The sequence below is a fragment of the Actinomadura sp. HBU206391 genome (assembly GCF_014323665.1).
In the GTDB taxonomy this organism is placed as follows: domain Bacteria; phylum Actinomycetota; class Actinomycetes; order Streptosporangiales; family Streptosporangiaceae; genus Actinomadura_C.
Genome location: NZ_JABVEB010000002.1, coordinates 115344 through 162531, shown reverse-complemented (window position 1 = coordinate 162531; position 47188 = coordinate 115344). Strand labels below are relative to the sequence as shown.

The following is a 47188-nucleotide window of genomic DNA, read 5'->3' as shown; positions in this document are numbered from 1 at the left end:
CCCTCTCCGCCGTGATCATGCAGTTGTTCGCGCGCGAACAACTGCATGATCACGGCGGGAATCAGATGGCACTGTCGCGCTCACTCCAGAAGGGATCGCGGAGTTTGCGTTTTAGCAGCTTGCCGTTGGGCTCACGGGGCATGGTCTCGATGAAGTCGATCGACTTCGGCCACTTCATGCGGGCGAGGCGCCCTTCGAGAGAGACGAGGATCTCCGCGGTGAGTTCCGGGCCCGGGGCGACGCCCTCGGCGGGTTCGACGACGGCCTTGATCTGCTCGCCCCACTCCTCGTCCGGAATGCCGAAGACCGCGACATCGGCGACCTTGGGATGCACCATGATCTCGTTCTCGATCTCGGCGGGGTAGATGTTGGTGCCCCCGGAGATGATCATGTCGGCCTTGCGGTCGGACAGGAACAGGAAACCGTCCTCGCTGACGTACCCGATGTCGCCGACCGTGAAATGGTCCTTCAGCCGGTTCGCCAGGGTCTTGGCCGGGTCGCCCTTGTACTCGAACTCGACCCCCACCATCTTCATGTAGATGGTGCCCGGGGTACCGGTCGGCACCTCGTTGCCGTCGCCGTCGACGATGAGCAGTTCGCTGATCGGCCACGCCTTGCCGACGGTGCCCGGGTGCGCCCGCCAGTCCTGCGGCGAGGCGATCGTGCCGCCGCCCTCGGTGGCCGCGTAGTACTCCCAGACGCAGTCGCCCCACCAGTCGAGCATCGCCTGCTTGATGGGCACAGGGCACGGCGCCGCCGCGTGGATCGCCCAGGCCATCGACGACACGTCGTAGCGCCGCCGCACCTCTTCGGGAAGCGACAGCAGCCGCTTGAAGTGGGTCGGCACCATATGGGTGTTGGTGACGCGATGACGCTCGATCAGCCGGAGCGTCTCCTCGGCGCCCCACTGGTCCATGTAGACGAGGGTGTGCCCCATGTGCAGGGCCGTGCCCCCGAACTGCGTCACCGCCGTGTGATAGCTGGGCGAGGTGACCAGATGGACGTTGGGCCGGCCCGCGGTGATCCCGAAGAACGACAGCAGGAAGGTCATCAGCTCGGCCGCGTCGTCGGGGTCGATCCCGGCCAGCCGCCTGCGCACGCCCTTGGGCCGCCCGGTGGTGCCCGAGGTGTAGTGCATCGTGGCACCGTTCGTACGGTCCTGCGGCGCCTCGGCCGAACGCCCCTCGACCAGCTCGGCGAACGGCCGGAAGCCCGTGACCTCGCCGAATCCGAACCGCCGCTCCGCCGCCAGGCCGGCCTCGTCGGCGCCGCGCGCCCCCTCGACCGCGAAGCGCTCGTGCACGAAGAACGCCTTGGCCTCGCTGTCGGCCACGATGTAGCCGATCTCGGGCCCGGTCAGGTGCCAGTTGATCGGTGTGTAGTACCACCCCGCCTGCAGCGCGGCGAGATAGAGCACCAGCCCGTCCACGCCGTTCGGCACCAGACCGCAGATGCCGTCGCCCGGCTCGAGCCCCAGCGCGCGCAGGCCGTGGACGACCTGGTTGGCCCGGGCGAGCAGTTCACCGGCGGCGTGCTCTGTGCCGTCAGGGTCGACGGCCGCGATCCAGTCCGGATCCTGCTGCGCGAGCCGCCAAAAGCCCAACGACCCCATCGGTTCTCCCTCGGCAGGCTACGTGTCCGCGTGCGGGTCCCCCGGCCCGTCACTGCGGTGACATGACTCCGGACCCGCAGTAGATCACGTTCTCGTTTTCCCAGGCAAGCCCTGTCCAGCAGCACATGTTCTCACTAGAATCGGTTCTCGTTTTGCGGTTCGGACATCGTCGCTGGAGAGGGAGCACGGCATGGCGGAACGGTTGCCCATCAGCACTCCGCACTGCGTGGTCGAACGGGACGGGCACGTGGTCACCGTGACGATGGACCGGCCCGCGGCCCGCAACGCGCTGAGCCAGGACATGCTCGTCGGGCTGGCCGAGGCCTGGGCGTACGTCTCCGCCGAGCCGGACGTGCGGGTCGGCATCCTGACCGGGTCCGATGGTCACTTCTGCGCCGGCGCCGACCTGAAGGCCATGGGCACGCCGTCGGAGGACGAGCGCGTACGCCGGCGCGCCGCGGAGATCCCGGACTACCACTGGAAGGCGCTGCTCCGGGACGGGCGGCCCACGAAGCCGCTGATCGCGGCGATCGAGGGTTACGCCGTCGCCGGCGGCACCGAGCTGCTGATCGGCACCGACCTGCGCGTGGTGGCCGCGGGCGCGACGCTCGGCCTGTACGAGGCGAGACGCGGGCTGTTCCCGATGGGCGGTTCCGCGATCCGGCTGCCCCGCCAGATCCCCTACGCCTTCGCGATGGACATCCTGCTGACCGGCCGATCCGTACTGCCGGACGAGGCTCTGCGCATGGGCCTGATCAACAAGGTCGTGCCGGACGGACAGGCGCTCACGGCGGCACGCACGCTCGCCGACGAGATCGCCGCGTGCGGTCCGCTCGCGGTGCAGGCGATCCTGCGGACCTACCGCGAGACGGAGCACCTGCCCGAGGACGAGGCGCTGAAGGTCTCCGACGAGATCGGCTGGCCCGTCATCGGCTCCGAGGACGCCAAGGAGGGCTCACGCGCCTTCCGGGACAAGCGGCCCGCCGTCTACCGCGGTCAGTGACGCGCGCCGGCGCCACCCACCTCCGGCGACGGCGCCGACGTCCCGCGCGCCAAGGCGCCGTCATCACAGCCGGCCGGTCTCCACGCGGATTCCGCCGCCCGGTTTAGCGGGTTCGTCTGGAGGGACAAAGCGTGTCAGGACCCGAGGTAGAGGACGTGACCCGCGATGGCCGTACAGATCTGGCGCGACCGCAGGCGGCATGGCGCCGATGGCGACACCAGGGATGCCAAGCCCCGGAGTAGACCGAGTGGGAGTGGATTCGTCGAACGCAGGGCGAGCCGCCGGGAGCGGCGGCACGGGCACAACCCGGTCAGTGCGCTGATCTGGCTCGCCGCCTGGGCGGCCGCCCTGACGCTGCTGGCCGGGATGGGGCTGACCTGGGCCGACGCCAACACCGGCAACACGCTCGTCCAGAACATCCTGGACGCGGGTCGCTGGCTGGCCACGCCGTTCGCCGACGTCTTCACGAACCCGGACCCGGACAAGCAGATGTACGCCAACTGGGGCCTGGCCGCGGCCGTCTATTACGTCATGGGCCGGATCCTCGCCTGGCTCATCCGCCGCTGACCGGCATCGGCGCCCTGTGGTGGGCCGGTCAGCGGGGTGGTGGGCCGGTCAGCGGGGCGGTGGGCCGGTCAGCGGGCGGTGAGGCTGTCCGCCGGCCGGTCGAAGTCACCGGCACGGCTGTAGCCGAGCTCGTGCTTGGCCGGGACCATGTTGAGCACGCTGCCGAGCAGTCGGACGTCCGCAGCGCGGAGCCGCTCCACCCCGCTGCGCAGCTCATCCGTCTGCGTCCGGCCATGCCTGGCGATCATCACCGCGCCGTCGCAGTTACGCGCGAGAACGGTGGCGTCGGCGACCGGCAGCAGCGGAGGCGTGTCGAGCAGGACGATGTCGGCCCGGTCGCGAACGTCGAGGAGCAGCTTCTGCATGTGCTGCGAACCGAGCAGTTCACCGGGATTGGGCGGTACCGGCCCGCTCGACAGCACGAAGAGCGGCAGGTCACGCCATTGCTGAAGCGCGTCGTCCAGGCCGGTGTGGCCGACGAGCACGCTGGTGAGCCCGGCCGTTCCATCGACTCCGAGGTAGCGGGCGATGCGCGGCTTGCGGAGGTCCGCGTCGACCACGATGACACGCTTGCCGGCCTGTGCGAGGGCGACCGCCAGGTCGCAGGTCGTCAGAGACCGCCCCTCCTTGGGCAGCGCACTGGTGATCACGACCAGGCGCACCGGCTCGTCCACGTCGACGAACTGCAGGTTGGCGCGGAGAAAGCGGAACGCCTCGGCGCGTGGGGTGTGCATGGCGCCGTGGCCGACGTTCGGGCGCTTCGACACCGCGCCGTCATAGCGGATCGTGCCGAGTACGGCTCCGCCGGTGAGCCGACGAAGGTCGTCGCCGGACTTCACCGAGCTGTCGGCGTCCTCACGCAGCAGGCTGCCGCCGACTCCGATCGCGAAGCCGGCGAGCAGTCCGAGCATCAGGTTGAGCAGCGGCTGAGGGCTCACGGGTGCGGTCGGCACCTGGGCGTCGTCCACCACCGTCACCTTGACCAGCGGGCGGGCATCGCCGGGCGGGCGCTCGAGCTCCTGGACCAACGCGACGAACTCGACGCCGAGGGCGTCCGCGAGGCTCTTGGCCCGCGCGGGGGATTCGTCCACCACCATCGCGCGCAGCAGTACCGTCTCGGGGATGGCCTCGGCCGAGATCCTCGCCTGCAGGTTCTCAGCGGAGAGACCGCCGTTCAGGGTCGAGGAGAGCTTGCTGGCGATTCGCTCGCTCTTCAGCAGGTTGGCGTAGGACTTGACGCGCTCCTGTGACAGCAGGCTGGCCTGGTAGGCCGTCGAAGAGTTCGTCGTGCGGTCGGCCGCCGACACGAACATCGTGATCGATGCCCGGTACTGAGGCGTCTGCCGCATGGTGACGACCCAGGCGACCCCTCCCGACAGGACGACGGACACCACAATGAGCAGCCAATGCCTCCGGAGCAGGCGAAGGTATTTAATGAATTCCATTTCACACACTTCCCGACATCAGAGCGACATCGCCGATAATCACCGCGTGAACCACGTAGAGCGACACCGTACGCGAGCTCCCCGAAGACAGACTAACCTCCGACGCCAAGATCGGCGACCTTTGGGGAGCGACGGCGCGCCAGTAATTCCCGCGCACCGCCGACCGCATCGGCAATGACCGAATTCATGCCATGAGTTTGCTTGATATTGAGAGATGAAACCCTTTCCCTCATGATCACTCGACGCTACTTATAGAGAAGTCGATAACATTGACTGTGGAGGGTTCATGGCACGACGACTTGTGGTGATCGGTCAGGGATATGTGGGCTTGCCGCTCGCGCTCCGAGCGGTGGACAGCGGCTTTCACGTGGTCGGCCTGGACTCCGACGAACAGCGCATAAAGCAGCTGAGCGGCGGCGACTCCTATGTGGACGACATAAGTTCCGAGCAGCTCGCGGCGGCTCTCGGCAGCGGCCGCTACGTCCCCACGTGCCAAGACGCCGACGCCACCGGTTTCGACATCTGCGTGATCACCGTCCCTACGCCGCTGCGGGACGGCATTCCAGATCTCAGCCATGTCCAGGACGCCGCACGCACCATCGCGCGGTATCTCCGGCCGGGCTGCCTCGTCGTGCTCGAGTCGACGACCTATCCCGGTACGACCGAGGAGCTGTTGCTGCCCTTGCTCGAGGAGCACAGTGGCCTCCGCGCGCCCGGCGAATTCCTCCTGGGTTACAGCCCAGAACGGATCGATCCCGGCAACCCGTGCTGGAACCTGCAGAACACCCCGAAGATCGTGGCCGGTCTCGACAATGCCTCACTCGCGGCCGTCCAGGATTTCTATGCCCGGATCGTCGACAAGCCCATAACCGTGTCGACGCTCAAGGTCGCCGAGCTGATCAAGCTGATCGAGAACACGTTCCGGCACGTCAATATCGCACTGATCAACGAGATCGCGATTTTCGCGGACCAACTCGGCATCGACATCTGGGAGGCCACCGAAGCGGCCTCGACCAAGCCGTTCGGTTATCTACCGTTCTATCCGGGCCCGGGGGTCGGCGGACACTGTCTGCCGGTCGACCCGTCCTATCTCTCCTGGCAGGTGAAACGGACGCTCGGTCACAACTTCCGCTTCGTCGAGCTCGCCAACGACATCAACGATCACATGCCCGACCATGTGGTGCGGCGGGTGACGGAAGGTCTGAACGCGCGGCTCAAGCCGGTGAACGGCAGCCGCGTGCTGCTGCTCGGGCTGGCCTACAAGAAGAACACCGGTGACCTGCGCGAGTCGCCCGCACTGGCGGTCGTGGAGGCTCTGCGGAAGCTGGGTGCGGATCTACGGGCCGCGGATCCCCATGTGGAGCCCATGCGCGTTCCCCCGGGCATCGCGCTCGTCCCCATGGAGGAGAAAGAGCTCCGAGCCGCCGACGCCGTGGTGGTCCTCACCGATCACGACGCCTTCGATTTCGAGCTGGTCCAGCGGGAGAGCTCGTACGTCTTCGACACTCGCAACCGGTGCAGCGGTCCCGTGGTCGAACGACTCTGAGACCGGCCGCGAGGCCATCGCCGTGCCGCGTGACGTCGTCAGAGCCGTTCCGGTCCTGACCGCCGCCGGCGGCCACGTTGCGTCGTACGCCGGTCATGACCTGTCGGTGGACAGCGCCCTCGCCGAGATGGGCCGCACCGGGAAGTCCGTGCGCTCGGCCGGGTACACCGGGACCCGCAGCAGCAACCAGATCATCGACAGGGCGACCACCGTGACGCCGACCACCGCCACCGAACCCGAGAGCCGCTGTTCGGTGACCAGCACTCCGAACAGGCACGGTACGAGCGTGGCGGCGAAGAGGGTGAAGGTCACCTGCCGGATGCTCATCCCCAGCCGCCGCAGCCTGTGAGAGATGTGATCGGTGCCGCCGACCAGCAACGACCGCCCGGCACGGCGTCGGGACAGTAGTACGAGGCAGGTGTCCACCGTCGCCACGAAAGTGACCAGTAGCATCTCCGCGATCCTGGACATCGGGCCGCCGGGCAGGTCGATCAGGACGGCGCCCGCGGAGATCACGAAACCGATGAACAGCGAACCCGCGTCGCCCATGAACATGCGCGCGGGGGTCCAGTTGTGGATGAGGAAGCCGAAGCACCCGGCCGAGAGCGCGAGAAGGAACAGCACGAGGCCCGTCTGCCCGGTCAGGAACGCGGCCCAGGCGAGGAAGCCGGCCACGACGGTGGCCACCGTGGCGGCGGCGCCGTCCATGTTGTCCAGCAGGTTGAACGAGTTGGTGATCACAACGATCCACAACGTGGTGACGATCAGGTCGAGCCAGTTCCCGAAGGCCGCGATGCGGCCGCCGATCAGAACCACCGCCATCGCGGCGAGGCTCTCGGTGACGAGCCGCGGAACCGGGCTCAGGCATCGGAGGTCGTCGACCAGGCCGACCGCTGCGACGGCGGCACTCGCGATCACCAGGACCCCCAGCCGGACGTCCCAGTGCGGCACCAGCACTGCGACGGGGATCAGCGTGCCGAGCGCGATGGCGACACCGCCGAGATAGGGCATCGGCCGGGCGTGGGCCTTGCGCAGGCCCGGGTCGTCCGTGAGGCCGCGCCACAGGGCGAGCCGCCGCAGCCCGCCACTGAGCACGTCGGCCAGCACCAGCGCCCCGACGGCCGCACCGGCCATCGGGGCCAGCATGCCGGTCACGCCGACACGGGTTCGGGATGCAGATCGAGATCGTGACGGGCCTGGGCGATGGCGTCGGTCAGCACGTCCTCGAGCGAGTGGCTCGGGACCCACCCGGTCAGGTCGCGCAGCTTCGCGGTGTCGGGCACCCGCCGTCGCATGTCCTCGAACCCCGGCCCGTACGCCCGGTCGTAGGGGATCATCTCGATCCGCGACCGGCCGTCACAGCGGGCGTTGATCATCTCGGCGAGCCGCGCGATGCTCGTCTCCTCGGACGAGCCGATGTTGAACGTCTGCCCGATCGCCGCCGGCTCGTCGAGGAGCCGGAGAATCGCGTCCACGACGTCCGTGACGTGCGCGAAGCAGCGGGTCTGCCGGCCGTCGCCGAAGATCGTCATCGGCTCCCCGAGAAGTGCCTGCTGGACCAGCCTCGGGATGACCATGCCGTAGGCGGGGCTCTGCCGCGGGCCGACGGTGTTGAAGAGCCGTACCGTGAGCGTCGGCAGCCCGCGCTCGCGGTGATAGCAGTTGGCCAGTATCTCGTCGACCGCCTTCGCGGTGCTGTAGGCCCAACGGACCACTGTGGGACTGCCCAGGATCCGGTCCGCCCCTTCGTGGAGCGGGCCTGAGGAATTCTTCCCATAGATCTCGGACGTGCTGGTGACCAGGATCTTCCGGCGGTACCGGTGCGCGGCCTCGATCACGATCTCGGAACCGCGGATGTTGGTGGTCAGCGACCTGAGCGGCTGTGCCACGACGAGCTTCACCCCGACGGCGGCCGCCAGGTGCACCACGACATCGGCCTGGTGCGTCAGCTCGTCGACCAGGAGCTCGTCGAGGACGGAACCGTGCACGAAGCGGAAGCCCGGGCACCCGCCCGCCGCGTCGAGATTGGACAGCTGACCGGTCGAGAGGTTGTCGAGGGCGATCACCGAATCACCACGCGCGAGCAGGGCGTCCACGAGATGCGACCCGATGAAGCCCGCTCCGCCCGTCACCAGATACTTCGTCCTCGCCATGACACGCTCCCAAGATCCCGGATGGTCGTTGCGAGTATTGACTACCCGTAGTATCTAGTCCGTGACAGCGAGTATGTGATCGTTGATCAAAACCTTAGTCATCTAGCCATCCGCCGAATGAGGCCAAGTGACGTGATGGACCAACGGTCGTGGCCGGCGCCGGGCACACGGCGTCGCGGACACGACGGCCGGGCGCAGCGGTGACCGCCGCCGCGGACGTCCGGCATGCGTTCATCAGGTACGCGTTCCTCAGGTACGGCGTCATCAGGCACGCGTTCGTCAGGCACGCGTTCGTCAGGCACGGCGCCGTCCGGTCCGCGCTTGTGCGGACGGCACCGGCGCTGACGGTCGCGGCCTCCCTCGCCCTCACCTTCCTGCTGATCCGCGAGCGACGGTTCACCGTGCTCGCCCTCGCCGCCGCCGTCCTGGCGTCCGTCGCGTTCCGCCGGCCGGCGACGACGGCACTGCTGCTGATCCCGCTCGGCGCACTGGGCTCGGCGGTCGGGGACGCCACCATCGTCGTACTCGCGGTCGTCGTGGTGTCGCTGGCCGTGGCGGTCCGGATCGCGGCCGGCGCCCATCATGTCCGGCCCGCACACCTGTGGGTGGCCCTGATGGCCTGCCTTCTCGTGGTCAGCTTCGTGCCGTGCATCGACGGCCCGGTGCCGGTGCTGCTCGTCTTCCTGGACCTGGCCGGGATCCTCGTGGGCCTCGGGCTGCTGGCCGCGGCCATCGCGGTGCCGCCGCGCCCGCGCGACCTCGCCCGGGTCACCGCGCTGGTGGGCGCCCTCGCGGCCGGGTACGCCCTCGCCGTCGGCGACGAGATGGTCGGCCGGCTCCAAGGGCTCGACCTCAACCCGAACTATCTCGGGGCGCTGCTTGCGCCGCCGCTCGTCGCCGCCGTCGGCCTCACCCGGCGGACCCGCAATCCGGCGTGGCTCGCCGCCGGTGCGGTCTGCGTCGTGGCAATGGCCTGCACCCAGTCGCGGGCGGCGTTCATCGCCGCCACCGTGGGCATTGCGGTGACCCTCGTCCATGGGCGTCCGCGCCGGCATCAGGCGCTGATCGCACTCGCCACGGCCGTCACCGTCATGCTCCCGGGCATCCTCGAACTGGCCAGGAGGCTCACGGCCGGCGACCGCGGGCCGGCCGATCTGAGCCGGAGCAGGGCGGTCCGGCAGCAGGCGGCGGAGTTCGCGCTGCAGACCGCCATCGAGCACCCCCTGCACGGGATCGGGTACGGGATGTTCAGCTCGTACGCCGCGCGCTCGCCCGGCTTCGGCCTGGACATCGGCACGCACAACGACTATCTGCGCCTGGCGGCCGAGTCGGGAGCGGCCACCCTCTGCGTGTTCCTCGTCATCCTGTGGCTGGCGGTGCGGGAACGGCCGTCCGGTGACCTCACCCTGCCGCTCGGCATCAGTCTCGCCTTCGCGACGAACCTGCTGTTCGCCAACCTGCTGTCCAACCTGACGATCAGCATGCCGTTCTGGCTGTCGCTCGGCTGCCTTCTCGCCGCCGCCCGGCACCGGCCCGGCACGACGCGAGATCCGGCCGGCACCACGTCACTCGCGGCCGGCGCCGTCCCACCGGCCCCAGGCCCCGAACCCACTTGACACCGCGCCGTACTCGCCCGGCGTCACTACACGAGAGGAAGGACCCATGGTCGACAGCCCAACACAGATCCGCGCGGGCGACCGGTTCGCGTTCGGCAGCAACTGGCGGGAGTTCATCGAGCTGGTGGACGAGCCCCGGATCGCGACCGCCGTCGACTCGCTCGTCCGCGCGCTCGGCACCACCGACCTGTCCGACCGCACGTTCCTCGACGTCGGATGCGGCAGCGGACTCTTCTCCCTGGCCGCGCACCGGCTCGGAGCACGGGTACGGTCCTTCGACTTCGACCCGGAGTCGGTCGCGGCGACGGTGGAACTCCGCGAACGGTTCGCCCCCGGAAGCGACTGGACCATCACGGAGGGCTCCATCCTCGACGAGCGGACCACGGCGGGGCTCGGCCGGTTCGACATCGTCTACTCCTGGGGGGTTCTGCACCATACCGGTGACCTTTGGGGCGCTCTGGACGCCGTGTCCCGCATGGTGGGGCCGGGATGCCTGCTGTACATCTCCATCTACAACGACCAGGGGATAGAGAGCCGGCTCTGGCGGCGGGTCAAGCGGCGCTACAACAAGTCCGGCCCGCTGATGCGCCGCGCACTCGTGGCCGCGAGCGCGGCCTACCTCGGCCGGCACGTGCCGCTGCGAAGAGCCGTCCGGCTGATCCGGCCGGGCGGCCGCCGGCCGGCGGCACGGCCGCGGGCCCGTGGCATGTCGGCCCGCCACGACCTCGTGGACTGGGTCGGCGGATACCCCTTCGAGGTGGCCAAGCCCGAGCAGGTGTTCTCCTTCCTGCGTGAGCGGGGCTACGAGCTGCGACATCTCAAGACCTGCGCGGGCGGGCTCGGCTGCAACGAGTACGTCTTCGAGAACACCGCGCCGCACGCTCCGGTGTGACACCCGCCCGTCCCGCCACGCCGGCCGCCGTCCCACCACCGCCCACCGAACGCCGCACAGAGAGCGACCAAGACCATGCTCGTATCGATAGTCACCGCCACCTACAACCGCGCCGCCACCCTGCCCACCCTGTACGCCAGCATCGCCGCACAGGACGTCGACGTGGAATGGGTGGTCGTCGACGACGGCTCCACCGACGAGACACCCGATCTGATGACCGATCTGATCCGGAGCTCACCGTTCCCGATCCGGCACGTCAGGCAGCCGAACCGGGGCAAGCACACGGCCGTGAACCAGGGCGTTCCTCTCGCCCGGGGAGACCTGATCGCGCTCATCGACTCCGACGACGAGGTGGTGCCGGGCGGGGTGGCCCGGCTCCTCGCCCGCTGGCACGAGATACCGTCCACGCGGCGCGACGACTTCTTCGGCGTGGTCGGCCGCTGCGTCGACGACGACGAGCGCCGGATCGGCGACGACTTCCCCGGACCGGCGCCGGTCGACTGCTCCTGGCACGACGCGGTTTACGTCCACCGGGCCATGGGCGACCGCTCGGGGCTCCTGCGCGCCGACATCCTGCGGGCCCATCCCTTCCCCGAGCCGACCGGCCAGAACTACGTCTTCGAGGGCATGGTCTGGCGTGAGATCGGCTGCCGCTACCTGACCCGCTATGTGGACGACCCGCTGGTGCAGGTCCACACCTCCGGGGCGGACCGGCTGAGCCGGCGCAGGACCGGGCAGATGCGAAGGCCGGTGCTCCAGCACTACACCGCGATGCTCACCAAGGACCTGCCGTGGTTCCGCCACGCACCCACGATGTTCCTGCGCGCGGCCGTGCAGTACGCCCGGTGCAGCCTGGGCGAGCGGGTCCCGTTGCGCCGGCAGGTGGCCGATCTGCCCGGCCCGGCCCGGATCCTCTGGGCGTCCGCGCTGCCGCTCGGCACCGTGCTCTGGCTACAGGATCAGCGGTCCTCCTCGGCGGCGGGGTCCCGCTGACGCAGGCGGCGCGTCCGGGCCGCAACGACGGCGGCCGACCGCGCCGACACCGCGCTGAGATAGCCGACCTCCTCGCGTCCCGGCAGCAGGCGGCTGAGCGGCAGCCCCGTCGCCCGCAGGAACCACGCGGCCTGCAGGCCGCCGAGCACGCCGTAGCCGATGCTCGACGCGACGGCGCAGCCCACGATTCCGAACGCGGGGATCAGGACCAGGTTCAAGACCACGTTCACCACCAGCGCCGTGACGGAGATCGCCGACATCAGCACCGGACGGTCGAGCCGCAGGAGGAAGGCGGCGATCGTCCTGGTGCCCCCGAGGACCATCAGGCCGGGCGCCAGCCCGAGGAGCGGCGGGACGCTGCCGGCGAACGCCGACCCGTAGACCACGGGGATCAGGATCGGCGCCACGGCGCACATGAGCCCGACCGACACGAGCGCGAACAGCAACGTCAGTCGCGCGGTCCTGGCGGTGAAGGCTGCGGCCGAGTCGTGATCGCCCTCCATCTGCCTGGGCAGCGCGACCTGGGCGATCGAGTCCACGGCCACCCGGGTCAACTCGATCAGGGTCGCCGCGAGCGAGTACAGGCCGACCGCGGCATTGGTCATCATCGCGTTGAGCATGAGGATGTCGATCCGGAACAGCAAAAACAGCGAGACCAGGCCGGTGTGGTAGCGCAGGCCCATGCCCAGTTCGCGCCGGGCCAGCGACAGATCCCGGTCGCGCAACCGGGGCCGTATTACGGGGATCACGATGGCCAGAGGCAGCGCCAGCGAGATCACCCACATCACGACGACCCATGCCAGTGACAACCTTCCGGTCGCCGCCAGGGAGAGGAGCACGACGCAGTGCACGAGTCCGGTGCACAGCCCGCTCCAGTTGACCCATTCGATGCGGGCCCGCAGCACCAGGATGTTGTTGAGGTACAGAACCGTCATGCTGCAGGGAATCCCGAGAAGGGCGACGGCCAGCAGGGTGTGGCTCGGCACGGGCACGACCTCGGGGCCGAGGGCCGTGGTCACCACCACGGTGGCGAGGGCGGACAGTACGCCCACCGACACCCCCAGCAGCAGGCTGTTGGCGGACAGCGCGGCACGGGCCTCCGGCCGCTTCCACAGGCAGACCTGCGCCTGCTCGACCGACAGGTGGCCGAGTGAGATCGCGACGATCGCGATGGTCACGAGAACGAAGTAGGCTCCGCGGCCCTCGGGCCCCAGCCCGCGCGCGATGGCGACGCTGACGAACGCGCCGACCAGCAGCATGACGACGCGGGTCGTTATGGAATGGGCGACCTGGCGAGCCGCACTGTTCACCACCGGTGCGCCCGGTACGCGGCCTCATGCCGCTCCGCGCACCTCGGCACCCCGAAGCCCTCGGCAGCGCGCCGAGCCGCCGTTCCCAGCCGTACCCGGAGCCCCGGGTCGGCCGCCAAAAGCTCGATCATGTCCGCCAGCGACCGGGGGTCGCGCGGCGGGACCAGCAGCCCGGTGACGCCGTCGGTGACGATCTCGGGAATGCCGCCCACCGCCGTCGTGATCACTGGTAGTCCCGCCGCCATCGCCTCCAGTACGGCGTTCGGGAGCCCCTCCTGATGTGAGGGCAGCACCGCGAACTGGTGGGTGAGGAACAGCGGGCGGGCATCGGGGACCGCCCCGGTGAACCGCACCGTGTCCGTCAGCCTGCGCAGGCCGACGAGCCGGGTGAGGGCGTCGCGCTCAGGGCCCTCGCCGACCAGGGTCACCCCCGGCGGGCCGTCCAGCATCGCCAGCGCGTCCACCAGATCGGCGTGGCCCTTGTAGTGGATGAGGTTCGCGACGACGATCCCCCGGGGCGGCTGCCGTTCGACGTCGGCCACCGCGGCCGGTACGTCGACGCCGTTCGAGATCACCACGACCCGACGGGCGGGCACCCGTTCGAGCCGAACGAGCTCATCGGCGCCGGCGCGCGAGTTGCACACGTACAGGGACGAGGCGCGGCTGCCGAGGAAGTCCAGGATCTTTCGCCGGACGCCCAGCGGGCTCGGCGGGGTCGCGCCCCTGCGGCCGTTGACGCGCACCGGCACCCGCGCCGCCCATGCGAGCGGCAGGACCCTGGTGTAGCAGCCGAAGAGGAAGGCATGGCAGACGTCGGGCCGCAGGCCCCTGAAATACCGCCACACCGCGAGGAGCCTGCTCACATGCGCGAGCGAGCCGCGCGGCGACAGCCGGCCGGCGTCGTCCCGCTGCCGGAGGCCGTTGTAGGCGAACACCCGCACCGGGACGCCGGCCGCCTCCAACGCCGGCCGCAGCGGTCCGCCGAAGCGGAGCGCGATGACGTGGACGTCGTGGCCGCGGTCCCGCAGCCCCACGGCGAGCTTGACGACCTGGTGCTCTGTACCCCCGAGCCGCAGCGAGCCGACGGCCAGCACGATCGTCAACCGGCCGTCGCCGGAGCGTGGGCAGGTCATGACGACCGCGGTCTCGCGTCCCCGCACCATGGCACCTCTCCGCCCGACGGATGCGGCCCGCCCCGCGGATCCGGATCGTCGGCGAACATGCGGTGCCAGAGCTCGAACTGGATGAGCGCCCAGATGCGGCTGCTGTGATCGCAGCTCGAGTCGTGCTGTTCGAGCAGCGCGACGACCGCCTCCGGCCGGAAGAACCCGCGCGACCTCGCGGTCCGGTCGGTGAGGACGTCCCATGACAGTTCGCGCAGCTCGGTCCGCAGCCAGGCCGCCAGCGGAACGCCGAAACCCATCTTCGGACGCGTGATCAGCTCCGCCGGCAGCCATGGCGCCACGGCCTTCTTCAACAGGTACTTGGTCGTGCCCGAGCGGATCTTGAGGTCGGACGGCAGGCCCGCGGCCCACTCCATCAGATGATGGTCCAGCAGCGGAGACCGTGCTTCGAGCGAGTTGGCCATCGTGGTGATGTCCACCTTCACCAGCAGATCACCGGGGAGGTAGGTGTTGACGTCGGCGTCCATGATCTGGCCGAGAGTCGACTCCGCGCGCGACGCGGCCACGACCTCGTCGAGCAACTCGTAGCTGTCGACGTGCGCGACCCGCTCTCGTAGCTCGTCGGTGTAGAGGGCGAGTTTCTGGGCCGGCGTGAAGTAGGAGACGAGCCCGGCGTACCGGCGCGACTGCGGCTGCCCGAGCAGCTCGAGGACCCGGCCCACCTTCCGCATGGACGAACGCGGCGCGGCGCGGCCGAGAAGCGCGGAACCGAACCTGGCCAGCCATGCCTGGGTGACCGGGGGGACCCGGATCCGCTCGGTCCGCGCCATCGCCAGGTAACGACCGTAACCGCCGAAGCACTCGTCCCCGCCGTCGCCGTTGAGCACCACGGTGACGTGCTCACGGCTCATCCTGGCCACGTAGAAGCTCGGGATCGCCGACGAGTCGGCGAACGGCTCGTCGAAGTGCCACACGAGTGTGGGCAGCACGTCCAGGGCGGACGGTGTGACCACCAGCTCGTGATGGTCGGTGTCGTACAGATCGGCGAGCATCCGCGCGTAGCGCCGCTCGTCGAAGTTGCGGTCGTCGAAGCCGATGCTGAAGGTCTTCACCCGCTCACCGGACTGCCGGGCCATCGCCGCCACGACCGCCGACGAGTCGATCCCGCCGGAGAGGAACGCCCCCAGAGGGCGTTCGCTCACCATGCGGACCCGGGTGGCGTCCAGGAGGAGTTCGCGTAGCCGCTCGGCTGCCTCGTCCTCGTCCTCGCACTGGCGCGGGGTGAAGTCCAGCCGCCAGTACCGGCGCACCTCATGGGCACCGTCCTGCCAGACGAGAAGGTGCCCCGGCGGCAGCTTGTGGATCCCCTGGTAGATCGACCATGGAGCCGGCACGTACTGGTAGGTCAGGTAGTGGTGCAACGCCACGGGGTCGACCTCGCGCCGCACATCGGGATCTCGCACGAGCGACTTCAGCTCGGAGCCGAACGACAGCGAGCCGCCGCCGGCCCGCCAGTACAGCGGCTTCTTGCCGACGCGGTCACGGGCGAGCAGCAACCGCTGCCTGCGGCGGTCCCAGATCGCGAAGGCGAACATGCCGCGCAGCCGGTGCACGAGCTCGTCGCCGTACTCCTCGTAGAGATGCACGAGGCACTCGGTGTCGCCCTCGCTGGTGAAGCGATGCCCATGGCCGCGCAGCTCGTCCCGCAGCGCGGAGAAGTTGTAGATCTCCCCGTTGAAGACGGCGACCACGCTGCGGTCCTCGTTGTAGACGGGCTGGTCACCACCGGCCACGTCGATGATCGCAAGCCGGCGCATGCCGAGCACGGCGTTGTGCTCCTCGTGGAAGCCCTCGCCGTCCGGACCCCGGTGGATGATGACGTCGCACATCCTCCGTACGAGGTGCGCCTGGACGCCGGCTGTGGACACGACACCGGCTATTCCGCACATCGGCGCTCCAGAAGTTCCCCATAGATTCGGACGTGCCGGTCGACCATGGTGCTGACGTGCAGATGGGCCCGGCTCCAGGCGCGGGCGCTCTGGCCCAGCCGCGTGGCGAACGAACGGTCGGTGAGCACGCGCTCGAGTGCGGCGGCGAGCGCTGCGGCGTCGGCCGGCGGCACCAGCACACCCCGGTCCCGGAGCAGCTCGGCGGTCCCGCCGACGTCGGAGGCGACCACCGGCAGCCCCGCCGCCATGGCCTCCATGACGGCGTTGCTCATGCCCTCGTGAAGGGAGGGCAGGACCACCGCGTCCGCCCGGGCCAGCAGGCGATCGATGTCGGTCCGCGCCCCGAGGAACCGGACATCGATCCCGAGCCGGCCGGCCTGGCGCTCCAGAGCCGGCCGTTCCTGCCCCTCGCCGGCGAGCACGAGCGTGCAGGGCAGGCCGGGCCGCAGACGCGCGACGGCGTCGAGCAGGTACCGATGGCCCTTGTAGCGCTTGAGGTTCGCGACGGACAGGACGACGGGCAGATCGGTGTCGATCGCCGCCGGCACCGCCGGGGCGAAGGCGGAGTCGGGGAGCCCGTTGTAGATGACGGTGAGCTTGTCGGGACGCACCCCTTCATTGCGCCGCGTGTCGTCGGCGACGGAATGCGCGTTGGCGACCAGCAGGTCGGTCATGCTCGTCGCGGCGCGCTCGGCGGCCAGCAGCGCGCGACGTTCCTGCTTGTAGTCCCCGAGGCTGCGGCGACCGGCGACGAGCACCGGTACCCGGGCCAGCCTCGCCGCGGGAGCCGCGGTCACGTAGCTGTGGTAGAGGAACGCGTGCAGCACGTCCGGCCGCGCGCGGCGCAGATAGGTCACGAACCGGCTGAACGCCGCGGCGTTCCCCGGCAGCATCCGCCAGCCGGAGACTCTCCGGTGGAAACCGAGATGGACCACCGGCACACCCGCCGCGTTCAGATCGCTCTCCCAGGCGCCCCCCTTGAAGAGCACCAGCACTCTGACATCGACGCCCTGTCCGTGCAGCCCTCGTGCGAGCAGGGCGACCTGTTTCTCGGTGCCGCCCAGGCCGAGCTGGCCGATCAGCAGGAAGACGCGGGCGGGGCCGGTCGCGAGGCCGCCGTGCGCGGGGACCGCGCGTGAGAGTGTGCGTTCATCGCTCAACACCAGACCCACATCCCCTCATGACGTGGCCGTCACAGGCTCGGTCGCGAACAGGTAGTTGCAGGGATGAAAGGACCGCTCCTCGATCGGCACCAGGCCTTCGCGGGTGAGGTGGTAGGCGTGTCGGTAGCCGAACGCCGAAGCCGATTCCCGCACCTTGCGCAGCGACCCGGGATCGAGGCACTCGGCGATGATCTTCGGCCGCCTGGTGACGAGCACCCGGGACATCCCAGTGATCACCTCGGGTTCGAAACCCTCGACATCGATCTTGATGAGGCCCACCGGCAGATCGCCGAGGGCGTCGTCGCCGGTCGTCACGTCGACGTCCACCGTCCGGTCGGCCGGGCGGGCACCGCCGAGCGAGGCCGTCGAGTCGTCGGAGGGGATCGCCAGCGTCGCGCGGCCGCTCTCGGTCGACAGCGCCTTGCCCACGATGGTGACCCGGTCCTGCAGCCCGTTGACCATGACGTTGGCCCGCAACTGCGGCAGCTTGACCGGGTTGGGCTCGAACGCGACCGCGTGGAGCCGCGGGTTGGCGACACAGGCGAGCAGGGTGTAGATCCCCGAGTAGGCGCCGACGTCGACGAACACCTCCGCCCGCCTGGCCAGATCGAACAGTACGGGCTGCGTCGTGCTCTCCCAGTCCCGCATGTCCGTCCAGATGATGTGCCGGGCCAGCCCGTCGTGCTCGGCGGCGTCATAGACGAACGGCGTGCCGTCGGGTGCGTGTAACGTCCACTGGCCGAGGGGCTGCAGGTGCCGCCACACCGCCGGCGAGATGTGGCCCCGGCCGGAACCCGCCCGCACCAGCCTCTGCAGACCGGGGACGCGCCAGAACACGTGTCGATGAGCGGCCTTGATGAGTCGGCGCCGCGGTCGGACTTTGAGGATCACACGCTGCTCCGTTTCGACGTCGTCGACCGAGAACCGCGGTCGACGACCACCGGCACCGTCGGTACATCACCCCGTACGACTGACCGCTCTCTGCCGGGCGGCGGGGTCCGTCCCCACCACCCGGCAGGCGGTAGCCGTCGAGTAGGTGCAGCTACCAGAAGCGGACAAAGCCGGAACCTCAGCCCACGCAACCCGGAACGGTGCCCAAGGGAACGCAGTTATTGGGATTGTTCTGAACAACAGCGCTGCGCGTGAATGCGGCATTTCCCGCACTGGCCGCGTTGAAAACGCCACCGCCGGACACCGCTCCGTTGAACGAGATCCGGACCAGATCGCCACGAACGTTGCCGCCCGCCCCGTTGTAGAAGCCGCCACCGTTCACAACGGCGATGTTGCCGATGACGTCACTGCGGAACAGCTGGGCTCTGCCGCCCAGTTCGTTGTAGATGCCGCCACCACTGGTGTTCGCGCGGTTGGAGTTGACCCGGCTGAACCTCACCAGGAGTGCGCCATCGTTGTAGATGCCGCCGCCACCGCCACCGGTGTCGGTGGTGTTGTTCCTGACAGTGCTGCTCACCAACCTCAGGGAGCCGCTGTCGTTGGAGATGCCGCCTCCGTTGTCGGCCGAGTTGCCGAACACGAGGCTCTGGAAGAGCAGCACCCTGCCGCGGGCGTTGAGGATGGCGCCACCGGTGTTCACGCCGCCGTCGCCGCCGGTGAGAGTGATCCCGCGAAGGGAGAGCCCGGCACCGGCCGCGACCTCGACGATGCGGAACAACGCGACCGCGTTCCGCCTGATGGTGGTGTTCCTGCCGAGCATCGTGATGTTGCCGGTGATGATCGGCAGCCCGTTCGGCCCGCGGGTGCCCACCTGGGCCGCGGCGGTGAGGTCGTAGGTGCAGTTCGTGGCCAACCTGAGTGTCTGCGAGGCGGCCGCGTTGGCCGCGGTGATCGCCGCGAGCAGCGCCGGGGTGTTGCAGGCCACCGACACCACCTGGGCGTGTGCCGCCGACGGCACCGTGGCCAGCCCCACTCCCGCCAGCGCGGCGACCGCCACGCCACGGACTCTCTTAGAAAATGAACCCATAAGGCTCCCCCCGAACAGAAATGGACAATCCCCTTGCCCACGATGAATTCTCCCTATAGCACTGCCGGAAGCAGTTAGGGGAACGGTGCACAAGTTATCACGACCTGATCGCGATGCTTTCTAGATGGGTGCGCAGTCCTTTGAATCATTCTCAGGTGCCCGAAATGCGGGCGGACGTATCGCAGAATAGATTTCGAAAGGGTCGGGTTCTGTACAGTCCCACTACCCCATAATTCGTCGTGATCATCCGCACATTCCGCCGTCGGCGCGTGGGTCGTTGCACGGAGGGTGACGGCTCTGTACGTTGAGTGATCAAGCTGTCACGCGGGGGGCGTACGTTGAGCGACAGGCGCATCAGGGTGATGCGGGTCATCGCGCGGATGAACATCGGTGGCCCTGCGCTGCAGGTCACGGCACTGACGCGAGGCCTGGACACCGAACACTTCGACCATCGGGTCTACTGCGGGCTCGTGGGGCCCGGCGAGGCCGACTACGTGGACATGTGCGCTCCCGATGTGCGCGTGCGCCGCGTGCCCGCCCTCGGGCGCTCGGTGCGGCCGGCCGACGACGCCCGCGCCCTGCTCCGGCTCACGGCCGCCATGCGGCGGTTCCGGCCGCACATCGTGCACACCCACACCGCCAAGGCCGGGGTGCTGGGTCGGATGGCCGCGGTCCTCTCCGGAGTGCCCGTACGGGTCCACACGTTCCACGGCCATCTGCTGCACGGGTACTTCTCACCGCCGAAGACCCGCCTGATCGTGCACACCGAACGCCTGCTCGCCAAGCGCACCGACCATCTGGTCGCCGTCGGCGGTCAGGTACGTGATGACCTCGTCAGCGCCCGGATCGGGCGGCCCCGGCAGTACCACGTGGTGCCGCCGGGCACCGACCTCGGCCCGCTCCCCGACCGCGAGTCCGCCCGGCGCACCCTCGGACTGCCCCTCGAGGGACCGGTCGTCGCCTATGTCGGACGGGTGACCGGGATCAAGCGACCGGACCGGTTCATCGAGGTGGCGCGCGCCGTCCGCCGCGCCGTCCCCGCCGCGCGGTTCGTCGTGTGCGGAGACGGCGACCTGCTGCCCGAGGTCGCCGCCACGGCCGGCGACGTGGACGGGGCATTGCACCTGCTGGGTTGGCGCGCCGACGTCGAGACCGTCTACGCCGCGGCGGACGTCGTCCTGCTCACCTCCGACAACGAGGGGATGCCGGTCTCGCTGATCGAGGCGGGGCTCGCCGGCCTGCCCGCGGTGGCCACCCGGGTGGGCGGCGTGCCCGAGGTCGTCCAGGACGAGGTGACCGGCCTGCTCGCCACGACACGCTCGGAGGAACTCGCCGCCCACACCGTGCGGCTGCTCGGCGACGAGCGCCTGCGCCTCCGGATGGGCCGGCACGCGCGGGCGTGGACCGTAGAGCGGTTCAGCGCCGAGCGGCTGGTGCGCGACATGCGCGATCTCTACGCCTCGATCGCCGTGGACCAGGGCTGGTGGCCGTCCTCAATGCGCTCGGAGAAGGAGTCCTGTTGAGAGTCATCGTCACCGGCGGGGCCGGCTTCATCGGGGCCAACCTCTGCCGCGAGCTCGCCGAGCGCCCAGAGGTCTCCAAGATCACCGCACTCGACAATCTCAGCACCGGATCGGCGACCAACCTCGACGGCGTGGCGGCCGAGCTGATCGAGGGCAGCATTCTCGACCGCGATCTGCTCGAAGAGATCATCGACGGCGCCCACGCGGTGGTCCATCTCGCGGCGCGGCCGTCCGTGCCCCGGTCGCTCAGCAGCCCGGTGGCGAGCCACTCGGTCAACGCGACCGGCACGGTGTACGTACTCGAAGCCTGCCGGCGCGGATCGACCCATGTGATCGCGGCGTCCTCCTCATCGGTGTACGGATCGGTGGCGGCGCTGCCCAAGCACGAGGAACTCGCCACCCGGCCGGTCAGCCCGTACGGAGCGAGCAAACTCGCGACAGAGGCCTACGTGCTCGCCTACGGCAGCAGTTTCGGCCTGCCCGCCCTCGCCCTGCGCTTCTTCAACGTCTACGGACCCCTGCAGTCCGCAGGCCACGCCTACGCCGCCGTCGTGCCGTCGTTCATCGACGCCGCACTGCGCGGCAGGCCGCTGCGCATCCACGGCGACGGGCGGCAGACCCGCGACTTCACCTACGTCGGAACGGTCGCACGGGTGCTCGCCGACGCGGTCGTCCGCCGCGTCACCTGCGAGACGCCGGTCAACCTCGCCTTCGGCAGCCGCATGTCGGTACTGGAACTCGCCGAGCGGCTGGCCATGGTCGCGGACCTGCCGATCGAGACCCGGCACGAACCGCCCCGCGCCGGCGACGTGCGCGACTCCCAGGCCGCCGATGGGCGGCTTCGCGAGCTGTTCCCCGACGTCACCCCCGTGCCCATCGAGATCGGGCTGACCGAGACGGTGAGGTGGTTCCGCGGGCTGCCGTCACACGGCCTCGCTCCGCTCGGCGGCTCTGTTTGACTGCCTCGCTTCGCTCGGCGGCTCGGAGCGCCTCGGAGGCGCTGTCTTCCCTCGTCGCTCCGGTCGCTCGTTCCTCGCTCCCTGCGCTCCTCAGTCCAGACAGCGCCGCGCTCCTCGCGTCCCCTTCCGCGACGGGTAAGGCTCAGGCCTCGGTGATCTGGTTGAGTCTTTCGATGACGGAGACGTACTCCTCCATCAGGTCATAGATCACCTGGGAGGTGGGCCTCACCCGGTTCATCGAGCCGACGATCTGGCCGACAGGGAACGTCGTGAGCTGGCTGCCGCCGGCCCGGTTGATCCGGTGCAGCGCGTCGGAGATGAGCATGAACTGCATCGGCATCGGCAGCGTGCCGGGCGACTTCTCGCTCTCCCACGCGTCGGTCCACGCCGTCTTCAGCATGCGCGCCGGCTTGCCGGTCCAGGACCGGGATCGTACGGTGTCGCGCGACGTGGCGGAGAGCAGCCGGTCCCTCGACGCCGGCGGGGTGTCGGCCTCGTCCACGGTGAGCCAGATCGATCCGGTCCACGCGCCCTCCGCGCCGAGAGCCATCCCGGCCGCGAGCTGGCGGCCACGGCCGATGCCGCCCGCCGCCAGCACGATGGTCTCGGGCCCGACCGCGTCGACGACCTCGGGGATGAGGACCATCGTCGACACGTCGCCGGTGTGGCCGCCCGCCTCGGTGCCCTGCGCGACGATGATGTCGACGCCCACCTCGACCTGCTTACGGGCGTGCCGGGCGTTGCTCGCCAGCCCCGCCACCTTGACCCCGTGCTCGTGGGCCTGGACGACGACGTCGGCCGGCGGCGGGCCCAGCGCGTTGGCCAGCAGCGCGATCGGGTGCCTGAGCGCCACCTCGACCTGCGGGCGCGCGGTGGCGTCGGTCCAGCCGAGCAGGTAGCGGCCCGCGCCCTCTTCGGAGAGCGGCTCGATGCCGTGCTCCTCCAGCAGCTCGTTCACGAACAGCCGGTGCCGCTCGGGGATCATGGCCTGCAGCCTGGCCATGAGGTCCTCTGAGTCGCCGAGGTCGGCGCCCTCGTACTTCGCCGGCATCACCACGTCGACCCCGTACGGCTTGCCGCCGACGTGCTCGTCGATCCACTTGAGTTCGAGCTCGAGTTCCTCGGGCGTGTAGTACAGCGCGCCGAGGACGCCCATGCCGCCGGCACGGCTCACCGCGGCGACCACGTCGCGGCAGTGACTGAACGCGAAGATCGGGTATTCGATGCCGAAGAGTTCCGTTACTCGTGTCCGCACCCCTCGACTCTAAGCGCGCATGGAACGAAACTGCAACAGGTTCTAGTTAGAGTCATGACGGGATATCGAGGAGCAGAGCACCTCCGGGCGAGAACACGTACTAGCAATGCGCCTGCGAGCGGCACGTACCGCTTCAGGGTGTGCGTCGGCCCAGTGCAGCCGGGCCGGCGTCCGTCGGCTCCGAGCCGTCAGGACCTGCGCTCTCAGGGGCGCCGCCTTCGGAAACGGCATCGTCGGCATCGGCACCGTCGGCATCGGCCCTGTCGGAAACGGCACCGTCGGAAACGGCACTACCCGTACCCGTACCGCCGGGCTCGGCGCCGCCGGAGTGAGCAGCGTCCGGGGGCGGGGCGGCCACCCGGCCGCGAAGGGCCTTCGCGGCGCCGCCGAGGCCCGTCGCGGCGCCCGCCAGGACGAGGAGAATCCCCACGCTGAGCGCACCGACCGGGACGTACGCCGTGACGGCGGCGATGACCATCGCGTCGCGGTCGGCGCGAGCCACGAGGCTCTTCTGGTCGGCGGCCACGGTGACCAGCCGCGCGTTCAAAGCGGTGAGCCGGCCGCGCCCGTCCGGCGTCTGCACCGTGGCCCGGATCATCTCGTCGTGCTTGACGGGCGTGCCGGTGCGCGGATCGACCCAGCTGGTGATCGTCGCGGCGTAGGTGCGCTCGGCCTTGACGTTTCCGCTCCTCGGCCCGAGCCCCAGCAGTCGGCCGGAGAAGGAATCGAGCGCGGCCACCTGGGTCGGCCCGATCTCCTGCACGAAGCGATAGGTCCTGAGCCCCTGGATCCGCTCCTCGCCGTCGAACCGGGCCGGCCAGGGACGGCGCGTGGTGACATCGAAGACCTGGTACTCCCGCTTCCGCACGTCCGCCGGCGGAAAGATCGGGCCGAGCCCGGAGAACCGCACCCCGCCGTCACCCGCGACATGTGCTCCGCAGCAGTTCACCAGCTCGGCCGTACGCCGGTCGAAGGCGAGCCGGTAGTCCAGCGCCTCGATCTGCATCTCGCGGTCCACGTCGAAGACCGCCGTCGAGGTGTCCCAAACCGCGAGGTCGCCGTCGACCGCCGCCCCCACGTCGCCACCGACGCTGCTGCGGGCGCTCAGCGTGACGCCCGTGCGCATCTGGAGCGCGGCGGTGTCGAAGTACGCCGCGTCCCGTGCCTCCAGCCGGGTCGTCTGGTAGAAGTTCCGGGGCGCCGCCACGACCTGATCCTGGACGTAGAACCGCATGAGCGGCACGAGCGCCAGGAGGAACGCGCCCACGCCGACCAGCACCAACACCGGTGGTCGCAGCATCGTCACCTCCGGGGTTAGGCTTACCCGGCAATCATTACTGGGCCGTAACCCTACATGGCGTGGTCTGCCGTTCTGGCCCGTGCCGAGCCGTGGAGGTGCCCGCATGACCGCAGAGGCCACGCCGACGCGTGCCGCCGGTTCGTACGGCGACCTTCCCGCGGTGTCGGGCCACCAGGACGCGCTCGACGGCATCCGCGCGGTCGCCGCCTTCACCGTGCTCGTGTTCCACGTGGCCCTCAACGCGGGCACCAACCGCTCGTCCATGCCCGCCGCCTGGTTGTTCAACGGCGGACAGGTCGGCGTGGCGATCTTCTTCACGCTGTCCGGCCTGCTGCTCTACCGTCCATGGGTCAGGGCGGTGCTCGACGGCGGGGCCAGGCCGCGAACGCTGACCTACCTGAGAAGACGCGCCCTCCGCATCCTCCCGGCCTACTGGCTGCTGGTCGCCTGTGTTCTCCTCACCGCCCAGCGGGACCACCTCGTCGACGGGCAGGCCTGGGCCCGGTTGCTCACGCTCACCCAGATCTATGCCCCTCATCCGCTGTGGAGCGGCGGCCTCGGGCCCAGGGAGATGGGCCAGGCGTGGAGCCTCGCGGTCGAGGCGGCGTGGTACGTGTCCCTGCCGCTCACGGCGGTGGTGCTGGCGTGGTTCGCCCGCAGGAGCTACCGGGCGCGTCGCACACGCGGCAGGCGCTCGGCGCACCCTCAACTCGACGGCGGCGGAGACGGCAGGGCGGACGGCAGGGCGGACGGCAGGGCGGACGGCGGAGTCGACGTCGCCGGGCGCGCCAGGCGGCTCCTGTGGGGGCTCGGCTTGTACGCGCTGATCTCGTTCGCCTACACGCTCTTGGTCTTCGTTCCCCGCTACCGTCCGATCGCGGTCTCCTGGCCGCCGCGTTATCTGGCCTGGTTCGCGGCCGGCATGGCGCTCTCGGTGGTGGCGGTCTGGGCTCGCGCCGAGCCCGACGGGCCGGCGGCGCGCTTCTGCCGTACGGTCAGCGAGTGCTGGGTGACCTGCTGGCTCGCGGCCCTCAGCCTCTATGTCATCGCGGCGTCACCGCTCACCGGCCCGCCGGACCTGGCGACTCTCGACGGGGTGTGGACCGCGGAGTTCCACATCCTCGTCTACGGGATGTGCGCGCTGTTCTTCATCGCCCCGGTCGCGCTGGCACCGGCCGCCCATCCGGGGCTGACCGCCGTGCTCGGCAATCGCGTCATGCGCTTCCTCGGCCGGATCTCCTACGGCGTGTTCCTCTGGCAGATGATCCTCATCCTCGGCTGGTACGACACCACCGACCGGCTGTTCCGCGGTGCCTTCCTGCTCGACCTGCCGATCCTCACCGCCGCGACCGTCGTGGCCGCGACGTTGAGCTACTACCTGGTCGAGAAGCCGATTCAGCGGCTCTCCCGGGCCCGGGGCGTTCGCCCATCGGCGAAGGACTCCCGGCCCGCCGGGGTCGCCTGACCGGCCGGCGCTTCCCGGCCGGCCTCTGCTTCCCCGTCGATCGGCGCCTCCCCGTCGATCGGCGCTGCTTCATCCTCCGCGATCGGGCTCGCCGTACGGTCCGACCACAGGGCGATGACGAGCCGGCCCACGATCACAAGCCCAAGGAGCTGGGGGAACACGTCGCCGAGCGGATCCGTGGGAGCCGCCGGGTTCCCGCTGGAGTGCGTCCACGTGCCCACCGCCCACGAGGCCGTTCCGGCCGACATCAGCACGGCCACCGGCCAGGGCGACGCCAGCGTGCGGGCGAGCGGGGGGCGACGCCCACGCGCCGACAACAGGTACGCCGACGCGAACAGCACCGAGGCGCCGGTCGCCACGACCACACCGAGGACGCCCGCCACCCAGAATCCGAGGCCCGCCGCCAGCGGCAGGGCGGCCCAGCGCACCCCTGGGAGCCGCCGGGGCGCCGGTCGCGGCACGGTGCGCGCACCGCCCCGCCCGCAGGCGGCGAGAGCCAGGACGGCCAGCAGTCCGAGGCCGGCGAGGACGGCGGCGCGGTAGACCCGGTCGGGCGGGTAGGTGAGCTCGACCGTGCCCACGGTGCCCGCCGGCACGATCCAGCCCTGTTTCCAGCCGTCCAACCGGACCGGGCGCAGGGCGGTGGTTCCGATCGTGGCCCGCCATCCGGCGTTGTAGTTCTCGTTCACCACCAGGAACGACCGGCGGTCGGCCTCGACGTGCAGTTCACGAGAGTCCTGCGACCAGCGCCGCACTTGCACGCTGCGAGTCCGCACCTTCTCCTCTTGCGCCGTCCATGGCAGGGCGGTTCGGCCCTGCGCGGGCGGCCGCCGCAGTGAGCCGTCCACGTCGAGCACCGCCGACTCGATCCGGTACGAGCCGAACGGAGCCGGCTGCAACCGGTTCTCCCCTGCGACGACCTGCGCGGTCCGGCACGCCTGGTACCGCAGCGGCTGCCCCTCCAGCAGGTCGTCCATCCCGCCGGACACCCGAGTGGGGATCCTGACGCCGTTGACGTCCAGCCATGGACCGAAGCCGCAGGCCAGGTTGAACGGAAGCCGGCCCAGCGGGGGCATCGGCGCCACACCCGGCACCCTGAGGTCGGTGATCTGGAGGGCGAGCTGGCCCGACACGGAGAACTTGAGGGTGAGGCTCTTGGTGATCATCGGGGCGAAGACCAGCCGGCCGTTCCGGTCGAGCAGTCCCTCGCGGGTGTCGCCGTCGTCCCCACGCACCTGAACCCGCAACGCGCCCCGCGCGGCCGGCGGGCGGTCCACAGCGATCCGGTCGACCCTGAGCCGGTGCCCCCAGTTCACCCGGAATCGCGGTGCGAGGTCCTGTTCGCCCGCGATCCAGGTGGTGGCGGGATCGCCGTCGAAGGCCGAGCGCGCGAGGAGCGCGGGGTCCGAGGACAGACTCGAACTGGCCGCGACCCGGACCCGCGCGTTGAGGGACGTGTACCGCTGGATCATCCGCGCGTCGGTCATGGTCGCCAGGCCCGACAGGGCCCCCCGGCCCGGCAGCGTCGCGGTGAAGGAGCGGTCGAAGCCGCCGCCCTCCTCGTCGTGCCGCTGCAGCGTGGGCGCACAGACCCAGCGCTTCGATCCCTTCATGCAGCCCGGCGTGGCACCCGGGCTTCGCGTCATGACGAACGAGGTCGGCGCCGCCTCGGCCGGCGGTGCGGGCAGTGCGTAATGGCGGCCGGCGCGCACCCCGTCGATCGTGAGTTCGGAGATGCCGACGCGAGTGAGCAGCGGGGCGGCGACCGGCGAGGCGAGTCGCAGGATCCGGATCCGGATCCAGCGGGTCTGTCCCGGTGGCACCCGCAGCACCTGTGGGGACGATCTGCTCACGACGGGCTGAACGAGCCTCCCGGCCTCGGTCTCCACCGCGATCCGGCTCGGCGGCGGCCCGAGCACGTTCTGGTTCGACACGAAGGTCGCCGACACCCGTGCCGGAGCGACCGGCCGGTCGAACCGAACGCTGAGCCACTGGCCGATCGGCCCGTTCCAGCCCCCCGTCTCCCAGTACGTCCAGGGATCACCGTCCATGGCGGCGTAGGGGAGCCTGCCAGGGTCGTGCAACTGCGGAATCGCGCCGGCGTCCGCCGCCGACGTCGAGGCCGAGACGGACGCGACGCCGCTCAGGGCCGCCACGGTCGCGTAGCGCTCCCAGCCCGGCGCGACGACGTCGGCGGCGACGCCCCGCTCGGCGGCCGTCAGCGTGGGCGAGGCCTGGTTCAGCTCGCCGAAGTTGCGCTCCACCATCCGCAGCGAGTCGGAGACGACCGGCGTGCCACCGCTGCCCGGTGCGTCGTCGTTGAGCAGTACCTGCCGCCCCTTCAACGCCCCGTCGTCGGCGAGCGCGAGCAGCGACTCCGGCGACCCGTACACCCGGAGCGCGCTGGCGGCGTCGGCAAGCGTCACCGTGCCGCCCCGCGGGGTGACGGCCGCGGCCTCCGCGGGATCGGCGCCGGGGCGGACCTCCTGGTCCTGGGGGGCGACCTCGTACACCTCCAGGGGCGGGTACGGCTGGTCGAACGCGCCGATGGCGTCATCGGAGACCGACCAGCCGACGGGCCGGGCGCCGAACGAGGCGACCTGCCGCAGCCCGGGTGAGCCGTCGAGCGCCTGGTGCAGCCGCGCCGGCCACGCACCCCGGAGGCCCTCACGCCGCAGGTCGTTGCGCACGAGTACGTAGCGGATGCCCATGCGCGACAGGAACTCCGACAACCCCGGGGAGCGCCGTCCCGCGGTCACCTGCCGGTCGATCGCGTCGAGCGCGCGCGTGTACCCGGGCGATCCCACCGGGACGAGCTGCCGGACGGCCCACCGCGACGACATCAGCGGCTGCATGATGTCGTCCATCGGCCGGCCCCACAGGTAGTCCCCGAACGGGCTGCCCGGCACCGCCAGCACGCCCTGCCCGCCGGTCCGTCCGGACAGCCAGCTCGCGGCGTCCCGCCAGTACCCCGGGGTCTCGCGGAAGTCACCGGGACCCGACAGCCCGTTGCTCACCGCCGCCAGGGCGATGCCGGCCAGGGCCGTGAACGCGACGGCCAGCGTGCGAAGCCGGGGCTGCGGTCTGCGCACCGAAGCGATCAGATGTGCCACACCGAGGGCGAGCGGCAGCCGGACCACCGCGTCGAACCTGTGCAGATTCCGCAGGGGCGCCAGCGGCCCGTCCAGGATCTCCCGCGCGGGCGCGGCGAGGGGGCCCTCGATCATGCTGATGTGCCCGGCAGTGATGATCGCCAGCCCGGCCAGGAGCGTCAGCAGCAGGAACGCCCGCTCGGGCAGACCCGCGCGCACCAGCCCGGCCAGGCCGAGCGCCGCCACGACACCCGTGCACAGCACCGGCACGGTGCTGAGCGAGAGCGCATGGCCGACCGGCCACCAGGCCTGCCCGTCGAGAACGAGGTAACCCACCCAGCGCTCGGCGCCGCGCAGCACGGTCACGAGCCCCGTGGGTCCGGTGGTCGTCGCGGCCTTCTCGGTGTAGGTCAGCCACGAGAAGCCGTACTTCGAGGTCAGTACCAGCGGGATCAGCCACCAGCAGGTGGCCATCGCCACCGAGACAGACCAGCCGGCCAGCACGCGCAGGCGCGGCGTGCCGCGCGGTCTCGTCAGCAGGTAGATCACGGGCACGACCAGCACCGCGGCGGTGGCGGTTGCGTTGATCCCGCCGCAGCACGCCACCGCGAGGCCCGAGCGGGCCACCGACTTGACGATCAGTCGACCACGGCCGCCGCGGGCGGGCAGGTCGTGCACGGCGGTGATCAGCGGGAGCACGATCCACGGCGCCATGGCGAACGGCAGATAGTCCGACGAGATCTGGCCGAGGGAGGCCAGCCCGGTCGGGGCGAGGGCGTAGACCATGCCGGCGACGAGACCGCCGACCGGCCCGCCGATGCCGAGGCGGGCGGCCAGGCGGCGAGCACCGAGGAACGCCACGCAAAGGAGCATGGCCAGCCAGAGACGCTGAGTGATCCAGGCGGGCAGACCGGCGAGGTCGCCCAGGACGTAGAACGGCCCCATCGGGAAGAGGTATCCGACGGCCTGGTTCTGCAACTGGCCGAACTGCTCGGGGTCCCAGAGGTGGAGCGCGCGGCCGAGGAAGGCCAGCGGGTTCAGCGGCATGTCGATCTTGGTGTCGGCCAGGATGCGACCGGGCCTCGTCGACGTGGCCAGGCAGGTCAGGGCCAGACAGCAGGCGATGACCCGCAGCCGGTCCCTCACTGCGTTCTCTTGCCTCGCCCCGCTCGGCGGCTCGGGGCGCTTCGAGGCGGCGGCCGCGTACGTGCCCGCGCCTTCGTCGCGGCGGCTCGGGGCGCTCGAAGTCGGCGGCTTCCCTCGTCGCTCCCGAGCGCTCGCTTCTCGCACTCGCTCGCTCCTCAGTCCAGCCACCGCCGCGCCGCGTACATGGCCGCGCCTCCGGCACGGCGGCTCTTCAGCACTTGTTCGATCAATACAGGGTTCCCACGGGAGTGCTGAGTCACCGCGGCTGTTCGTCGGGGCGGCCGAGGAGGCGTTCCAGCGGAGTCGCGGGCCTTACCTCTCGTACGGCCTGGTCTCGCAGCAGGAGGTCGCGGACCGGGCCCTCGACCACCTGCGGTTGGTCGACACCGTACCCGTTCACGACATATGCGCGGTCATCGGCCGTGGACGCGGAGCCGAGCCGGACCGCTGCCGCGATCAGCGCTTCGGCCCGGCTCGCGGTGCGGGCCCAGTCGAACTGCGCGGCCCAGTGGCCGCATGCGGACACCACCTCATGGCGCCGGGCCGGATCGCCGAGTTCCTTGAGCGCCCGTTCGACCACGCCGGCGAGGTCCTCTCCGTCTCGGACGAGCCAGCCCGTGGTGCCCTCGCGCACCGCCTCTCGCAGGCCGTCGACGTCGTAGGCGACGGTCGGCACCCCGAGTGCGGCGGCCTCGACCACCGACAGCCCCCAGCCCTCCCCGCGGGAGGCGCTGAGGTGGAGGTCGGCGCCCGCGAGCAGGGCGAGTTTGGTCTCCTCGGGCACGAAGCCGTGCAGCGTGACGACGTCGGCCAGGCCGAGAGAGGTGATCAGTTCCCTCAGCGCCGGCGCCTCGGGGCCGTCGCCCACGATGTGCACGCGCAGGCCGGGCCACCGAAGCCGCAGCCGGTCGGCCAGGTCGACGACCCGCTCTACCCGCTTGTGCGGCACGAGCCGGCTCACGCACACCAGTTCGGGTGCGTCGCGGCGGATCACGGGCGGGCCCGCGACGGGCACGGAGTGGCCGTTCGGCACCACGTAGGCCGGCACGCTCCAGCGGAGCCGCTCCCGCAACGCCTGGAGGGTGGACAGAGAGACGACGACGCAGGCGTGGCGCCGATAGGTCCAGCGCGCGACCGGGCCCTCGAGAACCCGTCCGATCCAGGCCAGCCAGGCCGGGAAGTACAGACCGAACTGCTGGTCGTGCACGTGATGGATCACGCAGAACACCGGGAGCGCGCGCGGCAGTACCCACGGGGTGAAGAACGGGATGCCGTTCTGACAGTCGATCACCGCGTCGAAGGCGCGGCGCCTGGTCAGCATCCAGAGCAGCACCAGCGGATACACGGTGAAGCGCCCGCCGAGACGGACGAACTCGACGCCTTCGACGTGCTCCCGGCGGCGCTGACCGGGGGCGCGGCACGTCACGTAACGCACTCGGCCGCCGCCGGCGCCGAGCCTGCGGGCGAGCTCCCACGCGTAGCGCTCCGCCCCGCCGGCGGCCGGGTGCCAGGGGTCCCGCCAGTTGACGACCGCCACTCGCAGGCCCGCGGCGCTCGAGGTCATCCGGGGCCTGCCCCCTGAGTCTCGGAGAGCAGGAGCGGTCGCGGCGGGGCGTACGGAGCGTCGAACCGCCGCGCGTTCGCCCGGATGCGGGCGAGGTCGCGCGCGCAGCGGAGGGTGTGGCGGCGGACCGAGAAGGTCGTACCGGGCACGTCGCGCCACACGACCGGCAGGTCGGTGACCTGGCCGCCGTGGCGGATGCAGTGCATGAGCAACTCGACGTCGAACGCGAAGCCCGGGGTGCGCAGATCGGCGACCGCGGCCCTGACCAGCGGACCGGAGAAGAACTTGAAGCCGCACTGGGTGTCCGCCGCGCCTCCGGTCAGGTCGCGGACCAGCCGGTTGAAGATGATGGCGCCCATCCTGCGGAGCGGGCGGCCGTACTCCTCCACCACGGACTCGGGATGGCGGCGGGAGCCCACCACCATCGAGTGTCCCTCGACGAGCAGCCGCAGCACGTCATCGAGAGACTCCAGATCGGTCGCCATGTCGGCGTCGCAGAAGCCGACGTACGGCGCGCTCGTCGCGAGAAGACCCATGCGGACCGCGGCGCCCTTGCCCCGCTCGGCGCAGTGCAACACCCGGACCGGAGCCGAGGTCGCGAAGCCGCGCGCGATCGCCGAGGTCTCGTCCGTGCTGGCATTGTCCACGACCACGACGGCCGCGGAAACGGGCAGGTCACGCAGCTTGTGCAGGAGCAGGGAAAGTCCGCGGGGCAGCCGCCTGGCCTCGTTGTACGCCGGCACCACGATCTCGAGCTGTACGGGATCGCCGGCGAAGGTCACCGTGAGCCGTAGTTGTGGAGCGGCTTGGTGACGGGCTCATTCTGAGAGGCGTTGACGACCTGCACGACGCCGACGGAAGCGAGGGCGGCCAGGACGACTCCGGCCACTGCCGCGATTGCGATCCTCATCGGAAGGTCCTCCTACACGTACGGCGGGGTGGGTGGCCGCCACAGTAGTACGTACTTACTGACGAGTACTAGACATCTGAACCAACAAGGACGATGAACTACCAATCACCCATATCCGGTTACTGCGGGTGGTCATGCTCCCGGGCACGAGGCCCTGTGCGGCCACCACACCGTGTTCGCGTCCCGCCGTCACCGCCGGTAGCGGCTCTTCGTCAGGCCCGCGGGATCCGGAAGAGCGTCACGTCCGGCCGATCCAGGAGCAGCTCCGCGCCGGCCAGCCGGTCTCGCGGCGCGGTCGTCCCCGGCGCGGTGGCGCCGGGAAAAGGGTCGTCCACGAACACGTACCTGACACCGGCCGCCCGCAGCGGGCCGGTGAGTTCGGCGCCCGACCTGATGAGCGGATCCAGTTCGCGCACCCGCGGGTCCTCCGCGGGGATCACCACGGACCCGACGGTCACCGCGTCATTGACGATGACCTCCCGGTGCAGGTAGCGCGGCAGCGGGTCGAGCACCCGCCGCCGGTCGTTCCACCGGTAGCCGCGGTGCGCCGCCCACGGCAGCACGAGCACCTCGCCGGGGGCCCGGTCGGCCTCGATGATCGCGCGGGCGCGCGCCCAGTCCCGCGGGTAGTCGACTGCGTGCAGCCGGCCGCCCGCGCCCCAGGCCAGGGACGGCAGCAGCGCCACGGGCACGAGGACGGCGAGTACGCCCATCGCGCGGCCGGCCAGGTCGCCACGCGTGATCCGGTCGACGCCGAGGCCGAGGCCGACGGCCACGACGACGGCCACGGGCGCCACGTACTGCTGGCCGTCCCGGAACACCGCGAATCCCGGCCAGGCCGCGATCAGTCGCTCGAGCAGCGCCGGCGCCACGGCGCCGAGCGAGGCGACCGCGAACCCCACCACAGCCGCGAGGCCCAGCCCCTTCGTCCACCGGTGCCCGGGCCCGGCCGACCGGCGCCCCAGCGCGTAGACCACCAGCGCCACCGCCACCACGGCCAGCCAGGCCGTGGCGGTGAGCGCCATGCCGTAGCCGGTGGGCACGGTCTCGCGGTTCCACCCGCCGCCGAGCAGCAGCAGGCTGCCGAGCGTCCCGAACGGCGTGTCCGCGCGGGCCGCGAAGGCCTCGACCGCGGCCCTGTCGGCGGGCAGACCCGACGGACGCAGCAGGCCGGTGATCAACCATGGTGAGCTGAGCACCACGACCGCGACGGCGGTCCGCCCGAACGCGCGGGCTCTGGCGGAGGTGGCGGTGACCGCGACGATCACGGCGGTGAGACCGGACACGGCCATCGCGGCGAACCCGCCCACCGCGGCGGGCAGCAGAGCGCGCGCCAGCCGCCATCCCCCGCCCCGCTCGGTGACGACGCAGGCGGCGCCGACCACCCACGGCAGCGCGGCATAGCCGAGCAGCAGTGCCCAGTGGCCCAGCAGCAACCGCTCCGCCACGAACGGGTTCCAGGCGTAACAGACCCCCGCCGCGAGCCGGGCCGGCAACCGCTCCGAGGGCACCAGAGCGGCGGCCGAGGTGCAGGCCATGACGAACACCGCGAGGAGCACGAGCTTCTGTACGAGGTCGCCCGGGATCAGGGTGGAGAGCGCGGTGACGAACGCGTCGCTCGGCACGTGCCTGGGCACCGTGCCGGTGAGTCCGAAGGTGAACCTGCTGAACACCGGGTCGGGCACGAACACCATGTCGTACGACAGCACGAAGCCGCCTGCGAGCCCCGGCCCCAGGGCGAGCACGCCCAGCCCGAGGCCCGTGAGAGCGGCGGCCCATAGCCGTGTCCGTTCAGTGGCGAAGAGTCGCGTCCGTCCGCTCATTAGGGAAAAGAGGCTATCCAACGACGGCCCGGGCGGCGTCCGGAGTCGGCCACGGCGGCCGCTCGGACCGGCTTTTCGGAAACCGATAGATCACAGGTTCATTTCTTGGGCTTGCGCATCGCGCGAGGTCGGTGTGATATACACCGCATCCGACACTACTCACTAGTACAAACCAATCGGGCATCGACGGACAAAGTCCCGCGCGCTGCCCGGTGGACCCACCCCACGGCCTCGGCCGTTGCCAGGAGGTAGACAAATGCGCCGAACCCTCGGTTGGGTCGCGCTCGTGCTTGGGTTCTCGCTCATCGCACTCGCCCCGCTGCAGCGCTTCTACGTGGCCGAGCAGCTCATCGGCGTACCGAAGGACACCTACCAGAAGTCGACCCTCGAAGCGGCGGGGGCGTCCTACTTCGACGCGGACACCGCGCAGATGCGCACCGGTGCCACGCTCGTCGCCACGAACACCACCGCCGGTAACGCCAAGGCGAGCACCGACGACGTCACCGTGCTCGACTCGTTCACCGTGCTCGAGGACCTGAGCACCGGCAAGCAGGTGGAGGTTCAGGTCCAGAAGGCGGCCCTGAACCGCAAGACCTCCGAGCTCACCAACTGCTGCGGCGCGGGCATCGGCTCGCAGACCGGCTTCGACAGCTCGGTGCGCCAGTCGGGACTCGGGATCTCCTGGCCGATCGCGGACGTCGAGAAGAAGAGCTACCAGTTCTTCGACACCACGACGAAGCGGACCTGGCCGATGAACTTCGAGGGTGAGGAGAAGATCCAGGGCCTCGACACCTACAAGTTCGTCATGCACGTCGGCCCCACCGCGATCGCCAAGATCGACGGTTTCTCCGGGCAGTTGCTCGGCCTGGACGCGAAGCAGAACTACCCGGTCGACCGCGTCTACGAGGCGAACGTGTCGATGTGGGTGGATCCGCGCACCGGCGCACCCGTCAACCGTGAGCAGCAGGTCACGACGACCCTGCGCACCAGCGACGGCACCGGCAGCATGACGGCGGCCAGCTTCAACCTCAAGATGACCCCGGACAGCCAGAAGGCACTGGTCAAGACCGCCGACGAGAGCGCGCAACTGATCTCGATGCTCAGGACGATCACCCCGGTGGCGTCCTTGCTCATCGGCGCGGCGCTGGCGGCCGCGGGCATCTTCCTGATCCGCCGCTCCCCCGGCCGTGGGAGGGATGCCGCTCCCGACGCGTGAGCCGGGCCCTCGAAAACGGACGCGTGAGCCGGGCCCCCGAGCCCGGTCGTCAGCGCCCTCCTCCGTCCACCCGGCCTGCCCCGGGACCCCGCTCCCCCGCGCTCAGCGCGGGTCGGGGTCCCGCGGCAGGCCGAGGATGCGTTCGCCGATGACGTTGAGATTGACCTCGGTGGTGCCACCGCCGATCGTCATCGCCCGCGAGGCCAGCAGGTAGCGCGTCCATCGGCGCCGGAGGCCGGTGTCCCAGCCGCCGGTCAGCGCCCCCTCGGCCCCGAGCAGCGTGAAGCCGAACTCGGTGACGTCCTGGCCGTGCTCCATGGCCACCAGCTTGCGCACGTTGGCCGTCGCACCGGGATCGGTGCCGGACAGCTGCTTCAGCGTCGCCCGCAGGCCGAGCAGCCGGAACGCGTGTTGGTCGCACGCCAGCGCGCCCAGCCGGTCCCGTACCAGCGGGTCATCGGCCAGCCCGAGCGAGTCCACCAGCTCCACCAGCGCGGGCACATCGCCACCGAGCTGGAACGACGACGTCAGGCCGACGCGCTCGTTGGCGAGGGTCGTGCGCGCGACCCGCCAGCCCTGGTCGACCGGGCCGACGACCAGATCGTCGGCCACGAAGACGCCGTCGAGGAAGACCTCGTTGAAGACCGCGTCTCCGGTGCACTCCCGCAGGGGACGGATGTCGATGCCCTCAGCCGCCATGTCCACGAGGAAATACGTGATGCCCTGGTGCTTCGGCGCAGCGGGGTCGGTCCGGGCGATGCAGATGCCCCATTGCGCGTCGCGCGCCAACGAGGTCCAGATCTTCTGCCCGGTGACCCGCCAGCCGCCCTCCACTCGCTCCGCCCGGGTCGACAGCCCCGCCAGGTCCGAGCCCGCCCCCGGTTCGCTGAACAGCTGACACCAGACGATCTCACCGCGCAGCGTCGCCGCCAGGAACCGTTCCTGCTGGGCGGGGGTGCCGTACTGCACCAGGGACGGCACCACCCAGGCCCCGATCATGAGCGGCACCGGACTCACCTTCGCGCGCCGCATCTCCTGCTGGATGACGACCTGTTCCACCGGCCCCGCCGCCCGTCCCCACGGCCTCGGTAGATGCGGGGTCACCCAGCCGCCGGCCGCCATCGCCGCGCGCTGTGACGGCTGGTCCATCGCGGCGAGCCCGGCGACGCTCTCGCGGATCTCCTCCCGGAGCGGCTCGGCGTCCGCCGCCAGTTCCACGTCCATCGGCCGCCGCACCCCGGCGAGCACCCGGTCGGCGACCGCCGCGCGGTGTCCGGCGCTTCGGCCGGCCAGCGCCCGCAAGGTGAGCGCCCGCCGGTAGTACAGGTGGGCGTCGTGTTCCCAGGTGTACCCGATGCCTCCGTGCACCTGGATGTTGTCCTCGGCGCAGGCGACGGCCACGTCCGGCGCCAGGGCGCCGGCGACCGCGACGGCGTACGCGCGCTGGTCCGGATCGGCGCCGGTCGCCCGCGCGGCGTCCCAGACGGCGGCCCGCGCCCGTTCCAGCTCGACCAGCATCCGCGCGCACTTGTGCTTGACGCCCTGGAACTGCCCGATCGGCCGGCCGAACTGCTCGCGCACGCGGGCGTACGACACCGCGGTGTCCACCGCCCAGCCCGCCACGCCGCACGCCTCGGCGCCGAACAGGACCGCGGCCAGGCCACGCGGATCGACCGAGCCGGGCAGTACCCGCCCCGCCCGGACGGTGACGCCGTCGACGGTCACCCGGTGCACGCGCCGGGTGAGGTCGAGGCCGTCCAGGGCCTCGACGGAGGCGTCGGCCGCGTCGACGACCACCCACCGCTCCACCGCGTCCCCGTCCGCGGCCTCGCCGGCGACCCGGACCGGCAGCACGAGCAGGTCCGCGAGGCCGGCGCCGAGCACAGGCTCGAGTGCGCCGCCGACGGTGAGCCCGCCGTCGCCGAGATCGCCGGCCGGTGCTCCCGTGGGCGCTCCGGCCAATGTTCCGGTCAGCGCCACGGCGGCGGTACGGGAGCCGTCCGCGAGTCCGGGAAGCAGGTCATGGGCCGCACCGGAGCCGCTGATGACCGCGCTCGCGAGCACGGTCGGCAGGTACGGCCCCGGAGCGTTCGCCCGGCCCAGTTCCTCGAGCGCCACCGCCAGCTCGGCCAGGCCGAAACCCTGCCCTCCGCAGCTCTCCGGCAGGTGCAGACCGAGCAGGCCCTGCTCGGCCAGCACCGGCCAGAACGCCGGCCGTACATGCTCCGTCGCGTCGACCGCGGCACGTACGGACTGGGCGGTCACGTACCGCTCGGCGAAGCCGCGCACCGACGCCGCCAGCGCCTCGTGCTCCTCGGACAGCCCGATCGCCATGGCTCACCTCATTCATCCGGAGGGCCACAGCCTATAGAACGTTATTCGGTTTATCGGGGCCCGTCGGCCGGACTCGAACCGGGACGGCGGATCAGCGGGCCAGGTGGAGGTTACTCAGGAAGTAGCTGACGTCGGCCCAGAGCTTGCGGTGGGTGCTCGGGATCCCGATGAACAGCACCGCCGGGGCCTTGCCGCCGGTGTCGATGACGGCGGTGACCAGGAGCTCGCCCGTCGCCTTCACACCCGGTCGCTGGTATCGCAGGTAGGAGCTGATCAACCAGCCCTTGCGCCCGTCCACCGTGAGCGCCTGCGAGGCGTAGGGCTGGGTCTTGTGCGGGAAGCCGTAGAAGCGCGTCTCGATGCTGTGGGCGAAGGCGACGGCCGCGGCCTTCTCGGTGCCCGTCCCGCCGTACATGCTGAGCTCGGCCGGGTTGAGGGTCCCGCTGAGCAGCTGCCCGTACCAGAGCCGGGTGCCGCGCTGCTCGGTCACCACGATCTGCTGCCCCGACCAGCCGAGCTGGCCGAGCTTGTTCTGTTTCGTGGGCAGTTGCCAGGGCGGACCGAACCTCGGGTACGACAGGCCGGCGCGAGTGTCGGTGAACCGGCCGATGACGTTGCTGCGGGTGCCCGGGAACGGCCTGAGCGCCTTGTCGGCGGGCGTCGGCAGGGGATTCTGCTTCTGGTCACCCGCGGCGGGCCGGCCGGGGCTGGTCGTGCGCTCGGCGGGCTCGGCGCCCGAGTCGCCCCCGGACTTGAGGACGTAGACCACCGCGGACGCGATCAGCGCGACGACGAGCAGCCCCACGCCGGCGAACAGCGCGACCCGGGACCCCGCGCCCGAGTCCTCGGCCTTGTCCGCACCTCTGTTCTTGTGCCGGGTCTTGTCCTTGGCCCTGCTCCTGGGCTTGGTCCCGAAGTCGTCCTCGTCGGAGGGGCCCCCGGCCCCGCCCCCGTTCTCCTCCCGCATCCAGTCGGGAATGCGCAGGTTCCCGCTGCTGGGCGTGCCGGGCTTCGGCGGGGTGCTCGGCCCCGACAGCGACACCGGCGCGTAGCGCCCATCACCAGGCTCGGAGTCGGCGGTGCCGTCGAACAGCGACCCCTCCCAGCCGCCCGCCGGCGGCGCGGAGAACTCCATCCGAGCCGCGGCCCTGTCGGCCTCCTCACGGTCGTCGTCCGGTGTCCCGGGCGCGCCGAATTCCGGTCCGGATTCGGGTGCCGCGTAGTCCGCCGGCCCATATTCAGAAGGCCCGTACTCGGACGGCCCGTAGCCCGGCCCGTAGCCGGATGGGCCGTAGTCCGAAGCCGTGCGCTCGGTGCGGTCCGTGGCCTGGTAATCGGAGGCCGGGTAATCCGACCCCGCGTAGTCCGACCCCAGGTAGTCCGACCCGGTGTAGTCCGATGACGTGTACTCCGACGCGGTGCGGTCGGTGCCGGCGTACTGGGCGCCCGCGTCGTCAGAGCCTGAGCGGCCCGTGTCGGTGTAGTCCGTGGCCGGCGCATCCGTGCCGCCGTAGGGCTTGGCGTCGTAACCCGTGCCCGTGTGACCCGTGGCCGGGTAGTCCATGCCCAGTTCGTCCGTGCCGAAGTAGTCCGATGCCCTGGGCGGTCTCGGCATCCGCTCCGGCAGCGCGGGCGCCGCGCCCTCGGCAAAGGGCTCGTCCTCCGCCGCAGGGACCTGAGCCTCAGGGAACACCAGCCGTCCCGGCGGTGGCTCATCCTCCGGCTCGAACCCGGCCGACGTGAAGGTCGCCTGCTGCGGGCCTGTCGGCCAGGCCTCCGCCTGGCCGCTCTCGGCCTCGTCGGTCTGGCCCTGGTCGGTCTGGCCCTGGCCGGTATCGGCCAGCTCGGCCTCGGTCGAGTCGGACCAGACCGGGGCCGGTCCGTACTCGTCCACCGGATCCACAGCCGGTATCGGACCCGTCGCATCATCGGCGGGATTGAAGGCATTGGTGTCGTCGCTCTGCGCGTTCCAGCGCTTCGCGAGATCCCCCTGATCGGACATGCGGGACAGGCTACGCGAAGATCAACATTCTCGCTCGGAGCCTGAAATCACGCTCGGGACACAGCTCGTCATCGGCTCGGTCCGGTGCCGGGGAGACCGCTGGTAGGGAGGCCCGGCACACCCGGAGCGGACAGCCCGACATTCGCCGGCGCGAGTCGTTCCCTCGCGAGGAGCGTGCCGCCCGCGACCGCGCCGGGCATCGCGAACACGGCGCCCAGCGGAATGAGGAACAGCACCACCGTCGCCGCGCCGAACCCGACCACGAGCAGCCAGTTCCGCCTGAGCAGGGCGAACCGATCCTTTCGGCGCAGGCCACGGCGCTCCAAGGCGATGGCGGTCAGCTCGCCGGCCAGGAAGAAGCCGGTGACGCAGGCCGCGGCCACCGGCACCACCGTCTGACCGATGACCGGCACGAAACCGAGCACGAAGAAGACCACGCCGAAACCGATGGCCATGAGCCCGATGACGATCGCATCGCGCACGCCGCGAAGAATCTGGACGTGGAGCGGCACGTCCGGCTCTGGCGGGGCACCGCCCTGCGACTCCTCGACCCGGACGGCGATGCTCTCGTAGAAGGGCTCACCGATCAGCAGGGTGACCGCTGTGAACAAGATCACTGAAAGGAACGCCCCGGTCCCGAAGATCGCGAGTGCCGTGATGACCCGCAGGGCCGACCGCGAGCCCGACGACCAGCCGTCGGCGAACGGAGTGATCCATTCCGCCAGGTCGCCGGCGTAGATCCCCAGGAAGACCAGCCCAGTACCGAACAGCGCCAGCGCGATGAACGCCGGGATTAGTCCGAACAGATACTGTTTGGGGCGTTTCGCGACCCAGGCCAGTCCTCGTCCGAGGTAGCCCACGCCCGTGAACAGATCCCCAGGTCGCTGCCGCCGCCGCGGCTGTGGCTCATACACAGGGGCAGCGTACTGTGATCTCCCGCCAGCGGAAATCGCGAACTCGAACCCTGCACAAGCGCGTACTCGAACCCCTGCAAGAGCGCGAGGCGCGAGGCGCGGGGGTGTGGGGGCAGAGCCCCCACAGCGGGCGGCTCCGGGGGGTCGTCCCCCCGGGAAAACACAGCGGGCCCCGGCGAAGGCGCGCGCAGCGCGCCGAGCCGTGATCGGCACCCGCTCCGCGGTCCACATCACCACTGCTGGCGATGATGGGATCGCCCTGCGCAGCGTCGATGTCGGCGGTCTGGTCGACATCACCGCCATCTTCGCCCCGGACGTCAGGACAACGCCGTTCTTGACGCCGCTCACACAGGCCATAGCGCATCACAGCCTGCGCCACGGCCTTTCTGCAAAGCGCACCGAAGATGACTACCTCCGGGTGCTTGTGAAAGAGGTACGACCCGGCGCGGAAAACGACGTCGAGAAGGCACTCCGCGTCGACATAGATTCCCGACTCGAAGCTGATTCCGATGGTGCCGGGTTCACCGGGGTCACGCCCCGTCGCAGCCCTCGGCCAGGCCCCCTACCTCGTCGAATAACAAGGCCGGGCGCTGGAGAACGTCCGACCACGGCCGCCCGGCTTGAAGCCGACAAGCTGTCAGCCGGATAGCGCGAACCCCTCACTATGCTCGACCGATCGATGACGCCCGAGCACGAGCATGCATGCAGTGCCTGCCACCGACTGTCCCGAAGGACGTCAGAGGGGTCTGTACGGTCATTCGGACAGTCCCGTCACGCGTCGTCGGATCGCCGACCTACCCACGTGCCCAGCCCGTTGCGAACGGAGTATCCCCAGCCGATCAGGCCGGCCGCGCCCACGACCATCAAGAAGCCCGCGACAAGGCGTGCCTCCAAGGTTGAGCCCACCCAATTCTCCGGGCCGTCGAGAACGGAGGCGTACCCTGGGTCGACCATGACGATCAGAGCTCCGAACAGGATCGTCGCGGGCAGAGTCCACGCCATGGCGGCGCAGAGTCGCACCGCCCACCCGTTGAAGGCGAGCCCGAAGAGCAGCAGGGGCACGCCGAGACCGAGCCACAGCACGGTGGGGCGCCAGTCACCATAGACCTCTCCGAACACCGCCCTGCCGATGATGACAGCGCCGAACACCATCAGAGCCCACCCGATGACGCCCATGCAGCCATCAGGCTGCTCGGCCTCCTCCGCGGCCCTTTGGCCCTCCTGCCGCCTCGCTCGCCCGTCCTGCTCACTCATGTATCGCATTATTTCGCCTCAATGGCCGTCATGGTTGCTGAACGAACCACCTGCCGTGCTCTGGGTAACCACAGCCGCTCTCCGCAAGACCGTACGGTTTTGTTCATGGGGCGCTGATCGCCCTCAATGGAGGGAAAAGGCCGCCGGATCGTCGATCCGGCGGCGGACGAGGCGGACGGTCCGGATGAAGCTGATCCGGTCGGGGTCTTCGTCGGCTTCGTCGGCGGCCCGGCACATCAGCTCACGGATCGCGTAGTGGGTCAGCAGGACGCCCGACATCTCCTGTTCAACCAGGTCAGAGCTCCGGGAGCGGAGGATCCCGCCGCCGCCGCGTAGGTGGGTTTCGATCTCGTCCAGTCCCGACTCGTGCTCCCAGCGCTGGTAGTAAGCGAAGGCGACCTCGGCCGCATCACCCGTATCGATGCTGATGCGTATGGCTGGGTGACGACGTACACGTTCCGGAGAACGGTTGCGACCCGGCTCGACGAGGCCGGCCTGAGTGCCCGCGCAATCGCCGACCACCTTGGGCACGCCAAGCCGTAGGTGACACAGGACGTGTACATGGGCGGCGGTGTGGCGTCCGCCCAGGCGGCCGAGATTCTCGGCAGGCGGGACTCCTAAAGTGGGCGTAAAGTGGGCGCACAGCCAAGAAGCCGCCAGCCAGATGGGCTCTGGCCAGCGGCTTCTAGATGGGTGGAGGTGGCGGGAATCGAACCCGCGTCCTTCGGTAGTGATACAGGGCTTCTCCGGGTGCAGCCTGTTAATCGTTTTCTCAGCCCCGGCGCTCACACAGGCAAGTCACCGACAGGCTCAGTCGCTGTTGGGTTTCCCTACCGGTCCCGCGACCGGATCGGCAGGTTGAGTCTCCTTACGATGCCAGATCCCGGGCCGGAGACACTCCCGGGCTGACAGAGTCGCTACTCGCCTCAGGCGGCGAGGGCGAACTCAGTGCGCTTAGAGTTGGCACTTGTTGGTTTGCGACAACAGGATTAACGAGGTCGTCATCGCAACCCTCGACCCGCTTCACCTGACTCGACCACCGAAGTCGAAGCCAGTCACCCCCATGTTGAGTTGTCAACCGGACGCCGAGACGCCCGTATTTCCTCACCGTACATGGTCAACGCACGGGGCGCCAACGAGATTCCCGGCAGGCCGACACGCCGCCAAGGCCTCTGATCGAGACCACGCGGAGGAGGGGACCGGAGGCGGCAGTGATCACGCCTTCGCACGTGAGAGCCCCGGGGGCGCGAAACAGTGTCGCACCCCCGGGGCCGACCGGCAGGGTCGGGCCGGTCCGGACGGCAGAGCCTCCCCCGAGACGAGGCTCTGGTCTCATCACGGCGACTGAGTCCGCAACCCCCCAAGCGGAAGCTCAGTCACTCTTAAAGACGTCCGGATGCCCCTCGAAGGTTGCGACCCCAAGGTAAAGGAATAACAAAACGGTAACGAGTGCCCGGAATCCCTTGTGGCCAGGGCGTTCTCGTGGGTCAGCCGAGCGTCAGGAACCGGTTGGCGAGCTGGGCGGCGGACGCCTTGCCCTCGACGGCGATCGCGAAGGCGAACTCGCCACGGGACCCCACGAACCACGACACCGTCTTCTGCCGACCTTCGTCGGTGTAGTCGACGGCGGCGGAGACGCCGTACACCGTCGCACCGGTCTGGGTCCTGGCGGCCTTCGCGGTGCCCTGGAAGACCGACCGCTGAGTCAGCTTCCGCAGATCCTGGAACCCCTCGGGCTCGAGCGGCTGGGGCTGGAGCGTCTGCGGAACCAGGGGGTCGGTCAGCAGCCTCGGCGGGCGCCAGGTACCCGAGTCGGCGGCCCCCGCCACCAGGGCCATGGCGAGCGGGCTGACCCGCACCCCACCCTGGCCCAGCATGATTCCGGCCTTCTCCGCGTCGTTCGCCGGGCGCGGAACCGAACCGGAGAAGGCCGGTACCGGAAGCCCCCACTGCTTGCCGAGGCCGAAGCGGTCCACCTCGCGCATCAGCGTGTCGATGTCGACGGTGGTGCTCAGGCCGGCCAGCGTCGTCGCGCAGGAGTAGGCGAAGTTCATCTGGAAGGTCGACTTGCCCCTGGCCGGGCCCGGATTGGTGATCTTCTGGCCGCCCACGGTGGTGCTCGCCGGGCAGTCCGTCCGCTTGTTCGCGCCCATCCCCTTGAGCAGCAGCGCCTCGGCCGACACGATCCCGAAGGCCAGGCCCGGCGGATAGCTGCCCTCCATCGCCAGGTTGCGCGAGCCGGTCCCGTGGTTGGCCACCGCCAGGATCTCGCCGGTGGCCTTGTGCACGGCCACCAGTGAGGCCGGCACGCTCAGGTGCTGCAGCGCGAGCTCGGCCCGGGTCTGCAGCTTGCGGTTCAGGGTCGTACGGACGCGGCCGCTGGGCTGGCCGCTCCACTCCCGCAGCACCTCCTGCTTGCCCTGCGCGCCCTCGATCACGACCTTGATCGCGGGAATGCCGGCGAGCCGGCGCTGGTAGAGCATCTGGAGCCCGGTGACGCCGATGGTGTCGCCGGGCTGGTACGGCGCGCCGACCTCCTGCAACCGTTGCGCGGTCGCGGGTCCGAGCCGGCCCACCAGTTCACCGGACAGTGCCGGAGCGATCGGCGCGTCGATCGGGTGGAAGGTAAGGCCGTCGATCTGCCTCAGCTTCATGCTGAGCCCCGCGTTCTCGGGCTGCTGCAGGGTCACGAGCGGCAGGAACTCATTGGGCGGCGCGGAGCGCACCCGGCCGATCAGCCGCTCGGAGTCGAGCTTGGTATCGCGCGCCAGCCGAGTGATCGTCTGCGCCACGTTCTGCAGCGTTCCGGGATAGACGCCCACGATGTCGGCACGCACGGTGCGCAGCAGGGATCTGCCGTTGGCGTCCAGGACCGCTCCCCGGATCGGCGACTCGCTCACGATCGCGAGCCGTTCGCCCTGGTCCAGGTTGGGGTGGACGATGGAAGGGCTCCAAATGATCTTCCAGTCGCCGTCGATCCGCCGCAGGTTCATCCGGCCCAGGTACTGCCAGGGCTCCCCGTTCTCGCCGAGGTCCACCTTGACCTCGAAGCGGGCGTTGGCCTCGTTGCCCTGCTTGCGGATCTGGCCCATGCGCAGCCTCAGCGACGCGGCGTCGAGCTGGCCGCGGATCTGGGCGAGGGCCGATTCGACCACGGCCGGGTTCCCCGTCGTGTGCTTGGCCGCCGCCTGGTAGTTGCCGACCTGCCATGCGATCAGGAAGTCCCGTACGGTCGGCAGCACCGACGGCTCGGCGAAGCAGGCCGAGGTGCCCGTGGCCACGAGCAGCGCCGATACACCCGCCGCGATCACCCGGCGGACCCGCGAACGTGTCCCTCGCATCCCCCGCGTCCCTCGCACGCCTATGCTCCGGCGCGCCGGGAGGCGGGCCGCGACCGGTGGCGCACCGCCCGCTCCATATCTCGTTTGGCCTCGCGCTTCGCGATGTCCTGGCGTTTGTCGTGCGTGCGCTTGCCGCGGCCGAGCCCGATCTCGACCTTGGCCTTGCCGTCCTTGAAGTAGAGGGACAGCGGGATGAGCGTGAGCCCCTGCTCCTGCGTCATGCCGACGAGACGGCTGATCTCCCGCCGGTGGAGCAGCAGCTTGCGCGGGCGGCGCGGTTCGTGGTTGGTCCACGTGCCCTGTGTGTACTCGGGAATGTGGACGCCCATGAGCCACACCTCGCCGTCGCGCACCACGGCGTAACCGTCGACGAGCGAGGCGCGGCCCGCCCGCAGCGACTTCACCTCGGTGCCCTGGAGCACCATGCCGGCTTCCCAGGTGTCGTCGATGTGGTAGTCGTAGCGGGCGCGCTTGTTCTGGGCGACAAGCTTGCGTCCAGTCTCACGTGGCACGTAATCAGCCTCGGCCCCTTGTAGGCATCACAGTCATCCGCAACGTGGCGAGCAGGCCGCACGGCACGCGGCTGCTGAGCCCGAGCATGCCAAGATTGTACGCGGATCAGATCTTCAGGTACCTGCGCAGAGTCAGGAACGAGGCCAGCGCGCACAACAGGACACCGACGCAGACCGAGAAGATGATGATGCCGACCACCGAACCCCAGCTCAGCTGACTCGCGAACTGCAACGAGCCCTGCAATCGATCGATGAGGAAGATCTTGCTCCCCACCAGCAGGATCGCCGCGAACATACCGCCGACCAGGCCGGCGATGGCGCCCTCGAGGATGAACGGCAGCTGGATGTACATGTTCGACGAGCCGACGAGCCGCATGATCCCGGTCTCGCGCCGCCGGTTGAACGCCGACAGCCGGATCGTGTTGCCCACGATCAGCACCGCCGCGATGACCTGGATGCCGGCGATCAGCAGGGCGGCCCACTTCAGGCCGTTGAGGATCCGGAAGAACTTCTTCAGGATCTCCTGCTCGTTGACCACCTGGTCGACGCCCGGACGGCCGAGCATGGCGTTGGAGACCGCCTTGTACTCCTCCGGGTTCTTCAGCCGGACCCGGTAGGAGTCGGGGATGTCACCGGCCTTGGTGCTCTGCACCATGCCGGGCGTGCTGGAGAACTGGTCCTTGAAACGGGCGAACGCCGCTTCCTTGCTCTCGTACTCGACCTTGGAGACCTGCGGCAGCTTCTCCAGATCGGCCTTGATCGAGTTTTTCTGCTCAGCGGTCGCGTCGGCCTTGCTGCAGCTGGTGTTGGAGCTGGTCTTGGAGCACAGGAAGATCGAGACCTCGATCTTGTCGTACCAGTAGCTCGTGGAGTTGGAGACCTGCTTGTTGATCAGCAGGCCGGTGCCGAACAGCGCCATCGCGATCGCGACGGTGATGACGAGAGAGATCGACATCGTGAGGTTTCGGCGGAGACCGATCCAGATCTCCTGGAGAACGAACTGTACCCGCATGTTGTTGGCTGTCCTCGCTGGTCGTTGGCCGGGGGTCTTGGCCGGGCTGGGCCGAGTCGGGCCAAATCAGTGGGCCTGGCTCAGTAGGCCTGGCCGTAAACCCCGCGCGACTGGTCGCGGACCACGCGGCCGTCCTCGAGCTCGACGACCCGTTTACGGAAGGCGTCGACGATCGCGGCATCGTGCGTGGCCATCACGACGGTTGTGCCGGTCCG

General features: G+C 70.1%; 37 protein-coding genes and 1 other RNA gene (1 of these 38 running past the window's edge). 11 read left to right on the top strand and 27 right to left on the bottom strand.

The annotated features are described in order from the left end of the window. Window positions 1-61: 61 nt before the first annotated feature. Window positions 62-1612, bottom strand: coding sequence for an acyl-CoA synthetase (locus tag HKK72_RS02845; RefSeq protein WP_187232612.1), 1551 nt, complete (start codon window positions 1610-1612; stop codon window positions 62-64). 190 nt (window positions 1613-1802) lie between these two features. Here HKK72_RS02845 and HKK72_RS02840 point away from each other — a divergent pair, with 190 nt between their 5' ends. Then, on the top strand, window positions 1803-2615 hold the full coding sequence (locus HKK72_RS02840) for a crotonase/enoyl-CoA hydratase family protein (protein WP_187232611.1): 813 nt from the start codon (window positions 1803-1805) through the stop codon (window positions 2613-2615). A gap of 165 nt (window positions 2616-2780) precedes the next feature. Then, the gene (locus HKK72_RS02835; protein ID WP_187232610.1) at window positions 2781-3182 is read left to right on the top strand and encodes a hypothetical protein; all 402 of its coding nucleotides are present in this window, start codon (window positions 2781-2783) and stop codon (window positions 3180-3182) included. Between the two features lie 68 nt (window positions 3183-3250). On the opposite strand, the gene HKK72_RS02830 is transcribed toward HKK72_RS02835, so the two are convergent. Continuing rightward, a complete protein-coding gene (locus HKK72_RS02830) occupies window positions 3251-4627 on the bottom strand; it encodes a polysaccharide biosynthesis tyrosine autokinase (protein WP_187232609.1) in 1377 nt (458 codons plus the stop codon). A 286-nt stretch (window positions 4628-4913) separates the two neighbouring features. Here HKK72_RS02830 and HKK72_RS02825 point away from each other — a divergent pair, with 286 nt between their 5' ends. Continuing rightward, window positions 4914-6173, top strand: a complete 1260-nt coding sequence (locus HKK72_RS02825) for a nucleotide sugar dehydrogenase (protein ID WP_187232608.1) — start codon at window positions 4914-4916, stop codon at window positions 6171-6173. Between the two features lie 93 nt (window positions 6174-6266). On the opposite strand, the gene HKK72_RS02820 is transcribed toward HKK72_RS02825, so the two are convergent. Further along, window positions 6267-7319, bottom strand: a complete 1053-nt coding sequence (locus HKK72_RS02820; protein WP_261986493.1) for a glycosyltransferase family 4 protein — start codon at window positions 7317-7319, stop codon at window positions 6267-6269. 5 nt (window positions 7320-7324) lie between these two features. Then, the gene (locus HKK72_RS02815; protein WP_187232606.1) at window positions 7325-8326 is read right to left on the bottom strand and encodes an NAD-dependent epimerase/dehydratase family protein; all 1002 of its coding nucleotides are present in this window, start codon (window positions 8324-8326) and stop codon (window positions 7325-7327) included. 200 nt (window positions 8327-8526) lie between these two features. Here HKK72_RS02815 and HKK72_RS41980 point away from each other — a divergent pair, with 200 nt between their 5' ends. From HKK72_RS41980 to HKK72_RS02800, 3 genes are all read left to right on the top strand, one after another. Beyond that, entirely contained in the window at window positions 8527-9942 is a 1416-nt protein-coding gene (locus HKK72_RS41980; protein WP_187232605.1) for an O-antigen ligase family protein, read from the top strand. 46 nt (window positions 9943-9988) lie between these two features. Next, entirely contained in the window at window positions 9989-10834 is an 846-nt protein-coding gene (locus tag HKK72_RS02805) for a class I SAM-dependent methyltransferase (protein ID WP_187232604.1), read from the top strand. A 75-nt stretch (window positions 10835-10909) separates the two neighbouring features. Next, the gene (locus tag HKK72_RS02800) at window positions 10910-11827 is read left to right on the top strand and encodes a glycosyltransferase family 2 protein (RefSeq protein WP_187232603.1); all 918 of its coding nucleotides are present in this window, start codon (window positions 10910-10912) and stop codon (window positions 11825-11827) included. Here the strand turns inward: HKK72_RS02800 and HKK72_RS02795 are convergent. From HKK72_RS02795 to HKK72_RS02770, 6 genes are all read right to left on the bottom strand, one after another. Continuing rightward, the gene (locus tag HKK72_RS02795; RefSeq protein ID WP_187232602.1) at window positions 11794-13140 is read right to left on the bottom strand and encodes a lipopolysaccharide biosynthesis protein; all 1347 of its coding nucleotides are present in this window, start codon (window positions 13138-13140) and stop codon (window positions 11794-11796) included. The two genes, HKK72_RS02800 and HKK72_RS02795, sit on opposite strands and share 34 nt — an antisense overlap. Beyond that, window positions 13134-14300 carry a glycosyltransferase gene (locus HKK72_RS02790; protein WP_187232601.1) on the bottom strand — a complete coding sequence of 389 codons (1167 nt, stop codon included), beginning with the start codon at window positions 14298-14300 and terminating at the stop codon, window positions 13134-13136. Before HKK72_RS02790 ends, HKK72_RS02795 begins: the two co-directional genes overlap by 7 nt. Continuing rightward, window positions 14267-16210, bottom strand: a complete 1944-nt coding sequence (gene asnB, locus HKK72_RS02785) for an asparagine synthase (glutamine-hydrolyzing) (RefSeq protein ID WP_187232600.1) — start codon at window positions 16208-16210, stop codon at window positions 14267-14269. Before asnB ends, HKK72_RS02790 begins: the two co-directional genes overlap by 34 nt. Beyond that, complete coding sequence (locus HKK72_RS02780) at window positions 16198-17373, bottom strand: glycosyltransferase (protein WP_187232599.1); 1176 nt, start codon at window positions 17371-17373, stop codon at window positions 16198-16200. The genes asnB and HKK72_RS02780 overlap by 13 nt, the downstream gene beginning before the upstream one ends. Window positions 17374-17388: 15 nt before the next feature. Continuing rightward, window positions 17389-18210 carry an FkbM family methyltransferase gene (locus HKK72_RS02775; protein ID WP_187232598.1) on the bottom strand — a complete coding sequence of 274 codons (822 nt, stop codon included), beginning with the start codon at window positions 18208-18210 and terminating at the stop codon, window positions 17389-17391. A gap of 232 nt (window positions 18211-18442) precedes the next feature. Next, complete coding sequence (locus tag HKK72_RS02770; RefSeq protein WP_187232597.1) at window positions 18443-19321, bottom strand: hypothetical protein; 879 nt, start codon at window positions 19319-19321, stop codon at window positions 18443-18445. 368 nt (window positions 19322-19689) lie between these two features. Here HKK72_RS02770 and HKK72_RS02765 point away from each other — a divergent pair, with 368 nt between their 5' ends. Both HKK72_RS02765 and HKK72_RS02760 read left to right on the top strand, forming a co-directional pair. Next, entirely contained in the window at window positions 19690-20874 is a 1185-nt protein-coding gene (locus HKK72_RS02765; RefSeq protein ID WP_261986476.1) for a glycosyltransferase, read from the top strand. Beyond that, on the top strand, window positions 20871-21833 hold the full coding sequence (locus HKK72_RS02760; RefSeq protein ID WP_187232596.1) for an NAD-dependent epimerase/dehydratase family protein: 963 nt from the start codon (window positions 20871-20873) through the stop codon (window positions 21831-21833). Before HKK72_RS02765 ends, HKK72_RS02760 begins: the two co-directional genes overlap by 4 nt. Before the next feature lie 142 nt (window positions 21834-21975). Here the strand turns inward: HKK72_RS02760 and HKK72_RS02755 are convergent, their stop codons facing one another. Beyond that, the gene (locus HKK72_RS02755; RefSeq protein ID WP_187232595.1) at window positions 21976-23088 is read right to left on the bottom strand and encodes a nitronate monooxygenase; all 1113 of its coding nucleotides are present in this window, start codon (window positions 23086-23088) and stop codon (window positions 21976-21978) included. Between the two features lie 133 nt (window positions 23089-23221). After that, entirely contained in the window at window positions 23222-24388 is a 1167-nt protein-coding gene (locus HKK72_RS02750; protein WP_187232594.1) for a DUF3068 domain-containing protein, read from the bottom strand. A gap of 103 nt (window positions 24389-24491) precedes the next feature. Here HKK72_RS02750 and HKK72_RS02745 point away from each other — a divergent pair, with 103 nt between their 5' ends. Then, window positions 24492-25853 carry an acyltransferase family protein gene (locus tag HKK72_RS02745; protein WP_187232593.1) on the top strand — a complete coding sequence of 454 codons (1362 nt, stop codon included), beginning with the start codon at window positions 24492-24494 and terminating at the stop codon, window positions 25851-25853. Here the strand turns inward: HKK72_RS02745 and HKK72_RS02740 are convergent. The 5 genes from HKK72_RS02740 to HKK72_RS02725 form a co-directional block, all read right to left on the bottom strand. Then, window positions 25784-30235: an alpha-(1->3)-arabinofuranosyltransferase family protein gene (locus HKK72_RS02740; protein ID WP_187232592.1), complete on the bottom strand. Its 4452-nt coding sequence runs from the start codon at window positions 30233-30235 to the stop codon at window positions 25784-25786. The genes HKK72_RS02745 and HKK72_RS02740 overlap by 70 nt on opposite strands. A 112-nt stretch (window positions 30236-30347) precedes the next feature. Beyond that, window positions 30348-31655, bottom strand: a complete 1308-nt coding sequence (locus HKK72_RS02735; RefSeq protein ID WP_187232591.1) for a glycosyltransferase family 4 protein — start codon at window positions 31653-31655, stop codon at window positions 30348-30350. Next, window positions 31652-32437, bottom strand: a complete 786-nt coding sequence (locus HKK72_RS02730; protein ID WP_187232590.1) for a glycosyltransferase — start codon at window positions 32435-32437, stop codon at window positions 31652-31654. Before HKK72_RS02730 ends, HKK72_RS02735 begins: the two co-directional genes overlap by 4 nt. Continuing rightward, window positions 32434-32565 (bottom strand): hypothetical protein, encoded by a 132-nt coding sequence (locus tag HKK72_RS40535; RefSeq protein ID WP_261986475.1) that lies wholly within the window; start codon window positions 32563-32565, stop codon window positions 32434-32436. The genes HKK72_RS02730 and HKK72_RS40535 overlap by 4 nt, the downstream gene beginning before the upstream one ends. A gap of 212 nt (window positions 32566-32777) precedes the next feature. Continuing rightward, entirely contained in the window at window positions 32778-34388 is a 1611-nt protein-coding gene (locus tag HKK72_RS02725) for a hypothetical protein (protein ID WP_187232589.1), read from the bottom strand. 256 nt (window positions 34389-34644) lie between these two features. Here HKK72_RS02725 and HKK72_RS02720 point away from each other — a divergent pair, with 256 nt between their 5' ends. Beyond that, the gene (locus HKK72_RS02720; RefSeq protein ID WP_187232588.1) at window positions 34645-35604 is read left to right on the top strand and encodes a DUF3068 domain-containing protein; all 960 of its coding nucleotides are present in this window, start codon (window positions 34645-34647) and stop codon (window positions 35602-35604) included. 102 nt (window positions 35605-35706) lie between these two features. Here the strand turns inward: HKK72_RS02720 and HKK72_RS02715 are convergent, their stop codons facing one another. From HKK72_RS02715 to HKK72_RS02705, 3 genes are all read right to left on the bottom strand, one after another. Further along, on the bottom strand, window positions 35707-37938 hold the full coding sequence (locus tag HKK72_RS02715) for an acyl-CoA dehydrogenase (RefSeq protein WP_187232587.1): 2232 nt from the start codon (window positions 37936-37938) through the stop codon (window positions 35707-35709). A 91-nt stretch (window positions 37939-38029) separates the two neighbouring features. After that, complete coding sequence (locus HKK72_RS02710; protein ID WP_187232586.1) at window positions 38030-39940, bottom strand: hypothetical protein; 1911 nt, start codon at window positions 39938-39940, stop codon at window positions 38030-38032. A 68-nt stretch (window positions 39941-40008) separates the two neighbouring features. After that, entirely contained in the window at window positions 40009-40854 is an 846-nt protein-coding gene (locus HKK72_RS02705) for an EI24 domain-containing protein (RefSeq protein ID WP_315987039.1), read from the bottom strand. Window positions 40855-41056: 202 nt separating this feature from the next. Between HKK72_RS02705 and HKK72_RS02700 the strand changes: the two genes are divergently transcribed. Continuing rightward, complete coding sequence (locus tag HKK72_RS02700; protein WP_187232633.1) at window positions 41057-41503, top strand: hypothetical protein; 447 nt, start codon at window positions 41057-41059, stop codon at window positions 41501-41503. Window positions 41504-41625: 122 nt separating this feature from the next. Here the strand turns inward: HKK72_RS02700 and HKK72_RS02695 are convergent, their stop codons facing one another. The 7 genes from HKK72_RS02695 to ftsE form a co-directional block, all read right to left on the bottom strand. Further along, window positions 41626-42108 carry a hypothetical protein gene (locus HKK72_RS02695; RefSeq protein WP_187232585.1) on the bottom strand — a complete coding sequence of 161 codons (483 nt, stop codon included), beginning with the start codon at window positions 42106-42108 and terminating at the stop codon, window positions 41626-41628. A 123-nt stretch (window positions 42109-42231) separates the two neighbouring features. After that, window positions 42232-42639, bottom strand: coding sequence for a hypothetical protein (locus HKK72_RS02690; protein ID WP_187232584.1), 408 nt, complete (start codon window positions 42637-42639; stop codon window positions 42232-42234). Between the two features lie 160 nt (window positions 42640-42799). Beyond that, window positions 42800-43171, bottom strand: a transfer-messenger RNA (tmRNA) gene (gene ssrA / locus HKK72_RS02685). A gap of 424 nt (window positions 43172-43595) precedes the next feature. Beyond that, window positions 43596-45449 (bottom strand): penicillin-binding transpeptidase domain-containing protein, encoded by a 1854-nt coding sequence (locus HKK72_RS02680; RefSeq protein ID WP_187232583.1) that lies wholly within the window; start codon window positions 45447-45449, stop codon window positions 43596-43598. 20 nt (window positions 45450-45469) lie between these two features. Beyond that, window positions 45470-45961 carry an SsrA-binding protein SmpB gene (smpB, locus tag HKK72_RS02675; RefSeq protein ID WP_187232582.1) on the bottom strand — a complete coding sequence of 164 codons (492 nt, stop codon included), beginning with the start codon at window positions 45959-45961 and terminating at the stop codon, window positions 45470-45472. Window positions 45962-46067: 106 nt separating this feature from the next. Continuing rightward, window positions 46068-46973, bottom strand: coding sequence for a permease-like cell division protein FtsX (gene ftsX, locus HKK72_RS02670; protein WP_187232581.1), 906 nt, complete (start codon window positions 46971-46973; stop codon window positions 46068-46070). Window positions 46974-47053: 80 nt separating this feature from the next. Then, window positions 47054-47188: the end of a cell division ATP-binding protein FtsE gene (gene ftsE / locus HKK72_RS02665; protein ID WP_187232580.1), read on the bottom strand. The gene runs 555 nt beyond the window's last position; 135 of the gene's 690 nt are visible here — the last part of the coding sequence; its start codon lies beyond the right edge, outside the window — the gene reads right to left on this strand; it ends in the stop codon at window positions 47054-47056.

Bases quoted from the DNA above. Each gene is read 5' to 3' on its own strand.
- HKK72_RS02800 (WP_187232603.1), top strand. From the start codon at position 10,910: ATGCTCGTATCGATAGTCACCGCCACCTACAACCGCGCCGCCACCCTG.
- HKK72_RS02830 (WP_187232609.1), bottom strand. From the start codon at position 4,627: ATGGAATTCATTAAATACCTTCGCCTGCTCCGGAGGCATTGGCTGCTC.
- HKK72_RS02825 (WP_187232608.1), top strand. From the start codon at position 4,914: ATGGCACGACGACTTGTGGTGATCGGTCAGGGATATGTGGGCTTGCCG.
- HKK72_RS02835 (WP_187232610.1), top strand. From the start codon at position 2,781: ATGGCCGTACAGATCTGGCGCGACCGCAGGCGGCATGGCGCCGATGGC.
- asnB (WP_187232600.1), bottom strand. From the start codon at position 16,210: ATGTGCGGAATAGCCGGTGTCGTGTCCACAGCCGGCGTCCAGGCGCAC.
- HKK72_RS02720 (WP_187232588.1), top strand. From the start codon at position 34,645: ATGCGCCGAACCCTCGGTTGGGTCGCGCTCGTGCTTGGGTTCTCGCTC.
- HKK72_RS02750 (WP_187232594.1), bottom strand. From the start codon at position 24,388: ATGCTGCGACCACCGGTGTTGGTGCTGGTCGGCGTGGGCGCGTTCCTC.
- ftsX (WP_187232581.1), bottom strand. From the start codon at position 46,973: ATGCGGGTACAGTTCGTTCTCCAGGAGATCTGGATCGGTCTCCGCCGA.
- HKK72_RS02715 (WP_187232587.1), bottom strand. From the start codon at position 37,938: ATGGCGATCGGGCTGTCCGAGGAGCACGAGGCGCTGGCGGCGTCGGTG.
- HKK72_RS02745 (WP_187232593.1), top strand. From the start codon at position 24,492: ATGACCGCAGAGGCCACGCCGACGCGTGCCGCCGGTTCGTACGGCGAC.
- HKK72_RS02845 (WP_187232612.1), bottom strand. From the start codon at position 1,612: ATGGGGTCGTTGGGCTTTTGGCGGCTCGCGCAGCAGGATCCGGACTGG.
- HKK72_RS02840 (WP_187232611.1), top strand. From the start codon at position 1,803: ATGGCGGAACGGTTGCCCATCAGCACTCCGCACTGCGTGGTCGAACGG.
- HKK72_RS02710 (WP_187232586.1), bottom strand. From the start codon at position 39,940: ATGTCCGATCAGGGGGATCTCGCGAAGCGCTGGAACGCGCAGAGCGAC.
- HKK72_RS02735 (WP_187232591.1), bottom strand. From the start codon at position 31,655: ATGACCTCGAGCGCCGCGGGCCTGCGAGTGGCGGTCGTCAACTGGCGG.
- HKK72_RS02695 (WP_187232585.1), bottom strand. From the start codon at position 42,108: ATGAGTGAGCAGGACGGGCGAGCGAGGCGGCAGGAGGGCCAAAGGGCC.
- HKK72_RS02790 (WP_187232601.1), bottom strand. From the start codon at position 14,300: ATGGTGCGGGGACGCGAGACCGCGGTCGTCATGACCTGCCCACGCTCC.
- HKK72_RS02725 (WP_187232589.1), bottom strand. From the start codon at position 34,388: ATGAGCGGACGGACGCGACTCTTCGCCACTGAACGGACACGGCTATGG.
- HKK72_RS02820 (WP_261986493.1), bottom strand. From the start codon at position 7,319: ATGCTGGCCCCGATGGCCGGTGCGGCCGTCGGGGCGCTGGTGCTGGCC.
- HKK72_RS02815 (WP_187232606.1), bottom strand. From the start codon at position 8,326: ATGGCGAGGACGAAGTATCTGGTGACGGGCGGAGCGGGCTTCATCGGG.
- HKK72_RS02805 (WP_187232604.1), top strand. From the start codon at position 9,989: ATGGTCGACAGCCCAACACAGATCCGCGCGGGCGACCGGTTCGCGTTC.
- HKK72_RS02680 (WP_187232583.1), bottom strand. From the start codon at position 45,449: ATGCGAGGGACACGTTCGCGGGTCCGCCGGGTGATCGCGGCGGGTGTA.
- HKK72_RS40535 (WP_261986475.1), bottom strand. From the start codon at position 32,565: ATGAGGATCGCAATCGCGGCAGTGGCCGGAGTCGTCCTGGCCGCCCTC.